The 57,671-nt window shown below is 53.7% G+C and carries 55 protein-coding genes and 1 tRNA gene (1 of these 56 running past the window's edge); 45 read left to right on the top strand and 11 right to left on the bottom strand.

The features are described 5' to 3' along the window. Window positions 1–228 precede the first annotated feature (228 nt). From EKN00_RS00005 to lepA, 19 genes are all read left to right on the top strand, one after another. Complete coding sequence (locus EKN00_RS00005; protein ID WP_127848084.1) at window positions 229–1,710, top strand: UDP-N-acetylmuramoyl-L-alanyl-D-glutamate--2,6-diaminopimelate ligase; 1,482 nt, start codon at window positions 229–231, stop codon at window positions 1,708–1,710. A 436-nt stretch (window positions 1,711–2,146) separates the two neighbouring features. After that, window positions 2,147–2,620 (top strand): ribosome maturation factor RimP, encoded by a 474-nt coding sequence (rimP, locus tag EKN00_RS00010; protein ID WP_127848085.1) that lies wholly within the window; start codon window positions 2,147–2,149, stop codon window positions 2,618–2,620. A 56-nt stretch (window positions 2,621–2,676) separates the two neighbouring features. After that, complete coding sequence (nusA, locus tag EKN00_RS00015; protein WP_127848086.1) at window positions 2,677–3,873, top strand: transcription termination factor NusA; 1,197 nt, start codon at window positions 2,677–2,679, stop codon at window positions 3,871–3,873. A gap of 46 nt (window positions 3,874–3,919) precedes the next feature. Then, the gene (rnpM, locus tag EKN00_RS00020) at window positions 3,920–4,219 is read left to right on the top strand and encodes an RNase P modulator RnpM (RefSeq protein WP_127848087.1); all 300 of its coding nucleotides are present in this window, start codon (window positions 3,920–3,922) and stop codon (window positions 4,217–4,219) included. Beyond that, complete coding sequence (locus EKN00_RS00025; RefSeq protein ID WP_127848088.1) at window positions 4,216–4,515, top strand: YlxQ-related RNA-binding protein; 300 nt, start codon at window positions 4,216–4,218, stop codon at window positions 4,513–4,515. Before rnpM ends, EKN00_RS00025 begins: the two co-directional genes overlap by 4 nt. A 22-nt stretch (window positions 4,516–4,537) precedes the next feature. Beyond that, the gene (gene infB / locus EKN00_RS00030; RefSeq protein WP_127848089.1) at window positions 4,538–7,327 is read left to right on the top strand and encodes a translation initiation factor IF-2; all 2,790 of its coding nucleotides are present in this window, start codon (window positions 4,538–4,540) and stop codon (window positions 7,325–7,327) included. Window positions 7,328–7,530: 203 nt separating this feature from the next. Continuing rightward, window positions 7,531–7,878, top strand: coding sequence for a 30S ribosome-binding factor RbfA (gene rbfA, locus EKN00_RS00035; RefSeq protein WP_127848090.1), 348 nt, complete (start codon window positions 7,531–7,533; stop codon window positions 7,876–7,878). Window positions 7,879–8,030: 152 nt separating this feature from the next. Beyond that, a complete protein-coding gene (locus EKN00_RS00040; RefSeq protein ID WP_127848091.1) occupies window positions 8,031–8,324 on the top strand; it encodes a hypothetical protein in 294 nt (97 codons plus the stop codon). Window positions 8,325–8,397: 73 nt separating this feature from the next. Further along, window positions 8,398–9,132, top strand: coding sequence for a TerC family protein (locus tag EKN00_RS00045; protein ID WP_127848092.1), 735 nt, complete (start codon window positions 8,398–8,400; stop codon window positions 9,130–9,132). A gap of 76 nt (window positions 9,133–9,208) precedes the next feature. Next, window positions 9,209–10,129: a tRNA pseudouridine(55) synthase TruB gene (gene truB / locus EKN00_RS00050; RefSeq protein ID WP_127848093.1), complete on the top strand. Its 921-nt coding sequence runs from the start codon at window positions 9,209–9,211 to the stop codon at window positions 10,127–10,129. Further along, window positions 10,116–11,069: a riboflavin biosynthesis protein RibF gene (ribF, locus tag EKN00_RS00055; RefSeq protein ID WP_127848094.1), complete on the top strand. Its 954-nt coding sequence runs from the start codon at window positions 10,116–10,118 to the stop codon at window positions 11,067–11,069. The genes truB and ribF overlap by 14 nt, the downstream gene beginning before the upstream one ends. Before the next feature lie 220 nt (window positions 11,070–11,289). Then, the gene (gene hrcA / locus EKN00_RS00060) at window positions 11,290–12,330 is read left to right on the top strand and encodes a heat-inducible transcriptional repressor HrcA (RefSeq protein ID WP_127848095.1); all 1,041 of its coding nucleotides are present in this window, start codon (window positions 11,290–11,292) and stop codon (window positions 12,328–12,330) included. Between the two features lie 30 nt (window positions 12,331–12,360). After that, window positions 12,361–12,924 carry a nucleotide exchange factor GrpE gene (gene grpE, locus EKN00_RS00065; RefSeq protein ID WP_127848096.1) on the top strand — a complete coding sequence of 188 codons (564 nt, stop codon included), beginning with the start codon at window positions 12,361–12,363 and terminating at the stop codon, window positions 12,922–12,924. A gap of 54 nt (window positions 12,925–12,978) precedes the next feature. Next, the gene (gene dnaK, locus EKN00_RS00070; protein ID WP_127848097.1) at window positions 12,979–14,838 is read left to right on the top strand and encodes a molecular chaperone DnaK; all 1,860 of its coding nucleotides are present in this window, start codon (window positions 12,979–12,981) and stop codon (window positions 14,836–14,838) included. Between the two features lie 224 nt (window positions 14,839–15,062). Then, window positions 15,063–16,205 (top strand): molecular chaperone DnaJ, encoded by a 1,143-nt coding sequence (gene dnaJ / locus EKN00_RS00075; RefSeq protein WP_127848098.1) that lies wholly within the window; start codon window positions 15,063–15,065, stop codon window positions 16,203–16,205. Window positions 16,206–16,299: 94 nt separating this feature from the next. After that, complete coding sequence (locus tag EKN00_RS00080) at window positions 16,300–17,481, top strand: hypothetical protein (protein WP_127848099.1); 1,182 nt, start codon at window positions 16,300–16,302, stop codon at window positions 17,479–17,481. 204 nt (window positions 17,482–17,685) lie between these two features. Beyond that, window positions 17,686–19,365: an acetolactate synthase AlsS gene (gene alsS, locus EKN00_RS00085; protein WP_127848100.1), complete on the top strand. Its 1,680-nt coding sequence runs from the start codon at window positions 17,686–17,688 to the stop codon at window positions 19,363–19,365. 18 nt (window positions 19,366–19,383) lie between these two features. Next, window positions 19,384–20,097: an acetolactate decarboxylase gene (gene budA, locus EKN00_RS00090; RefSeq protein ID WP_127848101.1), complete on the top strand. Its 714-nt coding sequence runs from the start codon at window positions 19,384–19,386 to the stop codon at window positions 20,095–20,097. Window positions 20,098–20,211: 114 nt separating this feature from the next. Next, window positions 20,212–22,050: a translation elongation factor 4 gene (gene lepA, locus EKN00_RS00095; protein ID WP_127848102.1), complete on the top strand. Its 1,839-nt coding sequence runs from the start codon at window positions 20,212–20,214 to the stop codon at window positions 22,048–22,050. A gap of 559 nt (window positions 22,051–22,609) precedes the next feature. On the opposite strand, the gene EKN00_RS00100 is transcribed toward lepA, so the two are convergent. After that, window positions 22,610–22,999, bottom strand: coding sequence for a helix-turn-helix domain-containing protein (locus EKN00_RS00100; protein WP_127848103.1), 390 nt, complete (start codon window positions 22,997–22,999; stop codon window positions 22,610–22,612). A 160-nt stretch (window positions 23,000–23,159) separates the two neighbouring features. Here EKN00_RS00100 and EKN00_RS00105 point away from each other — a divergent pair, with 160 nt between their 5' ends. Next, window positions 23,160–23,369, top strand: a complete 210-nt coding sequence (locus EKN00_RS00105) for a helix-turn-helix transcriptional regulator (RefSeq protein ID WP_241559422.1) — start codon at window positions 23,160–23,162, stop codon at window positions 23,367–23,369. A 58-nt stretch (window positions 23,370–23,427) separates the two neighbouring features. Here the strand turns inward: EKN00_RS00105 and EKN00_RS00110 are convergent, their stop codons facing one another. Next, window positions 23,428–23,631, bottom strand: a complete 204-nt coding sequence (locus EKN00_RS00110) for a CsbD family protein (protein ID WP_127848105.1) — start codon at window positions 23,629–23,631, stop codon at window positions 23,428–23,430. 315 nt (window positions 23,632–23,946) lie between these two features. Between EKN00_RS00110 and recQ the strand changes: the two genes are divergently transcribed. Next, the gene (recQ, locus tag EKN00_RS00115) at window positions 23,947–25,725 is read left to right on the top strand and encodes a DNA helicase RecQ (protein ID WP_421825355.1); all 1,779 of its coding nucleotides are present in this window, start codon (window positions 23,947–23,949) and stop codon (window positions 25,723–25,725) included. A gap of 877 nt (window positions 25,726–26,602) precedes the next feature. On the opposite strand, the gene EKN00_RS00120 is transcribed toward recQ, so the two are convergent. After that, window positions 26,603–26,947, bottom strand: a complete 345-nt coding sequence (locus EKN00_RS00120; protein ID WP_127848107.1) for a hypothetical protein — start codon at window positions 26,945–26,947, stop codon at window positions 26,603–26,605. Between the two features lie 260 nt (window positions 26,948–27,207). After that, the gene (gene galE, locus EKN00_RS00125) at window positions 27,208–28,197 is read right to left on the bottom strand and encodes a UDP-glucose 4-epimerase GalE (protein ID WP_127848108.1); all 990 of its coding nucleotides are present in this window, start codon (window positions 28,195–28,197) and stop codon (window positions 27,208–27,210) included. Window positions 28,198–28,410: 213 nt separating this feature from the next. Between galE and recJ the strand changes: the two genes are divergently transcribed. Next, window positions 28,411–30,630 (top strand): single-stranded-DNA-specific exonuclease RecJ, encoded by a 2,220-nt coding sequence (gene recJ / locus EKN00_RS00130; RefSeq protein WP_421825357.1) that lies wholly within the window; start codon window positions 28,411–28,413, stop codon window positions 30,628–30,630. Window positions 30,631–30,648: 18 nt separating this feature from the next. Next, window positions 30,649–31,176: an adenine phosphoribosyltransferase gene (locus EKN00_RS00135; protein WP_127848110.1), complete on the top strand. Its 528-nt coding sequence runs from the start codon at window positions 30,649–30,651 to the stop codon at window positions 31,174–31,176. 120 nt (window positions 31,177–31,296) lie between these two features. On the opposite strand, the gene EKN00_RS00140 is transcribed toward EKN00_RS00135, so the two are convergent. Continuing rightward, entirely contained in the window at window positions 31,297–31,626 is a 330-nt protein-coding gene (locus EKN00_RS00140) for a hypothetical protein (protein ID WP_127848111.1), read from the bottom strand. Window positions 31,627–31,813: 187 nt separating this feature from the next. Between EKN00_RS00140 and EKN00_RS00145 the strand changes: the two genes are divergently transcribed. Together EKN00_RS00145 and EKN00_RS00150 are read left to right on the top strand one after the other, a co-directional pair. Then, on the top strand, window positions 31,814–32,275 hold the full coding sequence (locus EKN00_RS00145; RefSeq protein ID WP_241559430.1) for a YbaK/EbsC family protein: 462 nt from the start codon (window positions 31,814–31,816) through the stop codon (window positions 32,273–32,275). A 10-nt stretch (window positions 32,276–32,285) separates the two neighbouring features. Further along, the gene (locus EKN00_RS00150; RefSeq protein WP_127848113.1) at window positions 32,286–32,594 is read left to right on the top strand and encodes a DUF960 domain-containing protein; all 309 of its coding nucleotides are present in this window, start codon (window positions 32,286–32,288) and stop codon (window positions 32,592–32,594) included. Between the two features lie 71 nt (window positions 32,595–32,665). On the opposite strand, the gene EKN00_RS00155 is transcribed toward EKN00_RS00150, so the two are convergent. Beyond that, window positions 32,666–33,082 (bottom strand): hypothetical protein, encoded by a 417-nt coding sequence (locus EKN00_RS00155; protein ID WP_127848114.1) that lies wholly within the window; start codon window positions 33,080–33,082, stop codon window positions 32,666–32,668. Between the two features lie 189 nt (window positions 33,083–33,271). Here EKN00_RS00155 and EKN00_RS00160 point away from each other — a divergent pair, with 189 nt between their 5' ends. Together EKN00_RS00160 and EKN00_RS00165 are read left to right on the top strand one after the other, a co-directional pair. Further along, window positions 33,272–33,487: a hypothetical protein gene (locus EKN00_RS00160; RefSeq protein WP_127848115.1), complete on the top strand. Its 216-nt coding sequence runs from the start codon at window positions 33,272–33,274 to the stop codon at window positions 33,485–33,487. 77 nt (window positions 33,488–33,564) lie between these two features. Then, a tRNA-Ser gene (locus EKN00_RS00165) sits at window positions 33,565–33,652 on the top strand. 121 nt (window positions 33,653–33,773) lie between these two features. Here the strand turns inward: EKN00_RS00165 and EKN00_RS10785 are convergent. The 4 genes from EKN00_RS10785 to EKN00_RS00180 form a co-directional block, all read right to left on the bottom strand. Then, window positions 33,774–33,920: an Arm DNA-binding domain-containing protein gene (locus tag EKN00_RS10785; protein ID WP_164847969.1), complete on the bottom strand. Its 147-nt coding sequence runs from the start codon at window positions 33,918–33,920 to the stop codon at window positions 33,774–33,776. Window positions 33,921–34,036: 116 nt separating this feature from the next. Further along, complete coding sequence (locus EKN00_RS11015; protein WP_127848234.1) at window positions 34,037–34,606, bottom strand: PH domain-containing protein; 570 nt, start codon at window positions 34,604–34,606, stop codon at window positions 34,037–34,039. Between the two features lie 28 nt (window positions 34,607–34,634). Then, a complete protein-coding gene (locus EKN00_RS00175; RefSeq protein WP_127848116.1) occupies window positions 34,635–35,273 on the bottom strand; it encodes a hypothetical protein in 639 nt (212 codons plus the stop codon). Window positions 35,274–35,348: 75 nt separating this feature from the next. Beyond that, window positions 35,349–35,990 carry an XRE family transcriptional regulator gene (locus EKN00_RS00180; RefSeq protein ID WP_127848117.1) on the bottom strand — a complete coding sequence of 214 codons (642 nt, stop codon included), beginning with the start codon at window positions 35,988–35,990 and terminating at the stop codon, window positions 35,349–35,351. An 834-nt stretch (window positions 35,991–36,824) separates the two neighbouring features. Between EKN00_RS00180 and EKN00_RS00185 the strand changes: the two genes are divergently transcribed. Together EKN00_RS00185 and EKN00_RS00190 are read left to right on the top strand one after the other, a co-directional pair. After that, window positions 36,825–37,994 (top strand): hypothetical protein, encoded by a 1,170-nt coding sequence (locus EKN00_RS00185; protein WP_127848118.1) that lies wholly within the window; start codon window positions 36,825–36,827, stop codon window positions 37,992–37,994. Window positions 37,995–38,068: 74 nt separating this feature from the next. After that, entirely contained in the window at window positions 38,069–38,911 is an 843-nt protein-coding gene (locus EKN00_RS00190) for a hypothetical protein (RefSeq protein ID WP_127848119.1), read from the top strand. Window positions 38,912–39,155: 244 nt separating this feature from the next. Here EKN00_RS00190 and EKN00_RS00195 read toward each other — a convergent pair whose 3' ends face one another. Continuing rightward, window positions 39,156–39,656 carry a phosphatidylglycerophosphatase A family protein gene (locus EKN00_RS00195; RefSeq protein WP_127848120.1) on the bottom strand — a complete coding sequence of 167 codons (501 nt, stop codon included), beginning with the start codon at window positions 39,654–39,656 and terminating at the stop codon, window positions 39,156–39,158. Window positions 39,657–39,838: 182 nt separating this feature from the next. Between EKN00_RS00195 and EKN00_RS00200 the strand changes: the two genes are divergently transcribed. The 16 genes from EKN00_RS00200 to hisS form a co-directional block, all read left to right on the top strand. Beyond that, a complete protein-coding gene (locus tag EKN00_RS00200) occupies window positions 39,839–40,318 on the top strand; it encodes a DUF3013 family protein (protein WP_127848235.1) in 480 nt (159 codons plus the stop codon). Window positions 40,319–40,330: 12 nt separating this feature from the next. Beyond that, window positions 40,331–41,227: a 50S ribosomal protein L11 methyltransferase gene (prmA, locus tag EKN00_RS00205; protein WP_127848121.1), complete on the top strand. Its 897-nt coding sequence runs from the start codon at window positions 40,331–40,333 to the stop codon at window positions 41,225–41,227. Further along, window positions 41,227–41,955: an RsmE family RNA methyltransferase gene (locus EKN00_RS00210; protein WP_127848122.1), complete on the top strand. Its 729-nt coding sequence runs from the start codon at window positions 41,227–41,229 to the stop codon at window positions 41,953–41,955. The genes prmA and EKN00_RS00210 overlap by 1 nt, the downstream gene beginning before the upstream one ends. Before the next feature lie 72 nt (window positions 41,956–42,027). After that, on the top strand, window positions 42,028–42,351 hold the full coding sequence (locus EKN00_RS00215) for a hypothetical protein (RefSeq protein WP_127848123.1): 324 nt from the start codon (window positions 42,028–42,030) through the stop codon (window positions 42,349–42,351). Between the two features lie 96 nt (window positions 42,352–42,447). Further along, entirely contained in the window at window positions 42,448–44,691 is a 2,244-nt protein-coding gene (locus EKN00_RS00220) for a RelA/SpoT family protein (protein WP_127848124.1), read from the top strand. Window positions 44,692–44,724: 33 nt separating this feature from the next. Beyond that, window positions 44,725–45,174 carry a D-aminoacyl-tRNA deacylase gene (gene dtd / locus EKN00_RS00225; protein WP_127848125.1) on the top strand — a complete coding sequence of 150 codons (450 nt, stop codon included), beginning with the start codon at window positions 44,725–44,727 and terminating at the stop codon, window positions 45,172–45,174. Continuing rightward, window positions 45,174–45,806, top strand: coding sequence for an HAD hydrolase-like protein (locus EKN00_RS00230; protein WP_127848126.1), 633 nt, complete (start codon window positions 45,174–45,176; stop codon window positions 45,804–45,806). The genes dtd and EKN00_RS00230 overlap by 1 nt, the downstream gene beginning before the upstream one ends. A 240-nt stretch (window positions 45,807–46,046) precedes the next feature. After that, complete coding sequence (gene pyrR, locus EKN00_RS00235; protein WP_127848127.1) at window positions 46,047–46,580, top strand: bifunctional pyr operon transcriptional regulator/uracil phosphoribosyltransferase PyrR; 534 nt, start codon at window positions 46,047–46,049, stop codon at window positions 46,578–46,580. Window positions 46,581–46,731: 151 nt separating this feature from the next. Then, a complete protein-coding gene (locus EKN00_RS00240; protein ID WP_127848128.1) occupies window positions 46,732–47,670 on the top strand; it encodes an aspartate carbamoyltransferase catalytic subunit in 939 nt (312 codons plus the stop codon). Continuing rightward, the gene (locus tag EKN00_RS00245) at window positions 47,667–48,950 is read left to right on the top strand and encodes a dihydroorotase (protein ID WP_127848129.1); all 1,284 of its coding nucleotides are present in this window, start codon (window positions 47,667–47,669) and stop codon (window positions 48,948–48,950) included. Before EKN00_RS00240 ends, EKN00_RS00245 begins: the two co-directional genes overlap by 4 nt. A 9-nt stretch (window positions 48,951–48,959) precedes the next feature. Continuing rightward, on the top strand, window positions 48,960–50,045 hold the full coding sequence (locus tag EKN00_RS00250) for a carbamoyl phosphate synthase small subunit (RefSeq protein WP_127848130.1): 1,086 nt from the start codon (window positions 48,960–48,962) through the stop codon (window positions 50,043–50,045). Next, window positions 50,038–53,217, top strand: a complete 3,180-nt coding sequence (gene carB / locus EKN00_RS00255; protein ID WP_127848131.1) for a carbamoyl-phosphate synthase large subunit — start codon at window positions 50,038–50,040, stop codon at window positions 53,215–53,217. Before EKN00_RS00250 ends, carB begins: the two co-directional genes overlap by 8 nt. A 28-nt stretch (window positions 53,218–53,245) precedes the next feature. Beyond that, complete coding sequence (pyrF, locus tag EKN00_RS00260; protein WP_127848132.1) at window positions 53,246–53,959, top strand: orotidine-5'-phosphate decarboxylase; 714 nt, start codon at window positions 53,246–53,248, stop codon at window positions 53,957–53,959. Next, window positions 53,959–54,615 carry an orotate phosphoribosyltransferase gene (gene pyrE, locus EKN00_RS00265; RefSeq protein WP_127848133.1) on the top strand — a complete coding sequence of 219 codons (657 nt, stop codon included), beginning with the start codon at window positions 53,959–53,961 and terminating at the stop codon, window positions 54,613–54,615. Before pyrF ends, pyrE begins: the two co-directional genes overlap by 1 nt. A 185-nt stretch (window positions 54,616–54,800) precedes the next feature. Further along, window positions 54,801–56,114, top strand: coding sequence for an N-acetylmuramoyl-L-alanine amidase family protein (locus tag EKN00_RS00270; RefSeq protein ID WP_127848134.1), 1,314 nt, complete (start codon window positions 54,801–54,803; stop codon window positions 56,112–56,114). A gap of 326 nt (window positions 56,115–56,440) precedes the next feature. Continuing rightward, a protein-coding gene (gene hisS / locus EKN00_RS00275; protein WP_127848135.1) for a histidine--tRNA ligase crosses the window boundary here: on the top strand, window positions 56,441–57,671 show its 5' portion. The gene runs 47 nt beyond the window's last position; 1,231 of the gene's 1,278 nt are visible here — the first part of the coding sequence; it begins with the start codon at window positions 56,441–56,443; the stop codon falls past the right edge of the window.

A 57,671-nucleotide genomic window follows, 5' to 3' on the forward strand; every position in this document is an offset into this window, starting at 1 on the left:
TTTGGGGCTTCAACCGGCCGCACGGAAAATCCCAGCCGCACGGAACGCGCACCGGCCCCGCCCAGTCGCGGCCCCTAGACCACTACAGAACGCGGAGCAGTGACCCCGCAAGAATAACCACAACCGTGTAAATCCTTGCTAATTGGGGAATGAGGCATTAACATGAAAGTTGTATGAATAAGCCACCATTGTGGTCGCCCCAAGCGGGTGTGAAAGGATGAATAGATAGTGCGTGCCGCAGAATTAATTAGTTTGTTACAGGTTAGCCCCCAGGACCGTCAGCGGATTTCAGCGACTAACCCTGAAATCACTAAGTTGACCGCGAACACGAAGGAAGTTGTTCCTGGCAGTTGCTTCGTTGCCATCCACGGGAACATGTTCGATGGTCATGATCACCTAGATGAGGTTTTTGCGGCTGGTGCTGAATTTGCCGTCGTTGAACGGCCCGTGGCGCAGGAATACCGCGACCGGGTGATTAAGGTGCCGAACACGCACAAGGCGTTGGCCCAGCTCGCCGTGCGCTACTACGGAAACCCAAGCCGCGACCTGCGCATGATTGGGGTCACCGGGACCAACGGGAAGACCACCGTTAGTCGCCTCGTTGCGAAGATTATGGAAGATGCCGGTTACTCCATGGGGGTTATCGGGACGATTGGAAACGAAATCGGCGGCGAGAACAAGCCAGCCCTGAACACGACGCCAGATGCGCTCGCAATGCAGAGAATGTTTGCCGAGATGCGTGATGACAACCAGGCCGGCTGCGCGATGGAAGTCTCATCCATTGCTTTGGCTCAGGGGCGCAGTTGGGGCGTTGATTTTGACACCGTCATTTTCACCAACTTCACTGAGGACCACCTCGATTACCACGGCACGATGGAAGCATACTTCCAGGCCAAGGCCCAGCTGTTCACGCAGGTTGGCAATGGATACGGGCGCTTCCCGAAGACGGCCGTGATTAACTCGGACGATGAAGCAGGACTGCGCCTAATTGAAATGAGTACGCAGACGGCCACGAACGTGATGACGTACGGGATTGACAACAACGCCGACATTCGTGCCATCAACGTTGAGGTCACCGGGCACGGAACCAAGTTTGATATCGAATTCTTCGGTCAGATTTACCACGTGACGATGCGCCTGATTGGTAAGTTCAACGTCTACAACGTGCTCGCTGCATTCGGCGCGGCTTATGGGCAGGGCCTCACGCCTGAACAAATCATTCGCTCCCTCGAAACCGCCACTGGTGTACCAGGCCGGTTCCAGGTTGTGCCCAACGAACAGGGAATTGTCACGATTGTCGATTACGCGCACACTCCAGATGGCCTTGAGAACGTGCTCGAGACCATCAATGAGTTTGCGACCGGCAGCGTCTACTGTGTCGTTGGTTGTGGCGGCGATCGCGATAGCAACAAGCGCCACATCATGGGGAACATTGCCGTGAAGATGGCGAGCCACCCGATTTTCACTTCCGACAACCCACGCACCGAAGATCCACAGGCGATTCTTGATGACGTTACCAGCCAGCTTACCCCTGACCAGTACGTTGAGATTCCGGACCGCCGTGAAGCTATCACCTACGCACTGAGTCACGCGAAGAAGAACGACGTCGTGCTCATTGCCGGCAAGGGTCACGAGGATTACCAGATTATCGGGCGCACGAAGCACCACTTCAGCGATTTCGAAGTTGCCGACGAGCTGCTGAACAAGTAAAAAATAATTGAGGCACACATGAAGCAGTCGTTTGCAGAAAAATGCCCGTGTTGTGTTGAGCTGAGTTTAATTTCAGCAAAAAGGGGACAAGAGTTGGTCACGGAGGGCTTTTACCGGTGGCTAGGCCTTGCCCCCTTATTTTATTTGTGTTATCTTGAATTTAGGAATTCTAGACCTCGGTCGAGTGAGCAGCGATGCTCACTCTTTTTATTGGCATATTGAGGCTAGAAGTGAATGGAATTGTGCCGATGAATGCCGGTGTGACGCGGTTTTACAAATTGCGGTCTGCTGAGTGCAGAGGTTCAATGTGCGAATTGGCCTAGGCATCGTGCCATTCACGGTAAAAATGCAAAAATATTTTTGAAATGTAATATTTTTTGCATGAAACTTCAGTGTTGCAATCACGTAATTGCGGCACGCATTAAGGAGGGACACGATGAGTACTGTAGTTGACAACGTGAAGACGATTGTCGAACCAATCCTTGAAGAACACAATTTTTACCTAGCAGACATTGAGTTTGTTAAGGAAGGTTCTGGTTGGTACTTGCGGGTATACATTGATAAACCCGGTGGCATTACGCTGAACGATTGCGTTGTCGTTAATGACGAGCTTAGTGAAGCACTTGATAACGTTGATCCTGATCCAATTCCGCAGGCTTACTATTTGGAAGTTTCGAGTCCTGGGGCTGAACGGCCACTGAAGACTGAAGCCGACATGGAGCGGGCTGTGGGGGAATACATCCACATTAGTTTGTTCCAAAAGCAAGACGGCAATAAGGTGTTCGAAGGCACTTTGCTGGAGCTAAACGACGACACGCTCACGCTCGACGTGAAGGTGAAGTCCCGCAAGAAGCAAATCAGTTTCGAACGCAAGAACATTGCAAATGCGCGACTTGCTATTGAATTTTAACCCGATTACTAGTTACCAAGTCTAGTAATCGATTATATGCGTAAGGAAGGAATCACATGTCAAAGGAAATGATTGAGGCATTAGATGCCTTAGAAACAGAAAAGGGCGTTAAGAAGGAAATCGTCATTGAAGCTCTTGAAGCTGCATTGACCAGTGCCTACAAGCGCAACTACAATCAGGCCCAAAACGTTGAGGTCACTTTTGATCCTAAAAAGGGTGACATCAAGGTTTACGCAGTCAAGGAAGTCACGAGCGAAGTGTTCGACTCCCGTCTGGAAGTAAGCCTCAAGGATGCAACCGAAATCAACAAGGCATACGAAATCGGTGACGAGATTCGCTTTGAGGTGACCCCACGCGACTTTGGTCGAATTGCTGCGCAGACTGCTAAGCAAGTGATCATGCAGCGGGTGCGTGAAGCAGAACGTGCCAACGTTTACGATGAATACTCCAAGTACGAAGAAGAAATCATGCAGGGGGTTGTAGAACGTCGCGACAACAAGTTTGTCTACGTTTCCCTCGGCAAGATTGAAGCCGTTCTCGGTAAGGGTGACCAGATGCCTAACGAGCGTTACGAAGCCCACGACCACGTCAAGGTGTTCGTGACCAAGGTTGAAAACGCTGCTAAGGGTCCTCAGGTATTCGTTAGCCGGACTGCACCGGGTCTCGTTAAGCGTTTGTTCGAAGCCGAAGTTCCCGAAATCTTCGACGGTACCGTTGAAATCGTGGGTATTGCCCGTGAAGCCGGTGACCGGACCAAGATTGCGGTTCGTAGCACCAACGAAGATGTTGATGCCGTTGGGACAACAGTTGGCCCCCGCGGTGCACGTGTTCAGGCGGTTGTGAACGAACTGTCCGGCGAAAACATCGACGTTGTTCAGTGGGAAGAAGACGCCGCGGATTACATTGCGAACGCTCTGAACCCAGCACAGGTTATTGCCGTGCAGTTCAACGACGAGAACAATGAACGCAGTGCCACGGTCATTGTTCCTGATTACCAGCTCTCACTGGCAATTGGGAAGAAGGGCCAAAACGCTCGTCTTGCCGCTAAGCTCACTGGCTTCAAGATTGACATCAAGCCTGAATCCGAAGTTGAATTCGTTGATGATGAAGAACTCACCGAAGAAGACCAGGCACTCATGGCGGAACAAGACGCTTCTGAAGCTGCTGCCGGCGAAGTTGCTCCTGATGGCGATCAGCCTGAAGCAGACAACGCTGAGGGCGACAGCCAGGATGCAGAACCAACCGAAGATTAATAGATAAGGCGGGGGTCTTTCACCCGCTTTATGAGGAGGTGGCAACATGAAACCACGTAAAATTCCGATGCGGAAAGATTTACTTTCCGGTGAAATGCACCCGAAGAAAGAAATGATTCGGGTTGTAAAAACAAAGGAAGACGTTCTGGCCATTGACCCCACGGGGAAACAGGCTGGACGTGGTGCTTACGTCGCACTCGATCCAGAGGGCGTCAAGAATGCCGCCAAGAAGCACGTTCTCGAAGCAGCTTTTGGGATTAAGGTTGACCCACAGTTTTACGAAGAACTGTTCGCCTACGTTGACCATCAAAAAGCTCGGCGCGAACTTTTTGGCGACAAAGCATGACTGACAACACCAAGTTAATGAATTTGATTGGATTAGCGCAGCGCGCGGGCAAACTGGAGACAGGCACTGACTTCACCGTCAAAGCCATCACCAATGGGCACGCACGGCTTGTCATCTTGGCAAGCGACGCCAGCGATAATCTGACCAAGAAGATAACCGATAAGGCAGCCTTCTACCACGCAACGGTAATCACACCGCTCACGGAAGAAGAAATTAGCATTGCCATCGGTCACAAACGCACGGTCATCGCGATTCTTGACGCAGGTTTTGCAAAGGCAATCGCGAAGCTGACCTAGAAACAGATAGGAGCGTGAACAGATGGGCAAAAAGCGTGTATATGAACTCGCTAAGGAATTAAACATTAGCAGTAAAGAAGTTCTGTCAACCGCGAAGCAAAACGGCATTGACGTGAACAATAACATGAACACTATCAACGAACAGGACGAGAAAACCATCAAAAAGGCAATTACAAGCGCAACCACACCAGAAGTAAAGGCTGAAAAGCCAGAAGTAAAGACGACGCCAAAGCAGGCACCAAAGGCCGAAGCAAAGCCAGCTGCACCAAAGCCTGCAGAAGCGAAGAAGCCAGCTGCTGAAACAACGGCGGAAGCTAAGAAGGCCGCTGAAGTTAAGACCGGCACGACGCACGCAACGCACGTTTCCGCTGATGGCAAGACCAAGATCAGCAAGAACGCCATTCGTCGTCCAGGCACACAACGTCCTGGTACCCAGGGTCGCCGCAACAACAACGGCAACAACAATGGTGGTCAGGCGCGTAGTAACAACCAAAACCACGGTCAACGTGGCGCCCAGAACGGGCAGAACGGTCAAAACAGCAACAACCGCGGCGGTCAGCGTAATGACCAGCGCCGCAATGACCGTAACAATAACAACAACAATCGTTCCCGGACTAACCAGCCAGCACCAGCAGCACGGCCAAATCCTGGTCGTGCAGCAGCGCGCGCAGAAGCTTTGCGTCAGCGTCAGCAGAGTGAATTCCGGACGAGTGCTGCACCAATCGGCAAGTTTGAGGAACAGCCTAAGCCAAAGGTTGAACCAAAACAGGCTGCACCTGCACCAAAGCCAGCAGCTAAGGCAGCACCAGCACCAAAGCCTGCTGCAAAGCCAGTAGCACGGACCAACGCAAAGCCTGCAACAAACAGCTCTGCAAAGCCTGCTACGAGCAATGCACCAAAGAAGACTGATGACCGTCAGCAAAAGCGCGAACGTAACTTCCGTTCTGGCCGTCAGGAAACTCCTTACAAGGGTAAGCGCAACAAGCGTAACCGTCGTAACCAGCGCAACAACGAACCAAAGAAGCCAGTTACAGTACGTAAGGACCGTCCATTACCAGAAAAGCTCGTTTACACAGAAGGCATGAACGCCCAGGATCTGGGTAAGTTGCTTCACCGTGAACCAGCCGAAATCATCAAGAAGTTGTTCATGCTCGGAGTAATGGTTAACCAGAACCAGAGCCTCGATGATGACACGATTGAACTGATTGCGACGGACTACGGGATTGACGCTGAAAAGAAGGTCGTTGAGGATATCACCGACCTGGACAAAGTCTTCGAAGCTGAAACCCACACTACCGAAAACCTCACACCACGTGCTCCTGTTGTTACCATCATGGGTCACGTTGACCATGGTAAGACGACGCTGCTGGACAAGCTGCGTCACACGCACGTTACCGAGGGCGAAGCCGGTGGGATTACCCAGCACATTGGTGCCTACCAAGTACGGCTCCATGACCGCCTGATTACGTTCCTGGATACCCCAGGGCACGCGGCCTTCACGAACATGCGTGCTCGTGGTGCTGACATCACCGATATTATCGTGCTGGTTGTTGCTGCCGATGACGGGGTTATGCCTCAGACCATCGAAGCTATCAACCACGCGAAGGCTGCCGGCGCACCAATCATCGTTGCCGTCAACAAGATTGATAAGCCAGGTGCTAACCCTAACCACGTCATGGAACAGTTGACCGAATACGGCCTGATTCCTGAAGAATGGGGTGGGGAAACCATCTTCGTTCAGATTTCCGCGAAGTTCGGTAAGAACATCGACGAACTGCTCGAAATGATTCTGATGGAAGCTGACATGCTCGAACTGAAGGCTAACGCAGAACAAAAGGCTGTTGGGACCGTTATCGAAGCGCGTCTTGACAAGGGCCGTGGTTCCGTTGCAACCGTTCTCGTTCAGCAAGGTACCCTGCGCATCGGGGATCCAGTCGTTGTTGGGAACACGTTCGGTAAAATCCGGACCATGACCAACGACCGCGGTCGCCGTGTCAAGGAAGCAACGCCAAGCACCCCAGTTGAAATCACCGGGATGAACGATGTCCCTCAGTCCGCTGACCGTCTGGTTGTCTTCGAAGACGAAAAGACCGCGCGTGCTGCAGGTGAAGAACGTGCAAAGCGTGCCCTTGAAAAGGTTCGTGAACAGACACACCACGTAACGCTCGACAACTTGTTCGAATCCATGAAGGAAGGCCAACTCAAGGAAGTTGACGTTATCATCAAGGGTGACGTTCAAGGTTCCGTTGAAGCCATTGATGGTTCGCTGCGGAAGATTGAAGTTGAAGGCGTTCGCGTCAACATCATTCACAAGGCCGTTGGTGCAATCAACGAATCCGATGTGACGCTGGCGAGTGCATCTAACGCCATCATCATTGGGTTCAACGTGCGGCCTACCGCTCAGGCAAAGGCTCAGGCCGATGCTGAAGATGTGGACATTCGTCTGCACAGCGTTATTTACAAGGCAATTGACGAAATCGAATCCGCGATGAAGGGTATGCTGGAACCTGTCTACGAAGAAAAGGTTATCGGCTCCCTCACCGTTCGGGAAACCATCAACGTCTCCAAGATTGGGACCATCGCTGGTTCCTACGTGGACACTGGTTTCATCACCCGCGACGCTGGCGTACGCCTGATTCGCGACGGGATTGTTATCTACGAAGGCAAGCTTGGCAGTCTCAAGCGCTTCAAGGACGACGCCAAGGAAGTTCGTGCCGGATTCGAATGTGGTCTCACAATTGATGGTTACAACGACATCAAGGTAGACGACCAGATCGAAGCCTTCACGATGGAAGAAGTGCCGGTGAAGTAAACAGAGCGGAGCGACCCGGTTTGCTCGCGAGCAACAGCGTGCTCGCACCGATATGGACGGTTTTTGTCCATATTGGTGGGAGCGTGCTGTGCGGAACGAGCAGGGTCGCGGAGCTCGACTAAGAACACAGAGCTCAGCTCGACTAGGAACCCCATGCCCCTAGTCACACCCAACTCAAGGATCACAGGAATGGAGGCATAACCATGAAACATCGTATTGGTCGTGTTGAAGCGCAAATTCAACGCGAAATCGACGACATTTTGTTGAAGCTCGTGAGCGACCCACGTGTCTCTGGTGTCACCATCACCGGCGTGAAGCTGACTGGTGACCTCCAGCAGGCAACCGTCTACTTCAGCATTTTGAGCGACGACAAGGATAAGATTGCCGACGCTAAGGCTGGATTGGAAAAAGCCAGCGGTCTAATTCGTCACGAAGTAGGCCAACGTATCCGCCTGTTCAAGGTACCAACTCTTGAATTCAAGCAGGATGAATCCGTTCAGTACGGAGCGCGCATTGACCAGCTCCTTGCTGAAGCCCGGATTAAAGACTAATAAATTCCGCACACCAGAACTTTCTGGTGTGCGGTTTTTTTGTACGGTGATTTTGCACAGGGAAAGTTCTTCCCGAAAAAAAGCCCAATTTGGCCGCCGTGAATGCGCTACAATATTTAGTAACGATGGGTTTGATTAAGGAGCGAAAGAGCATGCGGATTGCGGTTGATTTACTTTTATTGGTGCTAATTGTCAGCGGCGTGGTCGTTGGGATGGCCACGCTTTACGGGCTGCGTGCCTGGTGGACCGGGCTGGCGCGGATTCTCGTGCTGCTATGTTGCGCGATTTTTGGGATTGGCGGGATTGGCATGGCTATCTACGTGTTGGTCCAAATGCTCCAGACCCACGCGGCCGGGTTAATGTCATTAATGTTGATTTACCTGATTTGTGGTGTTGCTGGGCTCCTCGCGATGAGCGTATTTGCGCGCATGAGTAAGAAACATTAAGTACGCCGGCGCAATCCCCAGCCAAAATGTGCTATAGTTATTAATAAATTTTTGGAAAATATGGGGATAGTTGATGGACACGATAATTCGGTTATACAAGCCCTTTTTTGAGGCAAGCGATTGGCACGCTGCGGTGATGACCAGTGCCGGGCTGATGACCATTTTGACCTTGGCCATCATGGAATGTCTGCTCTCCGTGGATAACGCGGTGGTGCTGGCGGCGCAAACCCAGTCACTGGGGGACCCGAAGAAGGAACGCAGCGCCCTGATGTGGGGGCTGTGGGGCTCGTACTTTTTCCGGTTCGTCGCCATCGGTCTCGGGAACTTTTTAATGCGGTTCTGGGGTGTTAAGGCCATTGGTGCGGGGTACTTGCTGTGGATGTCAGTGCACTTTTTCTACGAGCAGCACGTCCCTAAGCCAACCGAAGAAACGGCGAAACCGGCAAAGCCACGCTCGTTTTGGGGCACGGTGGTCGCGATTGTCCTGCTCGACTTTGTGTTCTCGATTGACTCGATTCTGACGGCGCTCGCGATTGATAATAATCCGATCATTGTGCTGATTGGGGGCATGATTGGGATTCTGGCGATGCGGTTTGTCGCGCAGATGATGATCGTCTTGCTCGCCAAGATTCCCGAGCTGCTCTACATGGCTTACGTGCTGATTGGCTTTATTTCGATTAAACTGGCCCTCAGCCTGCCAATGATTGACATTGAGATTTCGAATACGTTCTTCAGTATCTTTGTCCTGGTGGCGTTTCTCGCGACTTTCGCGGTCCACTGGTATAATGAGAAAAAGAAGAATGCTTAGCATCGACCAAGTTGGCTGCGGGATTCAGACCGCAGCCATTTTATATTGCATTGCGTAATTGAAGGAGGAACAAAGTGTGGACGGATTTTTGCCCATTTATAAACCAGCGGGGATGACCAGCGCGGACGTCGTGTTTAAGGTGCGCCGGATTGTGCACATGAAGCGTGTGGGGCACTCAGGCACGCTGGACCCGAGCGTCGACGGCATGTTACCAATTGCTCTCGGCGCGGCGACCAAGGCCATCTCGCGCCTCCAGGACGGCGGTAAGGTGTACACGGGTTCGGTTCAGTTTGGTTTTGCGACCACAACCGAGGATTTGGATGGCGAAATCGTCGAGCGGACCCCGCTAACAGAACCGTTTAGCGACCAGGACATCGATACGGCCATGGCAAGTTTCATCGGTGAAATCACGCAGATTCCGCCGATGTTCTCCGCCGTGAAGGTTAATGGACGCCGGCTGTACGATTACGCGCGGGCCGGCGAGACGGTTGAGCGGCCAAAGCGCACCGCGCTGATTAAGAACTTTGCCCGCACCGGCGCCACCGTTTTTGACGCTGCGGCTGGAACGCAGAGTTTCCCGTTCATCGCATCGGTGGGCAAGGGTACCTACATCCGGACTCTGTCGGTGGATCTGGGTAAAAAGCTCGGAGTCGCAGCAGCGATGAGTCAGCTGACGCGGCAGGTCAGTGGCGGCTTCACGCTCGACCAAGCGGTGACCCTTGAAGACTTGGCCAAAGCGGCGGAAACGGGCCGGGTAGCAGACCTAGTCGTGCCGCTGGATCACGCGTACAGTGACGTCCCTGCAATCGACCTGACGGAAGCGGCCTGGGCCCGCGTACAAAACGGTGCCAGTTTGACACTTCCGGGCAGTGAAGCGCACGTTGCGCTGCGGTATCACGGCCTGCTCAAGGCGATTTACCGGCTGACCGACGAGGGCGTTTACCGGGCAGAAACAATGTACTTAGCTAATGATGGGGGTAAAAATGCAGCAGATTGATATCATTCCACCGCTGAAGGACACGGACGTTAACGCGTCACCAATCGTGCTCGTTCTCGGCTTTTTCGACGGCGTGCACCGCGGACACCAGGCGGTAATTGCCGCTGGGCGCGCTGAGGCGGACAAGCGTCATTTGCCACTAGCGGTGATGACGTTCAATGAGCACCCAGCGATTGTGTATGGTGGGGCGGATCCAGCAACGTTCACCTATTTGTCGACCAAGCAGCGCAAGGCGGAGCTCATGGCCGCCAATCACGTTGATATTTTGTACACGGTGCACTTCACGCCGGAATTCGCCAAGCTAGACCCGCAGTCGTTCGTCGACCAGTACCTCGTGGGGCTGAACGCCGCGGTTGTCGTGGCTGGCTTTGATTACACGTACGGCAAGAAGGACATTGCGAACATGACCACCCTGCCGCGGTACGCCCAGGACCGGTTTGAGATTGTCGAAGTCCGCCAGCAAAGCGAAGACGCCATCAAGATTAGCTCGACGCGCGTTCGGGCCGCACTGGCGCAGGCCAACGTCGATTTGGCCAACGAGCTGCTCGGCTACACCTACACGACAACCGGCGTGGTCGTGCACGGCGAGGCGCGGGGCCGTACCCTGGGTTTCCCAACCGCGAACATTGAATCGGGCGCGCACGAAACGCTGCCGGGCATTGGCATTTTCACCGTTACCATGGTCGTGGATGGCAAGACCTATGGGGGCATGGCCTCAGTGGGCCGTAACGTCACGTTCGGCAACCACCGACCGGTCACGCTCGAGATCAATTTGTTCGACTTTGACGGTGACCTTTATGGCAAAGACGTCGTAGTGCGCTGGTACCACTATCTGCGCGGGGAGATTAAGTTCGCCGGTGTCGACGGCTTGATTGAGCAGCTGAAGCAAGACGAGCGCAACAGCCGCGCATACCTAGATGAACACAATTTGCTGAAATAAGGTTTGGCCGCAGTCTGCTTGTGGGGCTGACTAATCCGAGATTTCCTGGCAATTTTGGGGCCGAGTTGGCGCACAACTCGGCCTTTAGTATGATTTTTTTGATTTTTTCCGTAAATAGCCAACTTTTTAGCACTTAGCGGTTGACGCTGCTAAATGGCAGGCGTAATATAATTGTCGTTAGCACTTATGGATAATGAGTGCTAAAAAAGGAGGTGGCAACATGCTGACGAAGCGCGAATTAATGGTTCTTAATGAAATCATTCGGTCTTACACCGAAACGGGCCAGCCGGTGGGGAGCAAATCCCTGCAGACGACGCTACCGATGCATGTCAGTTCAGCCACGATTAGAAACGACATGGCGGCGCTGGAAAATGCCGGGCTCATCATGAAAACGCACAGTAGCTCCGGACGCGTTCCGAGTGCTGCTGGATACCGGTATTACCTGGATCACATGCTAACGCCGGCGCGGGTTCCTGAAGCCGACCTGCAGACGATTCAGAAGTCATTCGGTGATGATAATTACCACCGAATTGATGACATTGTTGAGCAGTCGGCCCGGATTTTGTCCAACCTGACCAGTTACACCGCAATCACGCTCGGCCCGGAAGTTTCCGCGTTAACGCTGGAAGGCTTCCGGATTGTGCCACTTGGCGGGCGTCAGGTGATGGCCATCATCGTCTCAAGCGATGGTAGCGTCCAGAACCAGGTCTTCACCCTGCCAGATGGGGTGAAGGGCGAGGACGTCGAAAGCGCGATTCGCATTGTGAACGACCAGCTCGTGGGGATGTCGCTACCAGAAGTTGCCCAGCACTTGCAGACAGACGTGCCCGCAATGCTGATGCGGCACCTGACGACCCCCGATGGCTTCCTCAACATGTTTGGGGATGTTCTGAAACAGGCCGTTACGGAGCGCTTCTACGTTGGTGGACGGCTCAACTTGATGGACTACTTCGACGCCGACAACATCGGCGAGCTGAAGGACGTCATGCGCATCATTGATCACAGTGATGAGCTGAACCGGTTGCTGAGCGCAGATGAGCAGAATCCAATTTCCGTACGGCTTGGCAGTGAGCTTTCGGACGAATCCCTCAAGAATTTGTCCGTCATCACCGCCCGGTACGCCGTGGGGGAACATGGTCAGGGCACAATCGCGTTGATTGGGCCAACGTCCATGCCGTATTCGAAGATGATTGGGTTGCTAGATGCCTTCCGGGGCGAACTAGCAAAACGCCTAATGGATTACTACAACCACATGCAGTGATTGTAAACATACAGTGAAGGGAGCCTGAAAATGGTGAAGCACAATGCCGATAACACTAATAGTGCTGACGAGCTTGAACGCGTAAAAGCCGAAATCAGTGCGAACTCCCTGCGTGACCTCGAAGCACTTGCTGCTGGTGGGAACAAGGGAGATGCAAAGCTGAAACAGGAACGCGACGAATTAGAGGACAAGTACCTCCGTGCTGAAGCAGAAATGCGCAACATGAATGCCCGGTTTAAGAAGGAACGTGAACAGCTGCTTCATTTCGATGGGCAGAAGGTCATCACGTCGATTCTGCCGGTCATTGATAATCTCGATCGTGCTTTGCAGTCCGAAGTGAACGAAGACGGTGCAGCACAGCTGAAGAAGGGTGTCCAGATGGTGTATGACCATTTGGACAACGCCTTGAAGGAGGCTGGGGTCACCGAAGTCGGTGTTGCCGGCGATAAGTTCGACCCAACCGTGCACCAGGCAGTGCAGACGGTGGCGGCTGATGACGATCATCCGAAAGACACTGTTGTTACGGTCTTCCAAAAGGGTTACAAGCTCCACGAACGGGTTTTACGCCCAGCCATGGTGGTAGTCGCGAACTAGCACCCAGTTGTTACTTAAATTAGTTAATTAATCATGAAACGAGGTTAGATTCTTATGTCTAAAGTTATTGGGATTGACTTGGGGACCACGAACAGTGCCGTTGCGGTACTTGAAGGTGGCGAACCAAAAATCATTACGAACCCAGAAGGTAACCGCACCACACCTTCCGTAGTTTCCTTCAAGGATGGCGAAATCCAGGTTGGTGAAGTTGCAAAGCGTCAGGCAATCACCAACCCAGATACCATTATTTCCATCAAGCGCCACATGGGCGAAGCTAACTACACGGTCCAGGTAGGCGACAAGAAGTACACGCCTCAGGAAATTTCTGCGATGATTCTCCAGTACATCAAGAAGTTTGCTGAAGACTACTTGGGCGAATCAGTCGACAAGGCTGTTATCACCGTGCCAGCTTACTTCAACGACTCCCAGCGTCAGGCGACCAAGGATGCTGGTAAGATTGCCGGCCTCGAAGTAGAACGGATTGTCAACGAACCAACCGCATCCGCTTTGGCATACGGGCTCGACAAGACAGACAAGGACGAAAAAGTTCTGGTTTACGACCTTGGTGGTGGGACGTTTGATGTTTCTATCCTCCAGCTCGGTGACGGTGTCTTCGAAGTTCTCTCCACGAACGGTGACACACACCTTGGTGGTGACGACTTCGACAACAAGATTATCGACTGGCTCGTTGAAGGCTTCAAGGCTGACAACGGCATCGACCTGTCCCAGGACAAGATGGCGCTGCAACGTCTGAAGGACGCAGCTGAAAAGGCCAAGAAGGACCTGTCTGGGGTTTCCTCCACACAGATTTCTCTGCCATTCATCTCCGCCGGTGCTAACGGCCCACTCCACTTGGAGAAGACTCTGACCCGTGCCCAGTTCGACCAGATGACTGCCGACCTCGTTGATCGCACCCGCATCCCAGTGCAGAACGCGCTGAAGGATGCCGGCCTGTCCGCTTCCGACCTGGACAAGGTTATCTTGAACGGTGGTTCTACACGTATTCCTGCCGTTCAGGATGCCGTTAAGGGCTGGACCGGCATGGACCCAGACCACTCCATCAACCCTGATGAAGCCGTTGCCCTTGGTGCTGCTATCCAGGGTGGGGTCATCACTGGTGACGTTAAGGACGTTGTGCTCCTCGACGTTACGCCACTGTCCCTTGGTATTGAAACCATGGGTGGTGTCTTCACCAAGCTGATTGACCGCAACACAACCATCCCAACCAGCAAGTCGCAGGTATTCTCCACCGCAGCTGACAACCAGCCAGCCGTTGACATCCACGTCCTTCAGGGTGAACGCCCAATGGCCGCTGACAACAAGACTCTGGGTCGCTTCCAGCTTTCCGACATTCCTGCCGCACCTCGTGGCGTACCTCAGATTGAAGTTAAGTTCGACATCGACAAGAACGGGATTGTTCAGGTTTCCGCTAAGGACCTTGGCACTGGTAAGTCCCAGAACATCACCATCAAGAGTTCTTCAGGTCTTTCCGATGACGAAATCGACCGCATGGTTAAGGAAGCCCAGGAGAACGAAGAGGCCGACAAGAAGCGCAAGGAAGAAGTTGACCTGCGTAACGACGTTGACCAGCTGATTTTCCAAACCGACAAGACCTTGAAGGATCTCGACGGTAAGGTTTCCGAAGACGAAATCAAGAAGGCTAAGGACGCTGAAGAAGAGCTGAAGAAGGCTCAACAGGACAACGACCTCGAAGCCATGAAGACCAAGCGTGACGCACTCTCCAAGATTGTGCAGGACATGACCGTCAAGTTGTACGAACAGGCGCAAAAGGCCCAGCAGGCAAACGGTGCTGCGGGCGCGACTGACGCCAACACAGACGCATCATCTTCCGACAAGAAGGATGGCGACGACACAATTAACGGTGAATACAAGGACGTTAACGACAAGAAGTAGGACTGCTGAAGGCCGAAACAAAGTGTTTTAACTGTCACTTTAGTAACTAGCCGCGTTAAGCGGAAAGCCAAGGTCCGCATGCGGACTTTGGCTTTTTGTTTGAGACGCGGTGTGCTATTCTGGTTAAGCGAGATTAGCACAAAAATATAGACTAGATAGCAAACAATTTGTGGAATTACCGCCTGCTTCGATTAACAAAGGGCGCCCACAAACGGGAGGAAAACATGGCTGAATCGAAAGATTATTATGAAATTCTGGGTGTGGCCCGTGACGCCAGCGACGACGAAATAAGACGCGCGTTCCGGCAGCTCTCAAAGAAGTATCACCCAGACATTAACCACGAGCCCGGTGCTGAACAGAAATTCAAGGACATCAACGAAGCATACCAGGTCCTCTCCGATAAGCAAAAGCGTGCTGCATACGATCAGTACGGTAGCGCCGATGGTCCTCAGGGCGGCGGCTTTGGCGGTGGCCAGGGCTTCAGTGATTTTGGCGGTCAAGGTTTCGGCGGCTTTGATGATATCTTCAGTTCCTTCTTCGGGGGCGGCGGTGCGGCAACCGGCCGGACGCAACCACGTGCTGGTGCGGACTTGCAATACCGCATGGACCTCAAGTTTGAGGAAGCCGTTTTCGGGAAGAAGACCAACATTTCCTACAACCGCCGGGGTCGTTGTCACGTCTGTTCCGGGACTGGGGCCGCGAATGGCGAACAGCCACAGACCTGTTCCAAGTGTCATGGGCGCGGGTTCGTTACGGTTCAGCGCAACACGCCACTTGGTGTAATGCAGTCCCGTGAAACCTGTGATGTATGTCACGGTACCGGTAAGGAAATCAAGAACAAGTGTGCTAACTGTCAGGGTACTGGTGTTGAAAACGAACGCCACACCATCGAAGTAACCGTTCCAGCCGGGATTCTGGACGGTCAGCAGATGCGGCTCGACAACGCTGGTGAAGCTGGTGAAAACGGTGCGCCATACGGTGACCTGTACATCATCTTCCGCGTTGAGCCAAGCAGCAAGTACGAACGCGACGGCGCCGACATTCTGATGACGCTGGACGTTTCCTTCGCCCAGGCGGCACTCGGTGACGAGGTCAAGGCGGACACGGTTCACGGCCAAGTCGAACTGAAGATTCCGGCCGGAACCCAGTCGGGCACCAAGGTTCGTCTGCGCGGCAAGGGTGCACCACGTTTGCAGGGTGCTGGTACCGGTGATGAGATTGTCACCGTGCGGATCCACACACCTAAGCACCTGAACCAGCAGCAAAAGGATGCACTGATGCAGTTTGCCGCTGCGAGTGGGCAAAAGGTCAAGCCACACGAAAGCAGCTTATTCGATAAGGTGCGCGACGCCTTCAAGAACAAATAGTCGTCGGAGGCAGGCCTAACCCGCGGGTTGGACCTGCCTCTTGGCGTTTGCACCAGGTTTGCGCAACCAGCAAACTTTAGACGAGGGGATTTTGATGAATATATTTGAACAATATCGTGCTGACGTCACGGCACTGCTGCAGAAGGCGACGCCCGATAATCTGGCCATCATCGCCCAGAGTATCGAGCTCACGAGCCGCTATGCGGGCCTGGCGCTCGCCAAGCAGGGCGCTGAGGCACCAGTGGACCGCGACGAAACTGCAGCACAATCGTTAATTAACGCGGTCCACACCAATTCCGCTAAGCACAGCCCGATGCTTATGCCGGCAGCGAGTTCTGCGGACGCGGGTGAAACGCCGGTTGCACCAGAGACTGAGGGCATCGAAAAGGTTGAGCGCAAACTGATTGGTGCAATCGCCGGGAACCGGTTCTTCACCGAGGCCGCCGTGCGTGATTTGGACCTCGCCGATGGGGACACGGTGCGGCTACGGAATGATGACTTCGGTGACGGCACCGGGGTCACCATTATCGACCGGAACCGCAACACCGAGAACCCGCGGATTAAGCGGCTGCGTGGTGCCGTGATTGAACACGACGACACACTGCCAAGCGGATATCAGTTCGTCGCCATCCGCGATGTCCACGGTGACGTGCTCATGCGCACGCGCGACAACGTGCCCGTAACGTTCCTGATTAAGCAGATTGACGTGGCCCGGCTCGCCCTGCGCGCTGGTGACATTGTGGATCTGGCTTGGTACAGCACCGACGGCCCGCAACAGGCCACCGTTAGCTGGGTCTACAAGGACAAGCAGGGACTGAAGCCGAAGCAAAAGCACGTGGCTAAGCCGAAGAAGAAAGCTGAGATTAAGACGCAGGAGACTGCCGCTGAATCGACGACCAAGTCCTACGCACCCCGCATTCAGTTCAATCTGAGCGGCCGCGATGTCCTGTTCGTTGGGAACGTCACGAGCAAGCAGGACCTTGAACTGGTGGTTGAGGCACACGATGGGGGCGAAACCACCGCCACCGCCGCCACCAAGGGCAGTCAGCTGAAGCACAAGCTGGCGCGGGCTGACATCGCGATTCTGATCACGGATGAGGTGCACCACATCACGACCAACACCAGCGTGAAGATTGCCAAGAGCCTCAAGGTACCGTACGCAGTTGCAAGTAGCGACGCGCCACTTGTCATCGAGCGGGCCCTTTACCGTGCACTGACCGGCATGCCAGCTTATGAGTCGGCCCAGAGTAATTTCAATTATCCAGAAGTTAATTAAGTGATTGCAGCAACCTATCGTCCCGCAATTCGGCGGTAGGTTGCTGTTTTTTGATCACAAATAGAACAGAACATTTGCGATAGTGGTACAGATAATGGGCTGTATGCTACAGAAATAGACTTTAACACCGTTTTCAAATGAACACGTCTGTGGTACTGTTAATACATCAACTTACAGAAGGTTAGCAAATTCGGAGGTTACCCCATGAGTGAAGAAAAAAAGCAGCGTTACGGCGCAGATTTAATTGTTGAAAGCCTGGCAAACCACGACGTCAAATACGTCTTTGGTATTCCCGGCGCGAAGATTGACCGCGTCTTTGACCAACTGGACCACCCGCAGATTCCAAACGCACCGCAGCTGATTGTGGCGCGGCACGAACAAAACGCCGCGTTCATGGCCGCTGGTGTTGGCCGGATTACGGGCAAGCCCGGCGTTGTGATTACAACTTCCGGCCCTGGGGTTTCCAACCTAGCAACGGGGCTGCTGACGGCAAACGCTGAAGGGGACCCGGTCCTCGCGATTTCCGGTCAGGTGCAGCGTAAGGACCTGCTGCGCCAAACGCACCAGAGCATGCGTAACGCAGACCTGCTCGCACCCGTCACCAAGTATTCAGCCGAGGTGCAAGATCCAGACAACATCTCCGAAATGATTGCGAACGCATATCAGGAAGCAATTTCAGGCAAGCAGGGGGCCAGCTTCGTCTCCGTGCCCCAGGACGTGACCGACAGCCCGGTCACCAGCGCGGCCATCAAGAAGATCAATCCACCCAAGATCGGCCCAGCCAGCCCCAACGACATTGCCCACCTTGCCCAGAAGATTAAGGACGCAGAACTACCTGTCCTGTTACTCGGGATGCGCGCTTCCTCACCAGAAGTGACCAGTGCGGTGCGGGACCTGCTCGCGGTGACCGAACTGCCCGTTGTTGAAACCTTCCAGGGTGCCGGCATCATTTCCCACGCGCAGGAACAAAACTTCTTCGGCCGCGTTGGCTTATTCCACAACCAGCCAGGGGACGTGTTGCTCAAGCAAAGTGATTTGATCATCACCATTGGCTATGACCCCATCGAGTACGAACCCCGCAACTGGAACGACCAGGGTGACGCCCGCGTCATCGTGATTGACAGCGAACCGGTGCAGATTGACCAGAACCTGCAGCCAGAAACCGAATTCATTGGCGACATTGCCCAGACCCTGGCGTTCCTTGAACCCCAGATGCGTGGTTACCGCGTTGCGCCCGGTGCCGAACGTTTCCTGAACCACTTGCGCGCTGAACTCAAACAGCGCGACTTGCCACCAGTTGCCACGAAGCCCGGCCTGGTGCACCCACTTGCAATCATTCAGGAACTGCAAGCCCTCACGACCGACGACATGACCGTTGCCGTTGACGTCGGTAGTTTCTACATCTGGATGGCGCGCCACTTCCGCAGCTACGAACCAAGGCATTTGCTGTTCAGTAACGGGATGCAGACGCTGGGTGTGGCGCTGCCATGGGCGATTGCGGCCACACTGGTGCGTCCGAACAGCAAGGCAGTCTCCGTTTCTGGTGATGGTGGTTTCCTGTTTTCCGGTCAGGAATTGGAAACGGCGGTGCGGCTCCACAGTAACCTCGTGCAAATAATTTGGAACGATGGGCACTACGACATGGTGAAGTTCCAAGAAGAAAAGAAGTACGGACGCAACGCCGCCGTTGACTTTGGCCCCGTTGACTTCGTTAAGTACGCCGAGAGTTTTGGCGCCAAGGGCCTGCGCGTGAACCAGCCTGAGGACCTGCACAAGGTGCTGACAGAAGCCTTCGCCACCGACGGCCCGGTTGTTGTTGACATTCCCGTGGACTATAGTGATAACAGCAAGTTGGCTGACGACATGTTGGCCGACCAGTTCTAACCGATTTGGAGGCACAGCATGGCTGATACACAAACGCTTTATCAACACGGCACCCTGGCCGCCCTCGTTCCCGGTCTCTTTACCGGCACGATGACTGCCCAGGAGTTGCTCACACATGGCGATACAGGAATTGGCACACTCGCGGGCCTTGATGGTGAACTGATCATCGAGCGTGGGGTCATCTACCAGGTGAATCACAACGGAACGGTGCGCACCGTCACTGATAATGAAGAAGTCCCATTTGCCAACGTGCACTTCGCCGATTTTGGTGCGACCCAGTCAATTCAGGCTGGTGATTACGCGCATCTGCGGTCGCTTTTGACCAAGCAACTGGCCTCGTTGAACGTGTTTACGGCTATTCGCCTGCACGGAACCTTCGCCAAGGTCAAAACCCGGGCGGTGCGCAAGCAGGAGGCCCCGTACCCGACGCTCGTTGCCACGGCCGCAGATCAAAGTGAGTTCAGCGCGCTGACGGTCACGGGTACAATCAGCGGCTACTTTTCCCCGCAGCTGTACGCCGGAGCGGCGGCCCCAGGTTTTCACCTGCACTTTCTGAGTGACGACCACACATTCGGGGGCCACGTGCTTGACGTGCAGGGCACCGATGGCCAGCTGCAGATGCAGCAATTCAGTGACTTCAACCTGCACCTACCCGTTGCCAGCAAACCGTTTATGCGGCAGGACTTCACGAGCAAGCAGATTACCGCGGACATTGAACAGGCCGAGCACTAGGCTAATGTAGTTGCGTAAAATCAATAAGCTGGACGGCTAGCCGGTTGTGCTAGTCATCCAGCTTATTTTTGTTATACTAGTAAGTAGGACTTTTTCAGGAAAGCAGGAAGATATATGAATTTTGACGAGATGCGTGAGCGTCAGCAGCACATCCGCAACTTTTCCATCATTGCCCACATCGACCACGGGAAGAGCACGCTGGCCGACCGGATTTTGGAATTGACGGATACTATCGCCAAGCGCGATATGCAAGCCCAAGTGCTGGACGACATGGCGCTCGAACGTGAGCGTGGGATTACCATTAAGCTGAACGCGGTTGAACTGCACTACAACGCCAAGAACGGGCAGCGCTACATTTTTCACCTGATTGACACGCCCGGGCACGTCGATTTCACCTATGAAGTCAGTCGCAGCCTGGCCGCCTGTGAAGGGGCATTGCTGGTCGTCGACGCGGCCCAGGGGGTTGAGGCCCAGACACTCGCCAACGTTTACCTAGCGCTGGACGACGACCTCGAAATCATTCCTGTCATCAACAAGATTGACCTGCCCAGCGCCCAGCCGGACGTGGTTAAGGAAGAAATCGAAGAAATGATCGGTCTGGACGGGGATGACGCAATCCTGGCCAGTGCGAAGGCCGGAATCGGGATTGAAGAAATCCTCGAGCGGGTGGTCAGCGATGTGCCGGCACCAAGCGGCGACGTTGAGGCCCCACTCAAGGCCCTGATTTTTGACTCTGCCTATGACTCTTACCGTGGCGTTGTGCTTAACGTCCGGGTTGAGGACGGTGCCGTGCAGGTCGGTGACATGATTGAACTGATGAGTAACGGCAAGAAGTTCGAAGTTACCGAAGTCGGAGTGATGTCACCTAAGGCCGTTAAGCGCGATTACCTGATGGCCGGTGATGTTGGTTACATTACCGCATCCATCAAGACCATCCAGGACACGCGGGTCGGGGATACGGTGACTAACGCGGACCGGCCAGCGACGAAGGCACTCGAAGGCTACCGCAAGATTACCCCGATGGTTTACGCCGGGGTCTTCCCAACGGACAACGCCAAGTTTAACGACCTCCGCGACGCCCTTGAGAAGTTGCAGCTGAACGACGCGGCGCTGGAATTCGAACCCGAAACCAGTAAGGCACTGGGCTTTGGTTTCCGTTGTGGCTTCCTCGGTTTGCTGCACATGGACGTGGTGCAGGAACGGCTCGAGCGCGAGTTTAACCTTGACCTGATCATGACGGCGCCATCCGTTGATTACCACGCAAAGAAGACCGATGGCACCGAGGTGACGGTCGAAAACCCAGCCGAAATGCCGGATGCCAGCGAGGTTCGCGAAATTGACGAGCCGTTCGTTAAGGCCAACATCATGGTACCGAACGATTACGTGGGCCCCGTCATGGAGCTGGCGCAACGCAAGCGCGGGGAGTTCGTCACGATGGACTACCTGGACAAGTACCGGGTGAACGTGATTTACAACCTGCCACTGTCCGAAATCATTTACGACTTCTTCGACGACTTGAAGAGTAACACCAAGGGCTACGCGAGTCTTGACTACGAAGTGACTGGCTACCGGCCGAGTGACCTCGTGAAGATGGATATTTTGCTCAACGGCGAGCCGGTCGATGCGCTATCATCCATCGTGCACCGTGACTTCGCCTACGACCGCGGCCGGGGCATCGTCAGCAAGCTCAAGGAAACCATTCCGCGGCAGAACTTCGAAGTCCCAATTCAAGCCGCCATTGGGAACAAGATTATCGCGCGCGCGACCATTCGTGCTTACCGCAAGGACGTTACGGCCCGGATTCACACAGGGGACCCAGACCGGCGCGCCAAGCTGCTGGAGAAGCAGAAGCGGGGGAAGAAGCGCATGAAGGCCGTCGGGAGTGTCGACGTACCGCAGGAAGCCTTCATGTCACTTCTGGAAGTTAACGAGAAGGACACGCGGGGGAAATAGCGGCATGGCAACACTTTAACAATGCCTCGCATATTTTTCCCAATCTCAGTTACTTAAATTCCGCCCATTTTCCGTCCACTCAAGTATGAGCGGGTAGAAAATGGGCGGTTTTTGGTGATTGCCGGCGATTAAAATATATTTCCAGCGCAACTCAAATTTATGGGGCAGTCCTACCCGACAAGAGGGATTCATTCTCCGGATCTTCGTCAAATCGACCATTTATGGTACACTATTTAAGGCCGATACAGTCGAGGGTCTTTTAAACCAGGTCAAGGGGTACAACTGATAGTCCCGCAAAGAAGCTAGAAATCGTTAATAGCTTCTTATTAGAACGCCGCCACTTCAGCAGTGGTTGCGTGCGCCAGTCAGTCGCATTACGCTCAGTGATCAAAAGAAATGGGGATTATATTTGAAGCACGACGCCCAATATTATTACCGTTCCGCGATGCTCGCTATTGGCATTGCGGCCGTGTTAATATTCGTGCGCATACTAATTGAGTCTGTGTAAGTCTATGAACACAAAAAGAGCAGTGATTCGCCGATGCGAGTCACTGCTCTTTTAGTTGTTGTTTAATTTTATTTCATCCCAGAATATTTGGGTTAAGGCAATTCGTAACTTCATGTTCTGTTCGGGTGTCAGCTGTACACCTTCAAAATTAAACTGGTAGCTTGTGTCGCGCTGCAAGAAAAGACTTAAGTCCGTGGTCGTGCTGGTTTGCACTGACGGCATGCGGTCGGAAAGGTTAGTTCTCCCGAGTAAGTAGTCAGCTGATACGTGGTACAGGTCAGCAAAATCCGCCAGCTCACTGGCTGCGACTTTGCGGTCACCGGACTCAATTCGACTGATTACGCTGTTAGCCAAACCAATACGCCGTGCTACTTCTGACTGAGACATGCCTGCTGCCTCACGCGCGTCGATAAGCCGTTTTTGTAAGGAAATATTCGGCATCCTGATTCCCCCAATTATTGTGCATTGAACAACTTAATTTTAACTTGTTTTGTTGTTTGCACAAACTTATTTGCGATAATAGCAAAACATCCATTGACGATGCTGTTTTCTCAATAGTAAGATGGGCGTATGTCGAAGAAAAGATAAGGGGGTGTCCACTTTGAGTTATGCAATTAACACCGAAGCCATCAAAAAGCTGCGTCATGAGCACCAATTGACCTTAGCTGAAGTGGCCTCAGCAATCGGATTGACTCGTGCTGACCAGTATTTGCGCCTAGAAAACGGTCAGTATCAATTTAAAGCAACTGAGCTTCCCGCATTAGCACATTTGTATGAAGTGCCTATTGAGACATTCTTCATTGAGTACTGAGACTAAGTTATGCAAACGGAGGACCCGCTACTCGCGAGTCCTCCGTTTGCGTAAAGACTTATTCTGACATTTTTGCCTTTGCCTTGTCGACAGCTTCCTCAGCCATGTCCTTAGCGTCAGCTAGTTTGTCTTTTGCCTTACCCATGAGGCCCTGAGCCTTCCCCTGGGTTTCGCGGGTCTTGTCGCCAGTCACGCGGCCTTCAACTTCCTTGGCTTTGCCGGCAACTTTGTCCTTGGTTGCGTCCAATCGGTCGTTTGTCATTGCAAATCCCTCCTCAAATGAGTGGAGCGCGGCTGCGCCCATCGCTGGGTGACGGTCCGTCCGTCGGGATTGCGCTCCCTACTTATATTGTTCCAGATTGGCCCGGCGCGCTGCAAGGGGTATTAGCCACTAACGTAATCGCTTACAAGAAATTTAATAATTAGCGAGAGCCGTTGTGCAGTTCCGAATTGCCGAATTGGGCGGACGATTCCTTGGACCCTTTGCGTAATATACAGTAGAATGGTTATTAGTGATTTTTGTGTGAACGGAATTCGGCAGGCGGATTGATGCCCAATTACGTAGAGGAGGATGGTCATGGCGAATGCTGCGGCATTGCAAGTGTTAAAGGAAAAATTCGGTTACGACAGCTTTCGGCCGGGACAAGATCAGGTGATTGACCGGATTATGGCGGGCGAGAACACTTTAGCCGTGATGCCGACCGGTGGGGGGAAGTCACTCTGCTACCAGATTCCCGCGCTGCTGTTCGACGGCATTACGGTGGTCGTGTCACCACTGATTGCGCTGATGAAAGACCAGGTCGACGCGCTGAACGATAACGGCATTCCCGCAACGTTCATTAACAGTACCATCAGCTACCAGGATATTAATTACCGGCTAGATTTGTGTGCCCAGGGGCAGGTTAAACTGCTCTACGTCGCACCAGAACGTCTCGACAACGAAAACTTTTTGTACCAGCTGAACCAGTTGCCAATTGACCTGGTGGCGGTGGATGAAGCCCACTGTATCTCGCACTGGGGCCACGATTTCCGGCCCAGCTACCTGAACCTACAAAGCGTCGTGCAGCAGCTGCAGTCAGACCCAACCATCATTGCGCTAACGGCGACTGCAACGGAACGTGTGGCGCAGGACATCTGTGACCGCCTGCAGATTCCGCGCACCGGCATGGTGAACACGGGCTTTGAGCGGCCCAACCTGAGTTTCAAGGTGATCCGCGACCAGGACAAGGACACGTACCTGCTGGAATACCTCAAGTTAAACCGCGACCAGTCGGGGATTATTTACGCCAGCACGCGGAAGGAAGTCGACCGCCTGACGAATCTGCTCGACCACAAACATTTCCCGGTGACGAAGTACCACGCGGGGATGTCCGAGCAGGAACGCAACGCCAACCAGGAAGACTTCTTGTTCGACCGAAAGCCAATCATGGTCGCAACCAATGCCTTTGGGATGGGAATTGATAAGAGCAACGTCCGGTTTGTCATCCACGACCAAGTTCCCGGCGACCTGGAATCTTACTATCAAGAAGCCGGCCGTGCCGGGCGTGATGGTCTGCCCAGTGAGGCAATTTTGCTGTTCAAGCCGCAAGACATGCAAATTCGCCACTTCTTCATTGATCAATCGGAAGGTGACGACGAGTACAAGGCGCGGGAATACAGCAAATTACAGACCATGCAGCAGTACGCCAACACCGGTGATTGCCTGCAGCAGTTCATCTTGCGTTATTTCGGCCAAACGGGCACCAGTCCGTGTGGGCGCTGCTCCAACTGCCTCGACGACCGCGAGTACGCGGACGTGACGGTCGACGCGCAGAAGGTGCTGTCGTGTGTCGTGCGGATGCACGCGCGCTTTGGCAAGGTGATTATCGCCCAGGTTCTTTCTGGTTCCAACAACGAGAAGTTGCGTTCATACCACCTGACGGACCTGTCAACATACGGCATCATGGCCAGTCAAAGTCAAAAGCAGATTAGTAGCTTCATCGATTTTCTGACCGCTGACGGGTACCTGGCCCCAACCGACGGGCAGTTCCCAACCCTTGGCATCACGGAAAAGGGCGCGGACGTGCTCAAAGGCAAGACGAAGGTGCAGCGAAAGATGGCGGCAAAGGCCAAGAAGTCGATTGCCGTTGAGATCGACAACGACCTGTTCCAGAAGTTGCGCAAACTGCGGATGGACATTGCCGAAGAGAAGAAGGTGCCACCATACGTCATCTTCTCCGACCAGACGCTCAAAGAAATGTGCAGCGAGCTTCCGCAAACGCGGGTCGACATGTTGCGCGTCCGCGGGGTTGGGCAGAACAAGCTGGACAAGTACGGCGAACCATTCCTGAAGGTGTTGCAAGAGGCAAAGGCTTAACGTTCACAGTGGTTTTGTGGAGGTAGACCAGTGAGGAGGCTCCGCGTTGTGGGGTTTGGCCTCCGGGTCCGGGCTGGGCCTCGGGTGTGCTTCGCCGTGGACGCTGTGGCGGTCGTCTGGAGCCGGAAAATCGCCGTCTCCAGACTAAAAATTTAGCTTTGCATCGTCGCAGTCTGAATCTAACTCGTATGATGCTTGGCATTTAATCGCATGTTCTATCTCGTACCCAAATCCACAATACTCCTCACACAAATCTAAATTTTTCCCACAAAGAAAAGGGGTGTGCCAACCGCAAAAACCGCGGTCGTCACACCTCTTTTCTTTGTTGCCACGGCTGGGCGGCACACCCGAGGCCCAGCCCGGACCCTCCAACCAAACCCCACAACGCTCCGCTGGATAGCCGCATAAAACCAAATTCAGGATCAGTTCACGGATGGCTACCGAACAGATCTAAGGTAGCTACCGGGGTCATGAATTTCTTAGTTCTACTTAAACATCGCCTGTACCGTTAGTTCTCTAACCACGATGTAGCGACTGGCCGGGGTCGGTGTGCGTGTAGTGCGGCTGGGATTTTCCTGTGAAAGCTATGGTGAGAGAAGACCGGTGCGGTTTTTGCGCCGGGCTTCTCCACACCATAGCCGGCAAAAATTAAGACCCGCCAGGGAGGACAAGATTCCCCAGCAGGTCTTAACCACACATATTAAGTTTGTAACCCCAAGAAGCAGATGCGGGGCTGAATTTTTAGGTTGAAGACCCCGCTTTTGGGGCTTCAACCGGCCGCACGGAAAATCCCAGCCGCACGGAACGCGCAACGGCCCCGCCCAGTCGCGGTCCCCATACCACTAAGGACTGAGCTGCCAGACAGCGAAAGTGCCAATCACGCCCTGAAGAGTCCGACCGTCGCGCCGACCATGATGAGGGCACCTGAGATGATTGCAGGCAGTCCGCCGCAAATAATGGCGAAGGCGCCGCAGATATATAATGCGGTAATGACGACAGTGCGGTTATCATTCATGAAGAAGGGCAGGCAAATCGCGAAGATGGCCGCAATCATCAGGCCGAATGCCCGTCCGTCAATTGGCACCGCATCGCCCATCTCGAACTGGACCGCGTTATTTGCTGTTTGTTCAAGCAGGGCAACCATCAGGCCAATTAACCCGCCGGCTAGGCACAACACAATCTCCCCATACCGTTTGGTTTCGCGTGTTTCGTTTTTGCGCATTTGGATCATTCCTTTCGCAAATTCTTGACGCTTATCTACACTTCGATTATATACGGTTCACGCCGCGCCAATGGGGCAATCGCGGCCCGGCCCCAGTCAGGACGCGGGATAGAAATTTTTCGTCAGAGTAATTTCAGACAAATGGGGCGCCATCCATGCACTTTTCCTAAATTGCATTGAACATTTTTGTCGCGCAAGCATTGCGAATGCATAGTAAAACCCCCAGACACAAAAATGTCTGGGGGCTTACTGAGAGTTAATTAACCTTTATAACCGTTTGGGTGCTTCTCGTGCCAGTTCCACGCACTAGCAATAATCTTCTCCACGTCATCGTACTGCGGCTTCCAGCCCAGAATGTCGCGGGCCTTGTCGGATGCGGCAATGAGTGTTGAAGGGTCGCCGGGGCGCCGGGGTGCCATTACGGCTGGGATTTCCTTGCCCGTTGCGCGGCGAGCTGCTTCCAGGATTTCCAGGTTGGAAAAGCCGGTTGCGGAGCCCAGGTTGAAGGCATTGCTGTCGTTGCCATCTGCCAGGTACTTGAGCGCCAAAATGTGAGCGTCAGCCAGGTCAACGACGTGCACGTAATCGCGAACGTTGGTGCCGTCCTTGGTTGGGTAGTCACTGCCGAAAATCTGCAGCTTGTCGCGCTTGCCAGCAGCGACTTGCAGGATGATTGGAATCAGGTGGGTTTCAGGATTGTGATCTTCACCAATCGAACCATCCGGCTTAGCACCTGCGACGTTGAAGTAGCGCAGGGCAACGAACTTAATTCCGTAAGCTACATCGGACCAGTGCATGATTTTTTCCATGGCCAGCTTGCTTTCGCCGTATGGGTTCGTTGGAATCTGGGGGTCGGTTTCCTTAATTGGAATCTGCTTCGGTTCACCGTACGTTGCGGCGGTGGAGGAGAAGACGATGTTCGCGACGTTGAACTCGTGCATGACTTCCAGCAGGGTGATCATCCCACCAGTGTTGTTGTCAAAGTACTTGAGCGGGTCCTTCATGCTTTCCGGAACAACGGAGAAGGCGGCAAAGTGCACGACACCCTCAACGTTTTCTTCAGTGAAGACTTTGCGCAAGAATGCCTTGTCGCGAACGTCACCGATGTGCAGGCGTGCTTCCTTGCGCACGGCCTCCTTGTGTCCGGTAACCAGGTTGTCGACCACTGCCACGTCATAACCGTTGTCCAGCAGGCGATCAACCGCGTGGGAGCCAATGTAGCCGGCGCCACCGAGAACTAAAACTGTCATAGAATCATCCTCCAAGTTGTCTGTATGCTCCCATTCTATCAAACTTTGCCGAATTATTCTCCGTCTTGCCTGTATTTCGTCTGGCGACCATGTTTTACTCTGAATTGCACTTCGACATTTGCTATAATGAATTGTCAAGAAAGGAACGATACAGTGGACTCACGATACGATTGGCAATTACAAACTGAACCGGACCAACAGCAAGTTCAGAAAATGGTGAATGACGCGCAGCTGCCGCCGCTCGTCGCCAAATTGGCGGTGGCCCGGGGCATCGATTCGGCTGCTAAATGGGGCCATTTCATCGAACCCCACCTCGAGGATTTGCACGACCCATTCCTGCTCCACGACATGGAAAAGGCCGTCACTAGGATTATGACCGCGGTTGAATCCGGTGAGCAAATCACCATTTACGGGGACTACGATGTCGACGGTTTGACCAGCACGACCATCATGAAGGAAGCACTCGAGAGCATTGGCGCCGAACCTAGCGTCTACATTCCGAATCGCTTCACCGATGGCTACGGACCAAACCGTGATGTCTATGAGCGGCTTCAGCAGTCTGGGACGACCCTGCTCATCACCGTCGATAACGGAGTCAGTGGGCACGACGAAATCGCGTGGGCAATGGCGAACGGTATGGACGTCGTCGTCACCGACCACCACGAATTACCCGACGTGCTGCCCGACGCGGTGGCTGTGGTTCACCCGCGCTACCCTGGAAGTAACTACCCGTTTGGTGAATTAAGCGGGGCCGGGGTTGCCCTCAAGGTTGCGACGGCGCTTCTTGATGAGGTGCCCGTCGAGAGCATCGATTTGGCCGCGCTCGGCGCAATTGCCGACGTCGTGAGTTTGACTGATGAAAACCGCATCTTCGTTCAGGCTGGTCTGCAAATGATTCGCGAATCGCCACGCACGGGGATTGCGGCGCTGCTCGCTGCAGCTAAGGTGGACCCAAAGACGGTTGACGAAACCACGGTCGGCTTTGTCATCGCTCCTCGGCTCAACGCAATTGGGCGCATGGGTGATGCCACGCCTGGCGTGACGCTACTGTCGACGTTTGATCAGGACGTTGCCAAAGAATTGGCGGAACAAATCGACCAGACCAACCGGAAGCGGCAAGATACAGTTGCCGGAATTGCGGATATTGCGCTGGCCGAGGCGCAAAGCCCGGAAAACCAGAAGAAAAGTGCACTAGTAATTGCCCACGAAGGCTGGCATCAGGGCGTTCTTGGGATTGTTGCCAGCAAGGTGGTCGAGGCAACCGGCAAGCCGACGCTAATTCTGACCGTTGATCCCGAAACGGGTGTGGCCAAGGGTAGTGGGCGGTCGGTTCCGGCGTTCCACCTGTTCAAGGGCTTGCAGCTGGGTGCGGATCTGATGACGCACTTTGGGGGGCACGCCGCTGCCGCCGGAATGAGTTTGCCTGCAGAGAACATCGACAAGTTGCGCGACGTCTTAAGTGATGCCGCAGAACCAATCCTCAAAGAGCACCCGAAGATGCCACTACCAATCAGTGGTCGCATCGACGCTAGTGACATCACGACTGGTACCTATGAGGCCCTGCGTCAGCTTGCGCCATTTGGTGAGGGCAACCCGCAACCGATTTTCACCATGGTACCGAGTGTCGTGGACTCCGTGAAGCAAATTGGTCGGGAAGGCAAGCACCTGCGTTTTCGCATTGACGGCAGTATCGGCACAATTGCCTTTAACATGGGGGCAATCGCGACGAAATTGGCGGCGGCCGAGAAGGTGAAGCTGGCCTTCACGATTGGCGAAAACACCTTCAACGGGCGCACGAGCCTGCAACTTGAAATCAAGGATATTCAGATTCAGGCCAACGACGTCATTGATCTGCGCGAGCCGATGATCTCCGCGCAGCGCGTCGCGGCAGCGGCAACGTACGTGTTCTTTGATGCGGTTGCCGCAAGACGGTTAACGAATCAATTCCAGTTTGGCGGCCCAACCGTGATGGCAAGCAAGCTTGAAGAAGGCACGGCCAACGTGGTGTTGGTGGACCTGCCGCACACAACGGCGGAACTGGCTGCAGTCATGCAGAAGGTGACGCTGCCGGTGCGGATTATGTTCTTTGCAACGCCCACCGATTTGATTGATGTGCCAACTAGAACCGAGTTTGGCACGGTGCTGCGCTACCTGCGTGCCCACCCCCAATTCGACAAACACAAATTGGGCGTGCTCGCCCGTGAATGTCATCTCAACATTAATCAAGTAATCCTCATCGTACAGGTGTTTTTCCAGCTGAAATTTGTTAGTATAGATGGTGCGTTAATTTCGGTAGTCACCAATCCGCAGAAACATGCCCTTGAAGACGCGCCTGCCTACCAAGAACGCAAAAATGCATTAGTGCTCGCCAAGCACTTGCAAACGGCGGGTCGCGGCGCTCTGCAAACTGAGCTACTGCGCTACCGTGATTAAGAATGTGAGGAATTAATAATGAGTCTAAATTTTAAGGATTACATCGCCAGTGTTCCTGATTTCCCAGAACCAGGTGTAATCTTCCGTGACATTTCGCCCCTGATGGCTGATGGCGCTGCGTACGCTGCAGCAACTGATGCAATTGCACGTTACGCGCAAGACAAGGGTGTCGAAATGATTGCTGGCCCTGAAGCTCGTGGCTTTATCGTCGGCTGTCCAGTTGCCTACAAGCTGGGTGTTGGGTTCGCCCCAGCCCGGAAGAAGGGCAAGCTGCCTCGCGAAACCGTGAGTGCTAGTTATGGGCTTGAATACGGCCAGTCCACCTTGTACCTGCACAAGGACGCCATCAAGCCCGGCCAGCGGGTCCTCGTCTGCGATGATTTGCTCGCAACCGGTGGGACAATTGCAGCCACCATCGAACTGGTTGAACGTCTTGGCGGCATTGTCGTCGGGACCGCGTTCATCGTTGAACTGAAGGATTTGCACGGACGTGACAAGATTAAGAATTACGATATCCTGTCACTCACCGAATTCGACGGTGCATAGATAAAACATTAGCCCGGTAGCAAAACCACAAAAACGGTTTTTGCTACCGGGCTAATTTTATTTGCTAATATGTGATGTATTGGTCTGCTTGGTGGCACCAGTACAGTTACCGCCCAGACCTCAGACTTGGGTTTTGAAGTTGTGGTTGTTTAGCTTCGCGGAATTCTTCGCTCGGGGCAGGGTGATTTCCCAGGCCGCAATCGGACACAGTACCATGAACGCGGCCGAGGCACCTAGAACCCAGGTGCAGAACTGCTTGGTTGCCTCTGAAGCGCGGTATTTGGCCAGCGGATCAGGATCGTTGCTAGGCTTGTTCAATTTGGGTTGCTGGTGGTGGGTGATGCCGGCGACCCGAACGGTATTGTTGCTATTCGGTTTCGCAAACGCAGTTACCCCCCACAGCAATGCGGTTAATACTATTAGTGCTCCATACAAAATTTTCTTGAACATATGCCTAACCTCTTTCTGCATCTACTACTAGCATACCATGTTCGCGCTTTCTCGGAAGGGCTTTCGGCGTATTTTCATTGAGAGTTTAACTTTGACCGCGATTCGTTTACAATTAGTTAGGATAAGTGAGGTGGCCACTTTGGGCAAAAAGAAGATTAAAGACGCCGAGAAGACGTTAGTAGAAAAAATGTTGGACGCAGCGCACATCGCGTACGCACCCGTCGCATTTTCAACGCACCAAGATGGTGACGTCATGCAGATTAGTACTGAAGAGATGGCGGTTCCACGGCACTTGGTGTACAAAACGCTGGTGCTGACGGGGAACAAGACGGGCCCTGTTGTTGGGATTGTCCCGCTGGATATGCACATCGACTACAAGAAACTCAGCCAGGTATCGGGGAATAAGAAGGTCGGCATGGTGCCGCTCAAGGACCTAGTCAAGACCAGCGGCTACGAGCACGGCGCCAATAATCCGGTGGGGATTCACGCCCGGCACAATTACCCGATTTATTTCGCCAATGAGGCTAAGGCGGCCGGTGAAATCATCATCAGTGCGGGGAAGATTGGCCGGTCGGTGAAGGTGAATGCTGAAGAATTGGCCAAGTTTGTCGGTGCCAAGTTTGCGGACTTCGCGACCGCCGAGCAGTAAGGAGGACAATATGTTTAGTGCAAATCAAAATCGGTTCGCGACGTTCGGGGTGATTTCGCGGACACCAGGACCAATCATCGATGCGGTCTGGGCGATTATTGACAATAACCTTCAGGGCGTATTCCCACTGCAGAACCTACTCAAGTTCAGCTTCAAGAACAACGATGGGCAGTTGCAGGTGGAATTTTCCGAATCCAAGCTGGAGGGCGGACTGGCCGTTGACCTTAATTACGACTACAAGCCAAGCCTGCCGGATGCTGTGTACGCCTATGACGACGGGAACGCGCAGACAATCTTGCTTGAGGACGAAATCGAATAAAAAAGGTTTGGGGCTGACCACTAATTAACTTGTGGTCAGCCCCAAACAGCGTTTTGCTTATTCATTTTGATTTATGCCTCTGCGCGGTAACGAATGATGTCAAAATATTCGAAGTCAATGTTGTCGAGGGCACGTTGTTGCTCGCTCAACCCAATTTTGAACTCGCGTTGATCCAATTGGGTGCCCTTCATGGCCAGAAGGATGTGGGTCATGGCATCCTCGTATTTTTGCAGGCCATCGACAATGCCGGCGTGAACGTCCGCAAATTCTTCGGGAACAGCCATTTCCTCAACTTCCTTGGTGAATGGCACAAAGCGGGCCAAGTTCCGCAGCAGGTGACTGTACAAAGATGTGGTGCTTTCGGTAGCAAGGCACTTGCCACAAACAATCCGCTGACACGTGTTGATGTGTTCTGCAAAGACTTGCTTGAAGACCAGCAGGCGGTCCAGGTGGCTAGAAACTGTTGAAATGTATGCGTTGGTGTACATGTTAATCCCCCCATATTCGTTTGTTAATCGCTTACAAAAACAGCTTACCAATTAATAAACTAATATGCAAGATTATCATACGTTTATACGCAAAATTGTTTGATTATATTTGACATAAGTTTATTCATAATGTAACCGTTATTTTTGCATAGGACTGACTTTATAGATGGGATAAGGAGTTAATAGTTTATGAAAGACACAGAATTGCGGGCGCTAATTGCCCGGTGCAGTGATGAAGTCGTTAGCGCCCAGTTCACCGAAGACAAGGTCGCAAAGCGCGTAACCGAGTGGCGCGAGGGGAGCAAGGACGAACCCGACCAGGCTGCAGAATTGACCATGACACTAGCAGAATGCCGCCAGTTCACGGAAGAGGTCCTGTTTAAGGTGCTGTCGCAGCTAAAATAGTCCGTTTTACGGATGATTGCTGGTTATCACTTTTCAACCCAGCAATAATTTGCTATAATTACAAACGTTCTGTTGATGGAGAGTTGGCAGAGTGGTAATGCAACGGACTCGAAATCCGTCGAACCGGCTAATACCGGCGCGCAGGTTCAAATCCTGTACTCTCCTTTTGTAGCCGTTTGTTGGTTTCGCTTGAACCCCAGAAAGCCTGATATAAAGGCATTCTGGGGTTTTGTTTTTCGTTGGTTTTTGTTGTCTTCAAATTTTGAGTGCACATTGAGTGCACAAATTACAGCTCAGATAGGGCCAAAACATCGGCCTTGGCTAGTGCTTGGCTGCCGAACCCGCCATTAGAGGGTTGGCGCTGTTTGCCCTGGATGTCAACATACGATGCTAGGTAACTCCATGTTTTGCCGCCTTTATAAATCTGAGCCATGATAGTTACTCCAATTTATGGTAAAATCGGTACACGAAAAGCGCGTACCTATGTACACTTTTTCTGCTGACTCACCCTGACCGGCCAAGGAACAGGTGGGTCTTTTTTATGTGGTTTTATTTGTTAAGCAGCTTAGCCTTTTGCGTGTCAAATTCTTCCTGGGTTAAGAACCCAGCATCAACGAGGCCCTTGAGCTTTATCAGTTCATCAGCAATTAGGGGCAGGTCCGTAGATGTAGACTCTGCTGGAGCTGCGGTCTGAGCTTGCTTATACCCGCCGTTTTGCTTAGCCGTAAAGTCTTGAGCAGCTGACTTGATGGTGTCGGCCATGAATTTCACGACCTTCTTGTCGATAGTCTCAATCTTCATGAAGGACGCGCCATTCTGAACTTCGATTGAACCAAAGAGGACACCAGTCTTAAAGGAGACGGCATTAATTTTGTCGAGTGGTACATCAACCTGTTTGAGTCCATAGACCATGCCCTTGTTGAGCAACAGCACACGTGAGTTTGTGCAGGCCACGAGCCAAGTATTGTTATCGTACATCCCACTGACAGCGTAGAGCAGCTCCTCACCATCGCGGATGACCTCCGGCAGGTAGTTCATCTCTTTACGGGTAAAGACTGCTTTGGGCAGCCCCGCGCGCTCAAGCTGCTGCGCGTAGTCATTTAATTCTTGCTTTGCCATAATACCCCTCCAAAAAATATTTTTTGTGCTATTTAGAAATTGTCCAAGTTGCTAGTGGCGTATCATCCGGTACGTACTCAATCGTGAACTTCTTGATCTGCGAGAAGGGCTTGTCGAAGACGTACCACACCGTGGTTGTTCCGGTATGACCATCAGTTACTTCGGTCTGGCCTTCTTGGTAGTCGAGAGGGGTTGCAGCGGTACCATTTTCATCGTACACGTTTAGCTCACTGGTGCTGGGCAGGTAGGACTCACCCAGCGCGAAATTAGTGTACTTAATCTGCACCTGGACAGTGTTGGGTTGCTTACCTTCAAAGATAGAATCGCCTTGCTCACGAGCGAAGGCATTCCAGTGCTGGTCAGCGGCTGTAATGGTCAGCCCAAGCTGTTTCTTAGAGCCGTTGCCGAAGTCTGCTTCTTGGCCAATCTTGTAGGTTTCAGCCGAGTCGGACTTATCGGTGGAAGACGACGAGTCCGCTGACGAGTCTCCGCCAGATAACTCATCGAACATTTTTTTGTACTTCTTATTATCAGAAGTCAGCTTCTTGTTCTCCTTCTTCAAGGATGAAATCGTTGCTGCGTCTTTAGAGCTGGTGCTGCTACTACTACACCCAGCAAGGGCTAGCATGGCCAGAGCGGCCACAGTGATACCGACAATCTTCTTCATAACTTTTTCTCTCCCCCGAGATTATTTTTTAGTGCAATGACCCAAGACTGGAATCGAACCAGGAAGGGGCTATTTTTATAGTTCTACCACGTAGACCACTACGCGGCCGATGATGCGAATGCCATCCATATCTTCGTAGCGGAAGACGATGGGTCGATAACTCGTATCATTCGAATCTGGAACAAAAGTAATGGTGTTGGCAGATGGGTTGTCATAGAAGCGTTTGACTGAGTAATTAACGCCGTCCTCGGTGAACACAACTATTTTACCATCGGATAGATCTTGAATATTGTCAATCTCCTTAACCACTATAAGCGAATTGTTCGGAATGATTCTGTTCATCGACTCGCCGCTAACATTCGTTACGAATATATCCTTGTCTCCAGCATAACGGCCAAGAACTGCATCGGATAGCTGCAGCCGCTCGGCGTTGTCGAGACCTGCTACGGTCGTTAAAGCACCCGCAGCTATATCTGTGTCGAAGTAGGGATAAGAATGCATCGGTGTGATTACTTCTGGTTCCGTATCGTCCATGCCTAGAATGGTTAATGGACTGACATGCAGTAATGCAGAAAGAGCTGCAATCTTGTCCCGTTTCATATTAGCGATGTCGCCTGTTTCCCACTTGGAAACAGTACCACGTGATACTTTGACCGCGTTAGCCACTTCATCTTGAGAAATTCCAAGCTGTTCGCGGCGTTGTTTTAGGTCGAACATGATTGTCCTTCTTTCCCATAGATGATGACATTATTATGCATCTGATGTTGCGTTTTAGTATCACCAAATTGCGTTATTTTAGAAAAAGGTTGCGTAAACTAACAAAAAGTTGTTGACACGTTTAGCTGATGATAGTCTATGTTTCGTAAAGAAATGAACGTGAGAAAATGCACAGCAATGGTTTAAAATCCGAACTTGCTGAGTATATGGAAAAGTAGGGTACGAGGATTGATCGCGTCTTACTAAGCCGGTGTATCAATGGCTGAACTGAATTTAAGCAGTCAGAAATCGTTGCCATCGCCAAGGCCTTACACTTGCCTGATGACAAGATGATGGAATTTTTTACCACAAAGGTTTCCTAAAAGAACGGGAACCTGTTGAAAAAGAAAAGGAGGGCTAGTCATGGCAGCTATTTCAATCGACCTGCTGCCGCTTGTCACGCAAGCGGTCATGATTATTTTCATCGTAACCTATACTGCAATTCCGGTAAAAAACTAACCTTAGATTGTCTTGTGCTGTTTGCGATAGAACGCATTGTTGACGGTGTAGACTCCGCAAACAACAAACTTATTTCATTGCCATGAAATCCTTGACATCGCTGACGGCACGGTGTTTAATGATGTTATCAGTATTTGAATATTTCGAAAAAAGATCGGCCGATTGCTTCGAGATGATTCGCTCATAAAAGCTTTTGCAAATTTGCAAAAGCCCGAGTGATCCTCGAATTACTGCTCCATTACGGGGGTGGTAACGGCCGGTCTTTTGTTATGCCGTCACGAGGGGAGCCGGAGAATGCAGTAAGTGACACAAACCACATAAAAAGGGTTGTAAAAGATGAAAACAAACGAAGAATGGGTAAAACAATTCAAGGCAATGACCGGCCGGGCCCCAACCGATGCGGAATATAAGCAGGGGGAAGCCAGTGGATTTGATTTAGACAAGTTGGCTGCAATAGCCGGAATCCAGATGGCCCAGTCAGTCAAACCCGAATCAAGACAGCCAAAACAGGGGAAAATACAACCAGAGCTGACGGGCACCCGGTCCAAGCAGCCAAGTAATCCGTCGGCACGGCGCAAAATAATCATCGCCGCCATCATTGGCGCAATCATCGTGGTAATCGCTTTGGTGGGTTTCTTTGCCACCCACAAACAGGCTGATAAAACAAACAATCAATCTGTTACCGTCAGTCGTTCGCGTAATTCTGCCGCAACGTCGAGTAGTTCTGCCAAGGAGCCAACGACCCAGCCGAACACTAAGCAAAAATTAGCCTTGGTGCTGCTCACGACTGGTGCGGGTAAGTATTCCCCCAGTGGGCAGGAGCTAGTTCGGGATAACATTGCTACGGAAGCAACGCATAACAATCAGTTGATTGAGGATGCACCAGCAGGTAGCGAGGCTTACGGATTGGGCGGTGAGAACACAGCTCAGCCGGTCATCCTGATTATCGGTAACGACGCGTATTTGAATAACGAGGAAGCAACTGTTGGGGTTGAGGATCTGAAAAAGGGGTTACACGTTAATCTGCAAGATCAGTGGCGCAAACTGTGGCAGAGTAGTGATTTGACGAAGCTGGTTAAGCAGATTTCAATCATTGAAGCGACAAATGACGCTGGAGCAGACAACGCTGCCGCAGAATCATCTTCGGATAATGGCATCAGTACGAATGCGGCCACTGCCTGGCAACAACTATCCGGCCACTTCAGTGAGGATAGTTCCACCGTCAGCGATAGCGGTCCGCAGCAAACCGATATCTTAAACCAAGATGGTAAATGGGAATGGACGGCGTACCACGAAGGTGATGGCGCGCCACTGTATCAGTTTGACTTAAGCGGGTTGACTAACACCGGCAGCGACGGGGAAGGCGGTCAGCTGTTTGAGGGAATTGCGGTCAATCCATTCGACAGTAGTGACACAGAGCAAATGACCTTCGACCTCATTGATTCAGACACCTACACCGTCCGTTCGCAGCAACTCGGTTATTACGGGCGCTTCAACCGGCAGTGATCGTGCCAGTCAGTGCCGGACAATTATGGATGCACATATTAATTGACCACGTCGCTACGAAACGAGGAGAGATTATGCATTTAAAAGTATTGATTGTTATTCCTTTGCTGATGCTGGGGGTTGCCGGTTGCGGGAAGTCGGCTGGTTCACCGCAGCAGAAACAATCGGGCTCGTCATCAATCACAAAACAGGTCAAATACTCTGACGAAGATTACGCGATGGCCGCGTTTTACAAAGCAAACAGTAATAAAGTGGCCACCAATCAGCTACGGGTCTTAGCTCGCGCGGACGGCCTATTCATCGGGGATCATGACAGCGATACTCAGGGATGGGTGATGGTCGTGAAAAAAGCAACAGTTCAAGCGACCGACTCGAACAACAAAGTACACGCGTACGCGAAGACTTCATTGCAAAAATTGATTAAAGCCAATCTGTCGACTTACAAAAAGAGTCTGGCACTGGGCAAGAAGCACGAAAAATCCGCTCAAATCGAAGCTAAAAAGGCATCGAGTCGGACTAGTTCGGTCGCAAGCTCAAGTACCAGCAGCAAGACCGTCGCGGCTTCTAGTTCAAGCACGGTTGACACGCGGAACCTCACCACGAAGCAGGTGAAGGACTGGATTCTGCGCAACATTAAAAAATACGCACCCGATGCTTTTGATTTCAGCACCCCTAAGAATTCCTCTTGGGACTTCTATACCGACGAGTCAGGCCTGCTTCACGTTGATATCAGAGAAAATCATAAATATATGTATGAACACGGTGCTGACGTGGACCCAGTAATGGACCCAGCCATTGCATTCTTCAAAGTCACGAGCGATGGTGCACTTGAAGTTCAAAACCTTGGTAGGGTGGGATTTGCAATATGTGGTCCCGACCAAGAGAGTGAGATTATCGCAACCAGCTTTGATGAATAATTAACCCTGCTAAGTAAAAATACTTGTCGAGTTGGTCGAGTGCCACTACACAACCAAAAAGCAGCTAAAGCTGTCGAGCAGAATCAGCCAACAACGCAAACAGCTCCGCACCGCGATTCGAAGCACGAACCGTGATGCGGAGCTGTTTGTGTTAATTAGTACGGGCAATCCGGTACTCAGGCGCTCAGACCCGATTTTTTATGCTGGTCACACCATCAGTAGCTCAAGCACTGCCCATCAAGCGCTATGCGTACTTGTGGGCCATCTTCCCGGCCACCGCCGAAGCCAGGGCACCGACCAAATCATCAATGAAGGTATTAACTTTGCCGCCGTCATTATCAAGTTCATCCATAATGCCCGGCTTGGTGCGGTCGAGGTAGCCGTAGTTCGTGACCCCAATTGATCCGGACAGCTGCGCCACAGCCAGTGAAATAGTTTCGTCCACCCCGAACACACCCACGTCATTGGTGATAATGGCGTTCAGCGGTTCCGGCAATGCGTGCTTGGCCGCCAAGTCATCGAGCGCCAGACCGACCATGGCGTTATTGAGGAATTCCCGCTTGTGCATGATGTTGATGACCTCCGCCTCGAACTCATCGACCGTCGCATCCGGCAGGAACTTGTGCTGGAGGCCGTAAACAACTTCCGCAATGTTGTGGGGCGTCACGTTTTTCCGCGCAAACGTGTCTAGTACGTAAGCGAATGCCGCGGTATCTGGGTATTTAAAATTGGGATTGTAGACCATAATCTTGACTTCCTTTCGAATAGGGCTAGTTTAACGCAAAGGGCCGTGAAAATGTAGGCAAGGTTAAATCCTCCCCGACAGCTATCGCGGCTAGGCAGTTTGCGGTAAAATAGTTAGCAGCAATTTAACTTAGACGACGGCAAAAGTGACGGAGGCAAATTTTGACAAAAGCAGACACAAACATGCTCGATTACATTGGCGACAAGATGGACGCGCTCGATTTCGACGGCGACCTGAACCTCAACTGGGACAAGGAAGCCCACGTGATTGAACTGGAGTATACCATGACGGTCACAACTGACCAAGAGTACCAAATCCAAAACCAGGAGGGCGATGTCGCGGAATCCGGCGAGGTTAGTTACGACGACGCCGTGCTTTTTTACGACAAGACCAAGATTAACGGCGACGATTATAAGGAAGATTACCTGACCATCATTCCGTTTGCCGGCAAGAAGGGCATTGACCAAGCCACAGTTGACGGGTTCTTCGAATACTTCCAGCAAGTTCTGGATGATGGCGAAAGCGACCTGCTGGACTTTGTTGACGGCACAAGCGAGGGCGACGAGTTCGCCGTCCAGTTCGACCAAGACGCACTGGATGCGGCGATTGCGCAGCAGCCCGCACCAAAGGCTGATGTTTTCTACGCCTACCCGAAGTATTAGGAGCATCGATTCATGGAATGGTTAATGATTACCGCCGATGCCACAACTGAAGCGGTTGAACCCATCAGCAACTTGATGCTTGAAGCCGGCGCCGAGGGCATTCAGGTGGCGGATACCGATACCGACCAAACCCTGGCTGTCGGGCAGGCCAAAATCACCGGGTACTTTCCACCCGACGTCGCCCTCGCTGAGCGGCTCGCCGAGATTCAGCAGCGCGTCAGTGGTCTCACTCAGTTTGGCATTAACATCGGTCAGGGCAAAGTTAGCTCTGACACCGTGGCCGATGCCAGTTGGGCCCACACGTGGGAGCAGTACTACCACGCCAACCGGGTGACCCGGTATCTGACCGTGGTGCCGCGCTGGGAAAAATACGTGCCGGAGCAGGAGGGTGAAATCCCGCTGATTTTGGATCCCGGCCAGGCATTCGGGACCGGCACGCACCCAACCACCCGGCTGACGTTGGGCCTGCTCGAGACCGTCCTGCGCGGCGGCGAGGATGTCATCGACGTTGGTACCGGCTCCGGAGTCTTGGCGATTGCGGCGATGCAGCTGGGCGCTCGCCACGTTCTGGCCACCGATATCGATGACGTGGCCGTGGCGAGCGCGCAGAAGAACATTGCGCTTAACCCCGTCAGCAATATCGACGTCATCGCTAGCGACCTGCTGAACGGGGTCGAGGCGCAGGCTGACCTCGTGCTGGCAAACATGTTGCCCGTCGTGCTGGTACCACTCATGGACCAGATCCCGAGTGTGCTGCGACCAGGTGGGCACCTGCTGCTCTCCGGAATTATCACCGAACAGGAACAAAACATCTTGCGCGCACTGGCCAAAAACGGTCTGCAGGTCGTTGAACGGCGCCAGGAGGGTGACTGGCTCGGCTTAGACGTAATGTATAGGAGCGAAGACTGATGCAAAGGTACTTCACAAGCGAGCCACTTGCAGTCGGCAAACGGGTAACGCTGGATAAAGACATTGAGCACCACGCCGTCACCGTTTTACGCATGACCGAGGGTGACGTGTTCGAGCTGGCTAGTTCCGGTGCGGCTTTTCGCGTCCAAATCGTCACTGGTAAACCGCTGACCGTCGAAGTGTTAGCACCAATTGAGCGGCAGGTGGAACTGCCGGTACGGGTCACCCTGGTTTGCGGTCTGAGCAAGGCGCAAAAGCCCGAATGGATTACGCAGAAGGCCACCGAATTGGGTGCCACCACAATCTACTTCACGGGTAGTCAGTGGGCGACGGTACGGTGGCAGCAGGACAAGGTGGCCAAGAAGTTGGCCCGCCTCCAGCAGGTTGCGCAAAGCGCGGCTGAGCAAAGCCACCGCGATATCGTGCCGACAGTGCGGTATCTGCCGAAGCTGACGGATGCCACTGACTTGCCGGGCGCCGCGCGTCTTGTCGCCTACGAAGAAAGTGCCAAAAAAGGCGAGACCGCAGCGTTAATTGCTACGTTGCAGCAGCACCCGCAGTCACTGGTCGCAGTCTTTGGTCCGGAAGGCGGCATCGCGCCTGAAGAAGTCGCTGCACTCACCGAAGCGGGCTTCGTGCTTGCCGGACTTGGCCCCCGCATCTTGCGGACCGAGACGGCACCACTGTATTTACTCAGCGCCATTTCAACGTTTACGGAACTAATGTAGGGCCGGAAAAATTTGGATTAGGGAACGTATCGGGTTATAATCAACAAATCAGATTCAAATTCGGAGGCTCTTATGCAAAAACTCAACTCATGGTGGCAAAAGCCACTAACTCTTTCAATTGTATTCAGTGCGGTCATGGCGGTACTTGCGCCGCTGTTCTTCAAGCTTGTTCACATTTCGACCGCTAATCGGGTTGGGTTTCTCTTCGTCATCATTAACACCATCTTCGCTTGGTGGCTTGGCCGCTACGTCAAGGACCACAAAATCGTCTGGGCAGTCATTCTAATCTTCCCAATTCTCTTTGCCGGAATGGTTTTCTGGCGGTACGCAAAGTATGACTACTGGTTCGCCGGCCTATATTTGGTCACAAGCCTGCTTGCCCTTGCAAAGGACTAGTATTTTCGCGGTGCTTTTGTATAATAAAATTAGATATTCGTGAGTATTAGCACGCACATCGGTGACGTGCTTTTATTGTATTTAGGGGATGACATTATGGCAGAAGAACCAGAACTGACACAAGATGAGGTTTACGCGATTTGTGCGGGCTACATGAACGATGAACACTTGGAGTTCGTGAAGAAGGCCTATGATTTTGCGGCATATGTACACAAAGACCAGGTGCGTAAAAGTGGCGAGCCATACATTATTCACCCAATTCAGGTGGCGGGAATCCTCGCCAAACTGAAGATGGATCCCGAAACGGTTGCGTCTGGGTACCTGCACGACGTGGTCGAGGACACCAACATCACGCTCGGCGATATCAATGAACTGTTCGGCCACGACGTTGCGGTCATCGTGGATGGGCTGACCAAGCTGAGCAAGGTAACCTACGTGGCGCACAAGGACGAACTGGCTGAAAACCACCGCAAAATGCTCATCGCGATGGCCAAAGATTTACGGGTCATCATGGTTAAGCTCGCCGACCGCCTGCACAACATGCGCACCCTGATGCACCTGCGTCCCGACAAGCAGCGCCGGATTGCCAGCGAAACGCTCGACATCTTTGCGCCCCTTGCTGACCGTTTGGGGATTAGCACAATCAAGTGGGAACTTGAAGACTTGTCCCTGCGCTACCTCAACCCGCAGCAGTACCACCGCATTGCGTCACTCATGAACTCAAAGCGGACCGAACGGGAACAGTACATCCAGTCGGCCATCGTGGACATCAAGAAGTCGCTGGCAGATTTGAACATTGAATACGAAATTTACGGGCGGCCAAAGAACATCTACTCCATCTACAAGAAGATGCGCGACAAGCACAAGCAGTTCGATGAACTCTACGACCTGTTGGCAATTCGGGTAGTCACCAAGTCAATTAAGGACTGTTACGCCGTGCTCGGGGCGATTCACACCCAGTGGAAGCCAATGCCGGGCCGGTTTAAGGACTACATCGCAATGCCCAAGGCCAACCTCTACCAGAGTATCCACACAACGGTGATTGGCCCTGAAGGTAAGCCACTTGAAGTCCAAATTCGGACGGAAGAAATGCACCACGTTGCTGAATACGGGGTTGCGGCGCACTGGGCTTACAAGGAAGGCCAGACCAGCAAGGTTCAGTACGACAAAGACGGCAAGAAGCTGGACTTCTTCCGCGAAATCCTCGAAATTCAGGACGAGAGCACGGACGCTGCCGACTTCATGGAAAGCGTCAAGGGTGACGTCTTTGGTGATCGCGTTTACGTGTTCACCCCACGCGGCGACGTGTTCGAACTGCCGAAGGGCGCCAACACGCTCGATTTTGCCTACCTTGTTCACACCGAGGTTGGGAACCACACTGTCGGCGCAAAGGTTAACGGCAAAATTGTGCCGCTGAACTACCAAATGAAGAACGGCGACATCATCGAGATGCTCACGTCATCCAGCAGCAGCCCGAGCCGCGACTGGGTCAACCTGGTCTTCACCTCCCGCGCCCGTAACAAGATTCGCCGTTACTTCAAGCAAGAGGACAAGGAAGACAACGCCATTAAGGGCCGTGACATGCTGGAACACCAGCTGCACGAGATGGGTCTGAACGCCGGGGACTTCATGGGCAAGGAGCCAATGCAGAACCTGCTTCAGCGCCTGAATTACGCCTCCGAAGACGAGCTGCTCAGCGCAATTGGCTACGGTGAGCTGACCCCGCTGGTCGTCGCCAATCGTTTGACCGAAAAATACCGGCACGATAAGGAAGCCGCCGAACAGCGTGAACGTGAAGCGGCGATTCTGAGCCAGAACAAAAAGGTGACGACTGTTTCCAAGACCAAAAAGCCGAACCCAAACGCCAAGCGCACCCGCGCTGGTAGTGGGGAAGGGGTCATCATTGAAGGGGTCGACAACCTGCTGGTCCACCTGGCCAAGTGTTGCTCGCCGGTACCCGGTGACCCAATCGTCGGGTACGTCACGAAGGGCCGCGGGGTAACCATTCACCGCGCGGACTGCCCGAACGTAACGAACAATCCGGAAGAGGCATCCCGGCTGATTGACGTCAGCTGGCAGCAAAAGAGCGACAACACCCAGTCCTTTAACGCCGACCTCGAGATTTACGGGTTCAACCGTAGCGGGCTACTCAATGAAGTGCTGCAGGTGCTGAACGCCCAGACGAAGAACTTGAACAACATTAATGGTCGCGTTGATCACGACAAGATGGCCGACATCCACGTAACGGTTGGCATCAGCAATCTTGCCCACCTCGACCGCATGATTGAAGCAATTAAGAACATCCCGGATGTGTACGAGGTTAAGCGCGCAAACGGTTAGCAAGTAGTATTTAGAAGGAAATAGGTGAAATCAATGCGAATTGTTGCACAGCGGGTGACCGAAGCCAGCGTGGCGATTGGTGGCACCACTGTCGGTGCAATCAGCCAGGGCTACATGGTCCTGGTCGGTGTTGGCCTTGGTGATGGTGAAGCGGAGGCGCAAAAGTTGGCGCAGAAACTCGCCAAGCTGCGTGTGTTTAGCGACGACAATGGCAAGATGAACAAGTCAATCCTGGATATTGGCGGCGCGATTCTGTCCATCTCTCAGTTCACGCTTTATGCCGACACCAGTCACGGTAACCGGCCGGGATTCACCTTGGCCGGCGCCCCGGAAATGGCTGCTAAGCTGTACGATAGTTTTAACGATGATTTGCGGCAAGCGGGAATCCACGTTGAAACGGGTGAGTTTGGTGCGGACATGGCGGTTAGTCTGGTCAACGACGGGCCCGTCACCATCATTTTAGACACCGCGGAGATGAAGTAATGAAGACCGTAATTTGGGATTTTGACGGTACCCTGTTCGACACGTATCCCGGGATGATTCGGGCGCTCGTGGCGACGCTTCTGGGGCACCAATTGCCGGCCGACGCGGATAAATTGCTGCTGGAAACCAAGTACGATTCAATGAAGCACGTGCTTGATGTTTACGCCCGCGACTACCAAATCGGCCGCGACGTTCTGCAGCAAGAATACAACGCGTTCGAGCTGGTGAAAAACAGCAACCCACAGCCGTACCCGGGGGCGCTGGCCGCACTTTCGACCGTGCACCTCGAAGGCGGCATGAACCTGCTGTGGACGCACCGGGACCAGAAGGCGTGGCGGCTATTGCGGAAGCACCAGATGAGCGGGCTCTTTGCCGGCGGAACGACAATTGACATGCACTTCAAGCGCAAACCGGATCCGGAGTCAATCAACTATCTGCTCAAAACGTATGGCGCTAATGCCGCGGACACCCTGGTTGTCGGCGACCGCCGCTTGGACGTCGAGGCGGGCCAGGCAGCGGGATGCTCCACGTTGTACATTGATATTGACGGTCTGCACGACGCGCATGCGCAGTTTAGCGCCCCGACATTGGCCGCGGCACTACCAATCGTGCGCACATTCGTTGCGAAATAAGGCAAATTTTGACGATTTTCGCCGAAACGGTTGCAAATTCTCCGGCCAGCGCCTATAGTAATTACAACATCAAATCCTTTAACATCAGTCCCGCGAGGCTGTGAAGGAGTCGACGCCCGGTTGCGACCGGAATGAGCGAAGGGTCTTCCACTTGCGGGTGGGAGACCTATTTTTGTATTCACGCTAAATCAGCATTTTGGCTAGCGGACGTTTCAGTGACACACAATAGGAGGAAACATTTTGGCAAAAGAATTGGTTGATGCAGTTGGAATGCGTCGCGTCTTGACCCGCATCTCATACGAAATCATCGAAAAGAACAAGGGTCTGAGTGACATCGTGATTGTGGGAATCAAGACCCGCGGGATTTACCTCGCACAGCGCATTGCTAAGCGCATTGATCAACTTGAGGGCGTGAGCGTACCGGTTGGCCAACTTGATATTTCGCTGTACCGCGATGACCGCCACGAAATGGGCACCGAACTTGCCCAGGTGAACGGCTCCGAGCTGCCGGTTGATATCACGGATAAGCACGTGGTATTGGTCGACGACGTGCTGTTCACCGGCCGGACCACGCGCGCCGCGATGGATGCACTAATTAATCTGGGCCGCCCCCGGAAGATTTCCTTGGCCGTGCTCGTTGACCGTGGCCACCGCGAACTGCCGATTCGGGCAGACTTTGTCGGGAAGAACATTCCCACCTCACTGAAAGAACAGATTCGGGTCTCCGTCAGCGAAATTGACGGTGAAGATTCAATCGCCATCGAGGACCTTTAACTGAATATTCAAACACCAAACGATTTAATTGACTCCAGAGAGGGCAAAATGGAATTGGGTTGGCTGCTTTCGTGTAGCCCAAAGCCACAATGCCTGAACTGAAGGTGTTGTGGCTTTTTTCGTGCACTGGGCAAACCCATGGAGGAAAAATATGTTGGCATACGCTACAAAGCAGATAACCGGTAATTTGGTTGGCATGAATGATTTGGATAACGAAGAAATCGACGACCTCCTCGACCGCGCCGAGGAATTCAAACACGGCGCAAAGGCGAAACTGACCGAACCGGTCTACGTCGTGAACCTGTTCTTTGAAAACAGCACGCGCACCCACACCAGTTTCGAAATGGCCGAGCGCAAACTCGGTCTAACCATACTGCCGTTCGACCCCAGCAGAAGCTCGGTCACGAAGGGCGAAACCCTGCACGACACGCTGCTCACGCTCGGGGCAATTGGGGCCAACATCGCCGTAATTCGGCACAGCCAGAATCGCTACTACGACGACCTGATTAAGGGCGGCGATTTGAGCCTCGGAATTGTAAATGCAGGTGACGGATCGGGCGAACACCCATCCCAGAGCCTGCTTGATCTAATGACCATTCGTGAGGAATTCGGGAAGTTTACCGGTCTGCGGGTGCTGATATGCGGTGACATTGCGCACTCCCGGGTGGCGCGTTCCAACGCAGAGGCGCTTGGCAAACTCGGGGCCAAGGTTTTGTTCGCTGGTCCCCGTGAATGGTTTGCCGACGACCTGGCCAATCTTGGTGAGTACGGGCAGTGGGATGAGCTGCTGCCAACCGCCGACGTGGTGATGATGCTGCGGGTCCAGCACGAACGTGGCGTTGGCACCACGGATTTTGACCCGTCAGAATACAGCAAGCAGTACGGCCTGACGGTGCAGCGGGCCCAGCGAATGAAGAAGGGGGCCATCGTGATGCACCCCGGCCCAATTAACCGCGGCGTCGAACTCGCCAGCGAACTGGTCCAAGCCCCATGCTCGCGCTTCGTGAAGCAGATGCAAAACGGGGTTTTCGTTCGCATGGCAATGCTCGAACGGATTTGCGCAGAACGTCACCTTGGAGGAATGAAATGAGTAAAACTCTCTTGCGCGGCGGCACCGTTAATTTGAATGGTGACCTCGTCAAAGCCGACCTATTAATCGATGGCACCAAAATTGCGGCGATTGGCACCAACCTAGCCGAACCCGACACAACGGAATACGATGTCTCGGGCATGCTCGTCACTGCCGGTCTGGTTGACCTGCACGTGCACCTGCGCGACCCCGGCCAAACGGCTAAGGAAACAATCAAAACGGGGAGCGCGGCGGCGGCACGTGGCGGTTTCACCACAATCTGCGCAATGCCCAACGTCGATCCTGTTCCCGATTCACCAGCAAGAATCGCCGAGATGGTTGCCCGCAACAATGCAGAAGGTCTGGTGCACATCAAGCAATACTCGAGCATCACGCATAACCGGACGGCGGGGGCCACGGTTGATTTTGCGGGGGTCAAAGCCGCGGGCGCCGTGGGGGTCTCAAACGATGGTAACGGCATCCAAAGCGCGGACACCATGCTTGAAGCGCTGCTGGGCGCCAAGGCTGCCGGCATTCCGCTGGCGGAACACGTTGAAGAAGACAGCCTCAAGCATGGCGGCGTGATTAGTGCGGGCGCGAAGGCCGATGAGCTGGGGGTCAAGGGTCTAATTCCGGCGGTGGAAACCAGTCAGCTCGCCCGCGATTTGGCGCTCGCCCAAAGTGCGGATGCGCCCTACCACGTTTGCCATGTATCCACCGCGACCAGCGTCAACATGATTCGCGCGGCCAAGGCGGCTGGGGTGCCGGTCACGGCCGAAGCTACCCCGCACCACCTGCTCCTAAGTGACAGTGACATTCCGGGAGACGACGCCAATTACAAAATGAACCCGCCACTGCGCACACGCAAAGATTGCGCGGCGCTGCTGGAGGGGCTGCTAGATGGCACAATCGATTGCATTGCCACCGATCACGCGCCCCACACGGACGCAGAAAAGGCGCAGGGCTTGTGCGGCGCACCCAATGGCATCACCGGCAGTGAGACCGCGTTTGCCTCGCTGTACACGGCCTTTGTGCGGCAGGACCAGCCCAAATGCACGCTGATACAGCTACTGCACTGGCTGAGCGCAGCACCGGCCACTTTGTTTAAGCTGAACGCCGGCAAGCTGCTGCCAGGTGGGGCCGCCGACATTGCCGTGTTTGATTTAGAGCACGGCCACACCGTTACGGCCGATGAATTCGCGTCTAAGGGGCACAACAACCCCTTCATCGGGCACAAACTGTACGGCGAAACGGTTTACACCTTTGTTGATGGGCAACTCGTATACCATGAAGGCAACTAGGAGGACGACATGCAGCGGTATTTAATTTTAGAAGACGGCACCCAGTTTGTCGGTGAGGGCTTTGGCGCCGATTGCCAAATTGATGGGGAAGTGGTGTTCAACACCGGCATGACCGGCTATCAGGAGACCATCACTGACGAGTCGTACTGCAACCAAATCATCACCTTCACCTACCCACTAATTGGTAATTACGGCATCAGTGCAGGCGCCAGTGAGTCCATTATTCCTAGCTGCAGCGGGGTAATCGTGCACGAACTCGCGCGACGGGCCAGCAACTGGACCAACCAGCTGAGTCTTGATGAATTCCTGAAGCAAAACAATATTCCCGGCATCACCGGGGTGGACACTAGGCGACTGACGCGGCACCTGAGGGACTTTGGCGTGATGCGCGGCGCCATTACCGATGACCCCGCCAAGGCAGAAACGCTACTGGCCAAACCAGCCCGCCGCGATCAGGTTGCCCAAGTTGCCACCCCACGGCCATATCCTAGTGCCGGAACGGGGCTGCGCGTGGTCCTCATTGACTTTGGCCTCAAGCACAGCATCCTAGCCGAACTTTCCCGCCGTTCCTGCAACGTCACGGTCGTCCCGTACAACACAAGTTTCGACCAGATTGCGGCATTGCACCCCGATGGCATTCTGTTATCGAACGGCCCGGGTAACCCCGAAGACGTACCAAGTGCACTGCCACTGATTCGCCAGTTGCAGCAGCACTATCCGCTATTTGGCATCTGCCTGGGTCACCAGCTCTTTGCCCTCGCAAATGGCGCGAAGACCGAGAAGATGCCATTTGGTCACCGCGGCTTCAACCACGCGGTCCGCGAAATCGCAACCGGCAGCACCTTCTTTACCGCCCAGAATCACGGGTACGCGGTGCAGGCGGATTCCATCGCCAGCACCGACCTGCTCGTCACCCACGTCGAAATCAACGACGGGACGGTCGAGGGCTTACGGCACCGCAACTACCCAGCGATTTCGGTTCAATTCCACCCAGACGCAACGCCGGGGCCACACGACGCCACCGGGATTTTCGATGACTTCTGCGCAATGATGACCGCCGCTCGCAGCGAAAAAAAGGAGACTAATCATGCCTAAGCGTACTGACATTCACAAGATTCTCGTGATTGGTTCTGGCCCAATCATCATCGGCCAGGCAGCCGAATTTGATTATTCCGGGACTCAGGCGTGCTTAGCCCTGCGTGAGGAAGGTTACGAAACCGTCCTGATTAACTCCAACCCTGCAACCATCATGACGGACAAGGAAATCGCCGACACCGTTTACCTTGAACCACTGACCCTGCCGTTTGTCACCAGGGTGCTGCGCAAGGAACGCCCCGACGCAATCCTGCCCACACTTGGCGGCCAGCAGGGGCTCAACATGGCCCTCGAACTTTCGCAGGCGGGCGTGCTGGATGAATTGAACATTGAATTGCTCGGCACCAAGCTCAGCGCTATCAACGAGGCCGAGGACCGCGAAGAATTCAAGGAACTCATGCAGCGGCTGGGCGAGCCAATCCCAGCATCACAATCGGTGAACACTGTGGACGAAGCCGTCGCGTTTGCCACTTCAATCGGCTACCCGGTCATTGTGCGCCCCGCGTTCACCATGGGCGGGACGGGCGGCGGCATGTGCGACAACGAAGAAGAGCTGCGCACAATCTGCAGCAACGCCCTGAAGCTGTCACCAATCATCCAGGCCCTGATTGAGCAAAGTATCGCCGGGTTCAAAGAAATTGAGTACGAGGTTATGCGCGACCACGCCGGCAACGCCATGGTCGTCTGCAACATGGAAAACTTTGACCCCGTCGGTATCCACACCGGGGACTCCATCGTCACGGCACCGGTCCAGACGCTCACCGATCACCAGGCACAAATGCTGCGGGACAGCTCGCTGAAGATTATCCGCGCGCTTGGGATTGAAGGGGGCTGCAACGTGCAGCTGGCCCTTGATCCAAATAGCGACCAGTACTACATCATTGAGGTTAACCCGCGGGTTTCGCGCTCCAGTGCGCTGGCATCAAAGGCCACTGGGTACCCAATCGCCAAGATTGCCGCCAAGATTGCGGTGGGCCTGAATCTCGATGAAATCAAGAACCCAATCACGCAGGTGACATACGCCCAATTTGAACCGATGCTCGATTACGTCGTGGTCAAGATTCCGCGCTGGCCGTTCGACAAGTTCACCGGTGGTAACCGCGAACTGGGTACCCAGATGAAGGCCACCGGGGAAGTCATGGCAATTGGTCGTAATTTCGAAGAGGCACTGCTCAAGGCCGTGCGGTCACTCGAAATCGACCACGATTATCTATTTGACGCCGAGGCGGAGCACGCGGACGAAGACACACTAGTTCAAAACATCGTCAAGGCCCGTGATGACCGGCTGTTCTACCTGGCAGCCGCCATTCGCCGCGGATACACCGTTGATGATTTGGCCAAGCTCACCAGCATCAACGTGTTCTTCCTGGATAAGTTGCTCCACATCATTGAAATCGAGCGCCAGCTGCAGGAACAACGCAATGACCTAACGACGCTGAAACTGGCCAAGCAAAACGGTTTTAGCGACCAAACCATCGCGCACATTTGGCACACGGATGCCGAATCCATTCGGGCACTCCGGCAAGACAAGAAGTTGCTGCCAGTTTACAAGATGGTTGACACCTGCGCGGCTGAATTCACCGCGGCGACACCATATTTCTACGGCACCTACGATGAGGAAAACGAAAGCACCAAGCTGGATAAACCATCCGTTATTGTACTTGGCTCTGGTCCCATCCGCATTGGGCAGGGGGTCGAATTCGACTACGCAACGGTGCACGCGGTGCGGGCGTTGCAACGCGCCGGCTATGCGGCAATCGTCATCAACAACAATCCTGAAACAGTTTCAACCGACTTTACCGTCGCTGACAAGCTGTACTTCGAGCCGCTGACGGTGGAAGACGTGCTGAACGTGGTTGACCTGGAGCAACCACTGGGCGTCATTGCCCAATTCGGTGGCCAGACCGCCGTTAACCTGGCGGGACCACTGTCACGTGCAGGCGTCAAGGTGCTAGGAACAACCGTTAGTGACCTGAATCGCGCCGAGGACCGGGACGCCTTCAACCAGATTGTGCGCGAACTGAACATTCCGCAACCGGTTGGGGCCACCGCCACCAATCTGGCCGGCGCCCTGGCAGCCGCGAACAAGGTGGGATATCCCGCGTTGCTTCGGCCAAGCTACGTTCTTGGTGGCCGCGCGATGACCATTATTTATAACGACGACGAACTGCGCGAATACGTTTCGACGGCGGTTCAGGTTTCTGAGGGACACCCCGTCCTCATTGATCACTATCTGGAGGGGAAAGAGTGCGAAGTCGACGTTATCAGCGACGGCAAGGACGTTCTGCTGCCGGGCATCATGGAGCACGTCGAACGCTCCGGGGTGCACTCGGGTGATTCAATGGCGATTTACCCACCACAGTCCTTCAGCGACCACGTGCGCAACCAGATTGTTGATTACGCACGCAAACTGGCTTTGACCCTGAACACTGTGGGGATGATGAATATTCAGTTCATCGTCAGCCACGAGCAGGTGTACGTCATTGAAGTGAACCCGCGTGCCAGCCGGACCGTGCCATTTCTCAGCAAGGTAACAGGTATTCCAATGGCGCAGGTCGCAACCAGGGTCATCATGGGCGCAACAATCGCGGACCTCGGTTACACGCCGGGACTCGCGCCGGAACCAGCAATGGTCCACGTTAAGGCGCCCGTGTTCTCCTTCACCAAACTGGCCGATGTGGATAGCCTGCTCGGACCAGAAATGAAGTCAACCGGTGAGGTCATGGGGAGTGACACCACACTCGCCAAGGCGCTGTACAAGGCGTTTGCCGCCGCTAAGCTTGCCATGCCTGACCACGGCAACGTGCTCATCACGGTGGCCGACGCGCAAAAGGATGGCGTCCTGCCGATTGCCAAGCGTTTGGCCGATCTGGGCTACCAGCTCGAGGCAACCGCGGGGACGGCAGATGTCCTTCGCGGCGCCGGACTGCGGTGCACGACCGTCGCCAAAATCGGCACTGCCGAAAGGGATATTCTTGCACTAATTAACGGCGGCAAAATTCAAGCGGCAATCAACACCGTGGACCTCGACCACGACGCGAATGGGGACGCGGCCAAAATTCGGCAGGCAGCAATCATGCACGGTGTACCACTGTTTACCGCGCTGGACACGGCGGCGGCAATGGTGCAGGCACTTGCCGAACGGAGCTTCACCGCTTCGCCATTACCGTAAACCGTAAAAACAGGAACGAGGCTTTTACATGCAGAGTATTGAACGACCAATCATCGCGCTGGATTTCCCCGATGCTTCCACAACGCGTCATTTTTTAGCGAAGTTCGGGCCGGATGCGCACCTATTCGTCAAAATCGGGATGGAATTGTTTTATAACGCCGGACCGGACATTGTGCGCGAAGTTCGGGCGGCGGGCCACGACGTTTTTCTTGACCTGAAATTGCACGACATCCCGCACACCGTCGAGATGGGGATGCGCAGTATTGCGCGCCTTGGCGTTGCGATGACCACCACGCACATCAGTGGCGGCAGCGAAATGCTGCAGGCGGCGCGCGCCGGCCTCGACGCCGGCAACAATACGCGCCCATTACTGCTCGGAATCACGCAGCTAACCTCGACATCAGAGGCACAGATGCACAGCGAGCAACACATTGCGGGCAGTCTGGCCGCAGATGTCGTTCACCGCGCCCAGTTGGCGGCAGCGGCCGGCTGCGATGGGGTGGTGTGCTCTGCACTGGAAGCCACCGATATTCTAACGGCGACCGATAAAGAATTCCTGCGCATCACGCCCGGAATTCGGCCTGCAAACGCGGCAACCGGCGATCAGGTGCGCGTGGTGACACCAGCGCAGGCCCGTAAGCTGCACAGCTCGGGAATCGTTGTTGGCCGACCAATCACGCAGTCAAGCAACCCGGTTGCGGCGTACACGGCGATTAAGCAGGCTTGGAATTTGAAAGGATAATGACCATGACGGATATCGATTACGCATCAACAATTGCACGCGACTTACTGGCAATCAAGGCTGTCACCTTGCGCCCCCGCGAACCATTCACGTGGGCAAGTGGCCTCAAAAGTCCAATTTACACGGACAACCGCTTAACGATTAGCTACCCGCTAGTTCGCCGGCACATCATTGCGGGGCTAACCGAGCTGATTCAAACCCGCTTTCCCCAAGCGGAGGTGATTGCCGGCACCGCGACCGCCGGGATCCCGCACGCAGCGTGGGTGGCCGAAGCACTCGGTCTGCCGCTGATTTATGTCCGGAGCAAGCCCAAGGATCACGGCCAGGGCCGGCAGATTGAGGGTCACCTGACCCCCGGCGCCAATACCGTCGTTATCGATGATTTACTCTCAACCGGTGGCAGTGTGCTCAAGGCCGCGGGTGCTGCGGCAAAGGAGGGGGCAGAAGTCATCGGCGTTGTGGGCATCTTCAGCTATGAACTGCCCGCAGCTCAAACCAACTTTGCGCAGGCTCAGATTCCCTTTGCCACACTGACCGGCTACTCAACCCTGGTTAAAACGGCGGTTCAGGTCGGGGCAATCAAGCCCGAGGACGAAGCGACCCTGCACGAGTGGCGCAAAGATCCAGCTGCATGGGCGAGCAAGTTCACTGAGTAACGCAGAACACGAAACCATAGTTAAGCCGTGACGGCACTTTGCGCTGAATTTGGCGGCCTGACCGGCGAAAACACAATAGAACAGCAATAAGGGGCAAAGTTTGAGCCAGCTTTTCGTTCAAACTTTGCCTCTTTGTGCGTCCTGTCTGGTATAATTCCAATTGAACGATACTCGGAGGCACAACTATGAAGAATTTGCATTTAAACAAACTGCCATTATTCATAATCACCGCAATCCTTCTTGGTGTTAGCCTGGCAACAACAACGGTCTTAGCGGGAACCAAACAGCTCACGGTTCGCGCCAGTGTGCTCAACATTCGCCGCGGACCCGGTCTTGCGTACGACGTGATGGGGCAAAGCCAATCAGGGGCAAGACTTGACGTTATCGGCCAGCGCAATTCATGGTATGAAGTGCGCCTCGCCGGCAACAAGGTCGGCTGGGTGGCTAGCTGGCTGGTTAACAATGACGACGCATCAACCAGTGCCGCCCGTGTTGCCCAGGTCAACGCGCAGGTCAACGTCCGCCAGTACGCCAGCACTTCGGCTAAGCTACTGGGAACGTTAACTGCCGGCACCAACGTCAAGGTGGTATACAGTCAAGGTGATTGGAGCCAGATTGTTTACAAAAACACCGCGGCCTGGGTCAGCACCCAGTACTTGGATCTGACCGGGCAAACCGCGACGGTCACGAGCGCACAAACCGCCATCAGTAAGGCCAACACCGCCACGCAGATTAAAGTGACGACAAACACCAACACGCATCTGCGTGAAGCCGGCGGGATTAACGCGGCCATCATTGAGGACCTCGCCAAGGGGGCCAAGCTGACCGTAATTAACCAGGACGGTGACTGGTACCGCGTGCGGGCCGCCGACGGGAAGACGGGCTACATCGCCAGCTGGGTGGTTAGCACGCCAAGCGACGGCAAATCAAGCAAGGCGGCCACTAGTCTCGCCGAAGCAACGATTGTCCTCGATGCGGGTCACGGTGGTAGCGACCCCGGCACCCACGCCAATAGTGGTGAGTACGAAAAGACGTACACGCTGCTGACGGTTGACGACATTGCCAGCCAGTTGCGGGCGGCGGGGGCCAATGTTGTCCTCACCCGGAGCAACGATACCTACGTCGATTTGGCTAAGCGACCAATCGTTGCGGCGAACGTTGACGCGGATGCCTTCATCAGCATTCACTTCGACTCAACGCCAACCGCCAACACCGGCACGGGGCACACGACCTATTACTACACCAAGGCGAAGGATTACCACCTCGCCACCTACCTCAGCAACAGCCTCACCAACCTCACCACGCCTAGCCGCGGGGTCGCGTTCGGGAATTACGAGGTTCTGCGCGACAATAAGCAGCCGTCAGTTCTAATTGAACTCGGCTACATGAACAGCGACAGTGATTTCAAGAAGTTCAGTAAGCCAAGCTACCGCAGTCGGGCCGCTCTCGATATTGTGAATGGGCTGAACAAGTATTTTGCGGCCGGTTATCACCGGTAAGGGCGATAATTTACTGAAAAAGGGCCCACCGACTTGACCGCAGTGCAAATTGTGGTTACTATTAGGATAAATAATTCCAGTGCCAATGACGAAGCAGAAGAGATCACTTGAAGCGACCCGGGACGGTGAAAGCCGGGAACGATTGACAAGACACTTCTGAGGCAGATACGCTCCGGTGACCACCGTTATGGTTTGAGTTAAACAGTAAGGTGGTACCGTGTGCTTGCACCCTTCGCGATTGTCGCGAGGGGTGTTTTTTTTGTTCTAAGCAGCAATTGTTACCGGCAGTCAGCAGCGCATGCGTAATGGAAGAAAGGATAATTAATATGAGTACTTATCAACGGCCAAAGGGGACAGCGGATATTCTCCCTGGCACCAGTGAAATCTGGCAGTACGTCGAACAAACGGCACGCGGCGTATTTGCCCGCTACCAGTACCACGAAATTCGCACACCAATTTTTGAAAGCGCCGATGTCTTTGCCCGGACCAGCGGGGAAACCAGTGACGTTGTTTCCAAGGAAATGTATGCATTCGAGGACAAGGGCGGCCGGATGATGGCCCTGCGCCCAGAGGGAACCGCCGGCGTGGTGCGCGCGTACATCGAAAACAAACTTTACGGCCCAGAATTCGCCAAGCCATACAAGGTTTACTACTTCGGCCCAATGTTCCGCTACGAACGTCCGCAATCCGGGCGTCAGCGCCAGTTCACCCAGTTCGGGGTGGAAGCATTCGGAAGCGATTCACCAGCACTCGATGCAGAAACAATTGCACTCGCCCGCGAACTGGTCGCATCATTCGGCGCAAAGGGACTCAAGATTGTGATTAACACGCTTGGCGATCCTGAAACACGCAAGGCTTACCACGCAGCGCTGGTCACTTACCTCAAGTCCTACGCCGATGAATTGTCCGCCGACTCAAAGGTGCGCCTCGAGAAAAACCCGCTGCGCATTCTTGATAGCAAGGACAAACACGATCAGGAGATTGTTGCCAGTGCACCATCAATTCTTGAATACCTGACCCCAGAGGCCCAGGACCACTTTGACAAGGTTCAAGGCTTCCTTAAGGCACTGAACATTGATTTCGAGATTGACGCAACGATGGTGCGGGGGCTGGACTACTACAACCACACCATCTTCGAAGTAATGAGCAATGACCCGGCCTTTGGTGGGGGCTACACCACTGTTATCGGTGGTGGCCGCTACAACGGGCTTGCCGAAGAACTTGGCGGTCCCGAAACACCAGGGGTTGGCTTCGGGATGGGCGTCGAACGCCTCATGATGCTCCTGGCTGACAAGAAGATTGAATCCCCACTGCCGCTTTACATCGTGGCCATCGATGAGGCGGCCCAGCTTCCCGCCTTGAGTTTGGCCACCAGCATTCGGCACCAGGGAATCCCAGTCGACATGGACTTCATGAACCGCAAAGCCAAGGCGCAGTTCAAGTCCGCGAACAAGGCCAACGCCGAATTCGTGGCCACCATTGGGGAAGAAGAAATCGCTGATGGCACCGTCCAGGTCAAGAAGATGGCCACTGGGGAGCAGAAGACCTTCAAGCAGG

The organism is Lacticaseibacillus hulanensis, from assembly GCF_004010095.1.
In the GTDB taxonomy this organism is placed as follows: domain Bacteria; phylum Bacillota; class Bacilli; order Lactobacillales; family Lactobacillaceae; genus Lacticaseibacillus; species Lacticaseibacillus hulanensis.

Excerpts from the sequence above, each read along its gene's own strand:
- rimP (WP_127848085.1), top strand. The coding sequence starts at position 2,147 with ATGAGTACTGTAGTTGACAACGTGAAGACGATTGTCGAACCAATCCTT.
- nusA (WP_127848086.1), top strand. The coding sequence starts at position 2,677 with ATGTCAAAGGAAATGATTGAGGCATTAGATGCCTTAGAAACAGAAAAG.
- rnpM (WP_127848087.1), top strand. The coding sequence starts at position 3,920 with ATGAAACCACGTAAAATTCCGATGCGGAAAGATTTACTTTCCGGTGAA.
- EKN00_RS00025 (WP_127848088.1), top strand. The coding sequence starts at position 4,216 with ATGACTGACAACACCAAGTTAATGAATTTGATTGGATTAGCGCAGCGC.
- infB (WP_127848089.1), top strand. The coding sequence starts at position 4,538 with ATGGGCAAAAAGCGTGTATATGAACTCGCTAAGGAATTAAACATTAGC.
- rbfA (WP_127848090.1), top strand. The coding sequence starts at position 7,531 with ATGAAACATCGTATTGGTCGTGTTGAAGCGCAAATTCAACGCGAAATC.
- EKN00_RS00040 (WP_127848091.1), top strand. The coding sequence starts at position 8,031 with ATGCGGATTGCGGTTGATTTACTTTTATTGGTGCTAATTGTCAGCGGC.
- EKN00_RS00045 (WP_127848092.1), top strand. The coding sequence starts at position 8,398 with ATGGACACGATAATTCGGTTATACAAGCCCTTTTTTGAGGCAAGCGAT.
- ribF (WP_127848094.1), top strand. The coding sequence starts at position 10,116 with ATGCAGCAGATTGATATCATTCCACCGCTGAAGGACACGGACGTTAAC.
- hrcA (WP_127848095.1), top strand. The coding sequence starts at position 11,290 with ATGCTGACGAAGCGCGAATTAATGGTTCTTAATGAAATCATTCGGTCT.
- grpE (WP_127848096.1), top strand. The coding sequence starts at position 12,361 with ATGGTGAAGCACAATGCCGATAACACTAATAGTGCTGACGAGCTTGAA.
- dnaK (WP_127848097.1), top strand. The coding sequence starts at position 12,979 with ATGTCTAAAGTTATTGGGATTGACTTGGGGACCACGAACAGTGCCGTT.
- dnaJ (WP_127848098.1), top strand. The coding sequence starts at position 15,063 with ATGGCTGAATCGAAAGATTATTATGAAATTCTGGGTGTGGCCCGTGAC.
- EKN00_RS00080 (WP_127848099.1), top strand. The coding sequence starts at position 16,300 with ATGAATATATTTGAACAATATCGTGCTGACGTCACGGCACTGCTGCAG.
- alsS (WP_127848100.1), top strand. The coding sequence starts at position 17,686 with ATGAGTGAAGAAAAAAAGCAGCGTTACGGCGCAGATTTAATTGTTGAA.
- budA (WP_127848101.1), top strand. The coding sequence starts at position 19,384 with ATGGCTGATACACAAACGCTTTATCAACACGGCACCCTGGCCGCCCTC.
- lepA (WP_127848102.1), top strand. The coding sequence starts at position 20,212 with ATGAATTTTGACGAGATGCGTGAGCGTCAGCAGCACATCCGCAACTTT.
- EKN00_RS00100 (WP_127848103.1), bottom strand. The coding sequence starts at position 22,999 with ATGCCGAATATTTCCTTACAAAAACGGCTTATCGACGCGCGTGAGGCA.
- EKN00_RS00110 (WP_127848105.1), bottom strand. The coding sequence starts at position 23,631 with ATGACAAACGACCGATTGGACGCAACCAAGGACAAAGTTGCCGGCAAA.
- recQ (WP_421825355.1), top strand. The coding sequence starts at position 23,947 with ATGGCGAATGCTGCGGCATTGCAAGTGTTAAAGGAAAAATTCGGTTAC.
- EKN00_RS00120 (WP_127848107.1), bottom strand. The coding sequence starts at position 26,947 with ATGCGCAAAAACGAAACACGCGAAACCAAACGGTATGGGGAGATTGTG.
- galE (WP_127848108.1), bottom strand. The coding sequence starts at position 28,197 with ATGACAGTTTTAGTTCTCGGTGGCGCCGGCTACATTGGCTCCCACGCG.
- recJ (WP_421825357.1), top strand. The coding sequence starts at position 28,411 with ATGGTGAATGACGCGCAGCTGCCGCCGCTCGTCGCCAAATTGGCGGTG.
- EKN00_RS00135 (WP_127848110.1), top strand. The coding sequence starts at position 30,649 with ATGAGTCTAAATTTTAAGGATTACATCGCCAGTGTTCCTGATTTCCCA.
- EKN00_RS00140 (WP_127848111.1), bottom strand. The coding sequence starts at position 31,626 with ATGTTCAAGAAAATTTTGTATGGAGCACTAATAGTATTAACCGCATTG.
- EKN00_RS00145 (WP_241559430.1), top strand. The coding sequence starts at position 31,814 with ATGTTGGACGCAGCGCACATCGCGTACGCACCCGTCGCATTTTCAACG.
- EKN00_RS00150 (WP_127848113.1), top strand. The coding sequence starts at position 32,286 with ATGTTTAGTGCAAATCAAAATCGGTTCGCGACGTTCGGGGTGATTTCG.
- EKN00_RS00155 (WP_127848114.1), bottom strand. The coding sequence starts at position 33,082 with ATGTACACCAACGCATACATTTCAACAGTTTCTAGCCACCTGGACCGC.
- EKN00_RS00160 (WP_127848115.1), top strand. The coding sequence starts at position 33,272 with ATGAAAGACACAGAATTGCGGGCGCTAATTGCCCGGTGCAGTGATGAA.
- EKN00_RS10785 (WP_164847969.1), bottom strand. The coding sequence starts at position 33,920 with ATGGCTCAGATTTATAAAGGCGGCAAAACATGGAGTTACCTAGCATCG.
- EKN00_RS11015 (WP_127848234.1), bottom strand. The coding sequence starts at position 34,606 with ATGGCAAAGCAAGAATTAAATGACTACGCGCAGCAGCTTGAGCGCGCG.
- EKN00_RS00175 (WP_127848116.1), bottom strand. The coding sequence starts at position 35,273 with ATGAAGAAGATTGTCGGTATCACTGTGGCCGCTCTGGCCATGCTAGCC.
- EKN00_RS00180 (WP_127848117.1), bottom strand. The coding sequence starts at position 35,990 with ATGTTCGACCTAAAACAACGCCGCGAACAGCTTGGAATTTCTCAAGAT.
- EKN00_RS00185 (WP_127848118.1), top strand. The coding sequence starts at position 36,825 with ATGAAAACAAACGAAGAATGGGTAAAACAATTCAAGGCAATGACCGGC.
- EKN00_RS00190 (WP_127848119.1), top strand. The coding sequence starts at position 38,069 with ATGCATTTAAAAGTATTGATTGTTATTCCTTTGCTGATGCTGGGGGTT.
- EKN00_RS00195 (WP_127848120.1), bottom strand. The coding sequence starts at position 39,656 with ATGGTCTACAATCCCAATTTTAAATACCCAGATACCGCGGCATTCGCT.
- EKN00_RS00200 (WP_127848235.1), top strand. The coding sequence starts at position 39,839 with ATGCTCGATTACATTGGCGACAAGATGGACGCGCTCGATTTCGACGGC.
- prmA (WP_127848121.1), top strand. The coding sequence starts at position 40,331 with ATGGAATGGTTAATGATTACCGCCGATGCCACAACTGAAGCGGTTGAA.
- EKN00_RS00210 (WP_127848122.1), top strand. The coding sequence starts at position 41,227 with ATGCAAAGGTACTTCACAAGCGAGCCACTTGCAGTCGGCAAACGGGTA.
- EKN00_RS00215 (WP_127848123.1), top strand. The coding sequence starts at position 42,028 with ATGCAAAAACTCAACTCATGGTGGCAAAAGCCACTAACTCTTTCAATT.
- EKN00_RS00220 (WP_127848124.1), top strand. The coding sequence starts at position 42,448 with ATGGCAGAAGAACCAGAACTGACACAAGATGAGGTTTACGCGATTTGT.
- dtd (WP_127848125.1), top strand. The coding sequence starts at position 44,725 with ATGCGAATTGTTGCACAGCGGGTGACCGAAGCCAGCGTGGCGATTGGT.
- EKN00_RS00230 (WP_127848126.1), top strand. The coding sequence starts at position 45,174 with ATGAAGACCGTAATTTGGGATTTTGACGGTACCCTGTTCGACACGTAT.
- EKN00_RS00240 (WP_127848128.1), top strand. The coding sequence starts at position 46,732 with ATGTTGGCATACGCTACAAAGCAGATAACCGGTAATTTGGTTGGCATG.
- EKN00_RS00245 (WP_127848129.1), top strand. The coding sequence starts at position 47,667 with ATGAGTAAAACTCTCTTGCGCGGCGGCACCGTTAATTTGAATGGTGAC.
- EKN00_RS00250 (WP_127848130.1), top strand. The coding sequence starts at position 48,960 with ATGCAGCGGTATTTAATTTTAGAAGACGGCACCCAGTTTGTCGGTGAG.
- carB (WP_127848131.1), top strand. The coding sequence starts at position 50,038 with ATGCCTAAGCGTACTGACATTCACAAGATTCTCGTGATTGGTTCTGGC.
- pyrF (WP_127848132.1), top strand. The coding sequence starts at position 53,246 with ATGCAGAGTATTGAACGACCAATCATCGCGCTGGATTTCCCCGATGCT.
- pyrE (WP_127848133.1), top strand. The coding sequence starts at position 53,959 with ATGACCATGACGGATATCGATTACGCATCAACAATTGCACGCGACTTA.
- EKN00_RS00270 (WP_127848134.1), top strand. The coding sequence starts at position 54,801 with ATGAAGAATTTGCATTTAAACAAACTGCCATTATTCATAATCACCGCA.